The following is a 55,745-nucleotide window of genomic DNA, read 5'->3' on the forward strand; positions in this document are numbered from 1 at the left end:
TTGCCAAACCATTGCCAGGATATCTGGTACAGCGCTATCACGGTTGGAAGGCCACAACCTATGCCGAAAACCATGCGTGGTATCGACGATTGGCCACCGAGGGGCAGCGTCCGCGTGCGATGGTGGTTTCGTGCTGCGACAGCCGTGTGCACGTCACGTCGATTTTTGGCGCCGATCAGGGTGAATTCTTTATCCATCGAAACATTGCCAACCTAGTGCCACCCTACCTGCCGGATGGCGACCATCATGGCACAAGTGCAGCCATCGAATATGCAGTGACTGCGTTGAAGGTGTCGCATCTGATTGTTCTGGGCCATTCGCAATGTGGTGGAGTGCAGGGCTGCATCGACATGTGCCAGGGCAAGGCGCCGCAGTTGGATGCCAAGGAAAGCTTTGTCGGCCGGTGGATGGATATCCTCAAGCCCAAGTTTGATCTGGTAGCGGACGTCGAAGACCCAATAGAGCAGGCCCGTCAACTCGAGCGCCAGGCGGTTGTTGCCTCGCTTGAGAACCTGATGACATTCCCGTTTGTCTCCGAGGCCGTCGAGGCGGACGAGCTGAGCATACATGGTCTGTGGACCGATATCGGCGAAGGTGGACTGCAATGTTACAATCCAAAAGAGGCGAAATTCGAAATCGTGTGACCTGAGTCTCACGACGGAACAATGAAACGGTCGGACGCAGCGTTGCCCGACCGTTTCATTTTCTGATAATCTGACGGCATCATACCTTTAGCGAGTATCTTGCAATGAAATTGATCAAACGCATTTTATGGGCTTTTGTGATCGGCGTTATCGCTCTGGCGGCCGTTTCATATCTGTTGCCGGGACAGGCTGTCGTAACGCGTTCGGTTACCATCGACGCCCCGGCCAAGGACGTTTTTCCGCACGTTAATTCCATGCAAGCGACCGAAGCCTGGTCGCCTTGGCTGTTACGCGATCCTGAGACCAAACTTTCCTATTCAGGGCCCGAGGCAGGTGTTGGCAATACTCTGTCATGGATGTCCGACCACCCCCAAGTCGGTTCTGGCACACAAGAAATTGTCGAAAGTGTAGAAAACCAGTTGGTTCGCACCGAATTGGACTTTGGGTCGATGGGCACTGCGACTGCGACGTTCAATTTGCGGCCCGACGGTTCGGGCACCAATGTCACTTGGGGGTTCCAATCAGAGCTGGGAATGAACCCCCTCTCGCGGTGGATGGGGCTCATGATGGATGATTGGGTTGGTGGTGACTATGAAACCGGGTTGGCCAACCTCAAGGTGTTGGTCGAAAAATCCGGTTAACGCAATTCCATCCCTTCGGGCCAACTGATCGATGTGTTCAGCCGGATCTTTTGCTTGGCTCCAGCTTTCATGTCGATGTCCCACGCTAGGATACCACGGCGGTTGTCCACGTTCTCTTCGCTCGGCGCGGGGGTCGCCGACCAATCGATCACCAGATCCTCTTGTTCCGAATAGGGCACGCGGTCTGTCAGGCGCAGGGTCCACTCCTGATCGGTAAAGTTCTCGATCTCGATCTCGACCTGCTCGACGCGTTGGTTCGAGCGCGAGATCAGGCCGGTGTCCCCCTGGCTCCGGTTCAGGACGTCCCTTTTTAGGCGCAGGCCGTCGATTGGGCCAAAACCAAGTTCCAGTTCCTGACCCGGGACCGCGCCACCAAAGTGTTCTGTTCCGACAAGAACGTCATCCACGTAGAATGCGGCCAGTTCGGATGGCAGTATCTCTTCGTTGCTTGTGTTTTTGCCCGCCGCTAACCGATAGGCGGTTTCGTCAAAGCGCGGCGTCGCCGTCGCGGTGACTTCGGCGTCGAACGCCAAGTTATCCAATTCCAGGCGCAGAAAATCTGCGCTGGATGCAACCGAAACAGGACGGCTGTAGGTATAGGTAACACCGGGGCCATCCGAGGCAATGTTCCACCCGCTTTGCGTTTCTTCAACAATGACCGGAGCTTCGAGGGCAGGTTCTGCCAAATTGCCGTAGTTGCCAGAGCTCAGGTCGGCCGAGGACACCTTTTGACGCTGCTCGGGATCGCGAACGCGCAACTTGTTGGTTGTGAGCCATCGTGATTCCGTCTGCCCAATGGGCGCGACCGTGGACAGGTGTAGCGTCACACCTTGCCAGTTTTCGCCGGTGTACTGCTGCACCATGGCGTCCCGTTTGATGTTGATTTGCGGCGTGTCTCCGGTCACCAGATTGATGTCATAGATCGGGGTCCACTGGCTGGCTCCACCCGCCAGATATTTCAGGGTGACTTGGGCGGTCGATGCTTCGGTCGCGTTGGTATCGAGCGTCAGATACAGCCTATCCTGATCCTCGAGCGATACAGCGTGCAAGGCAGCTTGCGCATGCTCCAAATCCTCTTCGAGCGTTTCCAGTTGGCGTTCGATCTCGCGCGCTTCGACTTCCGCCGATTGGGCTGTTTGTCCGGCGGTTAAAGCCTCTTGTTCGATCATCCGAGCAATGTCACGCAGCGTGTCGGGGGCAACTTGTGCCAAGCCTTCGTTTTTGCCGAGATTGCGCAGAAATCCGATGGAGGTTTCGGATGCTGTTGCCGCCAACCTGGCACGTTCCGCCTGATCGCGAACCTTTTGGATCTGCAGCTCAACCGCCCGCACGGTGTCCTGCGCCGCTTTGACCTGTGGCGAGGTGTAATCGCGCGGCGGCGCAAATTCGTCTCGATAGGTCAAACCCAGACGCTCGACCCCTTCGACGTTGACCCGAAGTGATTCAAAAACGATGTCGCTGGGGATGCCCAGCAAAACAAGGCGGTGTTGGCCCGCAGGAACTTCTACTGTGGCTGTTCGCAAGATCGCGGCGCTGTCGGGGTGCATGGTGATTTCGGACACACGGGTATTGACCTGAATGTCGGCCGCAAAGGCGCTGAATGGGGTGACTAAGAAAAGAGCTAGAAGAAACCGCATGAAACCTCGCACGTGCAAATCAGGGTTGTCCAAACATTGCAGCGCGCGCACCAACAAACAAGGGCGCCCAAATGGACGCCCTTGGAATTGGTCAATTGTTGCTTACGCTTAGCCCTTTTTCAGGACCTCGCGGCCCAGCAGTTCAGCGATCTGGACAGCGTTCAGGGCTGCACCCTTGCGCAGGTTGTCCGACACACACCACAGATTGATGCCGTTTTCGATGGTGCTGTCCTGACGGATGCGGCTGATGAACGTAGCAAAGTCGCCCGCGCATTCGATGGGCGAGACGTAACCGCCGTCTTCGCGCTTGTCGATCACCATGATGCCGGGTGCTTCGCGCAGGATGTCGCGGGCTTCGTCTTCGTCCAGGAACTCTTCGAACTCGATGTTCACGGCCTCGGAGTGGCCCACAAAGACAGGAACGCGCACACAGGTCGCAGTAACCTTGATCGACGGATCGACGATCTTTTTGGTCTCAACCACCATCTTCCATTCTTCCTTGGTCGTGCCGTCTTCCATGAAGACGTCGATCTGCGGAATGACGTTGAAGGCGATCTGCTTCTGGAACTTGTTCGGCGGCACGTCCGTGGTTGGGTTGTAGATCGATTTGGTCTGATCCCACAGCTCATCCATGCCTTCTTTGCCGGACCCCGACACCGACTGATAGGTCGATACGACGACGCGCTTGATCTTGGCGCGGTCGTGCAGCGGCTTCAGCGCGACAACCATCTGCGCGGTCGAGCAGTTGGGGTTGGCGATGATGTTTTTCTTGGCGTAGTCGTGGATCGTCTCGGGGTTACACTCGGGTACGATCAGTGGAATGTCCGGGTCGTAACGATAGAGCGAGCTGTTGTCGATCACGGTACAACCGGCGGCCGCGGCCTTGGGTGCATACACCTTGGTCGCTTCCGAACCCACGGCAAACAGCGCCATGTCCCAGCCGGTGAAATCAAAGGTATCCAGATCCTGGGTCGTCAGTGTCTTATCGCCAAAGCTAACCTCGGTACCCAGCGAACGGCGGCTTGCCAACACGGCGAGCTCGTCCACGGGAAACTGGCGCTCGGCCAGGATGTTCAGCATTTCGCGGCCCACGTTGCCAGTGGCGCCGACGACGACGATGCGATAACCCATTTTCTTTCTCCAGATATCCCGGTCTTGTGACCGGCGGCGGTTCCATACAGCGAAAGCGGTCTGGGGGAAAGAGGTTTGGGGCTAAAAGCGGCGTGTCAGTCCACACTGTCGCGGCTGAAGAGGTAGATCACCAGACCCAAGGTCAAAGTGACGGCGAAGAACCCAAATATGATCACATAAGGTGCGCCGGGTGTGGTGGCTGCGATCCCCTCGTGCAAACGACCCGAGATGATCTGCATGACGCCAACACCGCCGATGCCGAAAAGGTTGAGCAGGGTCACGCCGCGCCCCACAAGATGCGCGGGAACAAAAGCGCGGCCATGGGCCATGATGACGGGGAAGGTGGCACCGGTGAATCCGATTACTGCAAGAAGCATGACAGAGGTCCAGACGCTACGGTCAATCCACAGGCACAGCACGGCCAGGGCCACAGCAGACAGCAGGTTGCCGCCGAAGATCACCCATTTGCGGGTGCCGAGGATGCGGTCGAGCGGGCCATAGACAAAGGTGCCCGCAATCATCGCGGCCCCCATGACCAGAGTGGCTTGTCCGATCTGACCTGTGCTCAGGTCAAATACGTCAGTCAGATACGGCCCGGCCCACAGGCCCCGGATCGCGCCTGAGGGGGCGTAGGCCACAAACATCAATGGTAGAATGGTCCAAAGTGCGGGCAACTTGAGTAAGTCGAAGAGAGAACCTTTCTCTTCTGTTTCAATGGGTTTTGGATCCTTGACTGTCAGCCAAATTCCCAATGAAACCAAGCCTGACAAAACCGCCACCCCCATTAACGTACTGCGCCAACCAATCAGCTCGACGGCCAGGGCGGTTGGGTAAGACGCCACCAGATTGCCGCTGGACCCTACACCAAGCATCAGCGCGGCCAGTGTGGCAAAACGCGCCGGGGGATAGTTTCGGGCAAAGATGTAGTAGGACGCCATGAGCACGGGTGAACACCCGATCCCGATCAAAACCATCGACAAGTTCAGGTGAATAGGGTCTGTGGCCAGTGCAAATAGAACTGCACCTCCGCCGCCCCCGATCAAGAGAAGCACCGCAGCGGTTCGGCGCGGCCCGATCTTGTCCAGTGCCAGACCAACGGGTAATTGCATCGCCGCGAAGGTCAAAAACCAAAGCCCCGAGGCAAAGGCCAGGTCATCCGGGGTCGCCCCGATTTCCTGATCCAAAACTCCGGTAAGAACAGCCAGAAAGGCGCGAAAGAACTGGCTTAGCACATAGGCCAAACACAATATGATCAACCCTGCCTGCATGCGACTGTCCTCCCGGCGACTCCTCGGGCAGATGGGTGACATGTTAACCAGTTGTGCACAAGCCCGTGTGTTTTGTTGCAATTGCGCGACAAGCTGCGAGCGCGCGTTAGTTTCGGCGGATGAATTTGCCCGAGCTGATATCCAAAGAGACGATGGGGACCGACAAAGAATTCTATGACACGCTGACAATCACGGCGAGTTTCGACGTGCTGACTGAGCCGTCTCAATACACTCCGGTGCCGGGTGATTGGTTTGTTGGCACGGCCGATATCGTCAATTCGACGGGCGAAATTGCAAATGGTCGCTACAAGACGGTCAACATGGTGGGCGCTGCCGTGATCTCGGCTATCGCAAATGCCATTGGCAGCAATGGCTTTCCTTACGTGTTCGGCGGCGATGGTGCTTCGTTTGCATTGCATGGCTCACACAGAGCCACGGCAGAACAGACCTTGGCGAACCTGAGACGGTGGGCATCTGAAAAGTGCAATGTCGAATTGCGCGCGGCCATTGTTCCGGTTTCTGAAATTCGCAAGGCCGGGATCGACGTTCGTATCGCTCGGTTTGCGGCCTCCAGTGGTGCGGATTATGCGATGTTCTCTGGTGGCGGGCTGGCTTGGGCCGAAAAGCAGATGAAGGCCGGGTACATGACGGTCGGGCTTTCAGAGCCGGGTGCTGAACCTGATCTGACTGGATTGTCGTGCCGGTGGACCAACGTGCAGGCTGAACAGGGAGAGATCCTGTCCTTAGTAGTGCTACCGTCGTCTGGCGCATCCGAGCGTGATTTTGCGGATATTACCCAAAGGGTTGTTCAAGCCATCGGCGGATTGGACAGGGCTGGGCATCCCGTCCCGGTCGAGGGGCCTCGGGTTGGGTGGTCGACACCCGGTCTGAACCTTGAGGCGCTGTCTCTGCGTGGTCGCATACCAGTCTGGATGTTCAAGAGCATTCTGTTTTTAAAGACACTGTTCAGTTGGACCCTGTTTAAGACGAATTTGAATGTGGGCTCCTTCGATCCGGCGCATTACAAACGTATGCTCAGTGCCAATGCCGATTACCGCAAATTCGATGACGGGCTGAAGATGACGCTGGATTGCGATCCAAGCACCCGCACCCGGATCGAGGCGATCTTGTCCGATGCCAAAGCGCGTGAGAAAGTCCGCTATGGGCTGTTTGCTCAGTCCGAAGCGATGGTCACCTGTTTTGTGCCCTCAGCCATGCAAGACGACCATGTCCATTTCATTGACGGCGCGGCGGGCGGTTATGCGCAGGCGTCGGCTCAGTTGAAGCCTGATATTAAGGCTTAGCTTTGTCTTTCCAATGCGCAGACAATGCGCGCGCTTGGTTCGCAAGGATTAGCACGTCGATCCCAACGGCCAGGAACTGGGCACCCATGTCGAGGTAGGATTGGGTCGATTCCTCGGTCACGCCGAGAATACCAGGTGCCTTGCCTGCGGCCTTGATCCGCGCAAGGGCGTCGGCGATCACGGCGCGGACCTCAGGGGCGGTGCTGTTGCCTTGGAATCCCATATCCGTGGATAGATCTGCAGGCCCGATAAAAACTCCGTCGATGCCGTCGACCGTCAAGATATCATCCAACGCCTCCATCCCGGCGCAGTTTTCGACCTGTACCAGCAGGCAAATCTCTTGGTCAGCGGTCTGGATGTAATCAGATACCGAGCCGAACATGGTGGCACGTGCTGCCATTGCGCCAACACCCCGAGCGCCATGTGGTGGATATTGGCAGGCCCGCACAAGCTCGCGCGCCTGTTCGGCGGTTTCTACGATCGGGACCAGAACGGTTTGCGCACCTGCGTCCAGCACTTGTTTGATGATCCAGGTTTCGCCAATCGGTACGCGGACAACTGGGTGCGAAGCACTCGCCGCAAGGGCGGTCAATTGATCGCGGATCGAGCGGATGTCGTTGGGGGCATGTTCCCCATCGACCACCAGCCAGTCGAAGCCAGCGGTTCCCATGATTTCGGCACAGGCAGGTTCAGCAAGACTCATCCAGCACCCGATCTGTGTCTCACCACGGGCCAGAGCATGTTTGAATGGGTTGATGGGCGCTGACATGGTCTGACCTTTCTATGGTGTGACGCTTCGGACATCTTAGAACAAGTGCACCGCGGACATGCATGACGTTAGACGCGTAGGAAACGCGTTGTCCAGAGAGCGGAACCTTGCTTGTTGGAAATCACTTGGAACACTGTATTAATTGCGTATAGCGGTGTTTGAATTGCTGCGGCACACTCCACAGTTGAATTTGGCCACCGGATCGGTGACAGTTGAGTATGCCCAGATCAGACCCGAAAATCTCACGTTCCCTGCCGATCATGCTGTTGCGTGGGCGGGAAAAGGTCATGGGACCCATCCGCGCCATGCTGGCTGACGCCGGGATAACCGAACAGCAATGGCGCGTGCTCAGGGTGCTGACCGAAGAGGGCGCGCAAGATCCCACGCAGATTGCGCAAAAGGCCTGTCTGTTGCTCCCAAGCCTGACGCGCATCCTGCAGAAGCTAGAGGAGAAGGGGCTGATTCATCGGCGCCCGGACCCCGATGACGGGCGTAAACAGATCGTCGTACCGACCGAGGCAGGCGCCGACATCATTCGCGATAACTTAAGCACGAGCATCGAATTGACCCGGCAGTTGCGTAATCAAATGGGGCCTGACAGGTTCGAACTGTTGTTGGATCTGCTCAACGAGCTTGATGATCTCAACGAAACGTGATCGTCAATTTGACCCGTGGCGAGTGATCCGAAAAACGTGGCCGGGGATGGCAATTCCAGCCCATGTAATTTTGTTAGCATAGGAATGAATGCCGGGTGATTCCCCGGCCCAAGCTCAAAGTTTTAGACCGCAGCTTTCGAACGCCTCGCGCGTCACGGCCTTTTCGGCGTCGGTCAGTTGCAACAACGGTGAGCGCACCGATCCGCCAACCTGACCTAGCAATTCCTGCCAGTATTTGCCGTGCGCCTGCGGTTTGCCGCCGGGTTTGGAGCGTTTGATGGCCTCGCGCACCGGTTCCAGGCTGTCCCGCACATTGCGGGCCTCGGCGAATTTGCCCTCGAATGCCAGACGTGTGTATTCGTTCATACGCTGATCGGCGTTGGTCTGAATCTGATAGGGTGGCGACGAACACAGGTAGAGCTTCCAACCCAGTTCTTCGATGTTGTCTAGCCACTCGGCTTCGGATGCTGTCGAGACATGAATCTTGTCGCCCACCATGTGGGTCAGCTTCACATACATCTCGCGCGGGACCGAATATTTGATCGCCACGATGTTGGGCAGATCAGCCACCCGCGCGCAAAGTTCTGGCGACATCAGGTACCCGCTGTCGGGGTGGCTCCACATCGCGATGCCGATGTCCACGCGGTCACACAGTTCCTTGTAGTAGTTGAACACCGTGTCGTCTTGATCGGTGACGAAATGCAGGATCGGGGCGTGGACCACGACATAGTCGGCACCGCAGTTCTGTGCGTGTTGCGCTAGCTCGACCACAGTGTCAAAATTCTGGTCTGAGGCGGACATGATCGTGCCTGCTTTGCCGTTACATTCGTCGACCGCGATCTCGAAGTTCCGTTTGCGTTCGTCCAGCGACATGGAAAAGAATTCGCCCTGTTTGCCGGCGATGAACAGGCCCTGAATGTCCAGGTCGTCCACCCAATGGCGGATGTTCGAGCGCAGACCAACCTCGTTGAACGACCCATCCACGTTGAACGGGTTGAGCGCCGCGGCCCAAATCCCGCGCATGTTTTCGCGGGCATAATCCTTGGCGTCGAGTTTTGAGTACTTCATGAGCTAGGTCCTTGTTTGGCCTCTTGCATGGCCTGCCAAAGGGCATGGGCCGTCAATGGCATGTTCAGATCAGTAACGCCCAGAGGGCTGAGTGCATCAATGGCGGCGTTGAGGATGGCAGGTGGAGCACCGATTGTCCCAGCCTCGCCCACGCCCTTGGCGCCCAAGGCGTTGAGTGGGCTGGGAGTTTCAAACGTGTGCATGTCTAGGTGTGGCACATCACAGGCGCGAGGCATGGCGTAATCCATGAACGATCCCGTCAGCAATTGGCCGTCTTCGTCGAATTCCACCTGCTCCATTAGTGCTTCGCCCAAACCTTGGGCAAATCCACCCTGAATCTGCCCTTTGACCAGATCGGGGTTGATGATGCGGCCAGTGTCATCGACGCAGGCGATTTTTTCCAGCGAGGGTGTGCCGGTATCGGCGCAGATCGATAGCATCACCAGATAAGCGCCATAGCCCCAAGCCTGACCCTCGTTTTCGTACCGAACCTCGGACGTCAGTGGCAGTCGCTCGCCGTGATCCCGCCGGGCGCGGATGTCTTCGCAGGCTTTAATAACGGCGCTGCCGCCGATGGCGGTCGAGCGGCTTGCTAGGGCTCCGATCCCTTCGGGGCAGGTGCCAGTGTCGCCGCAGCGGACCGTGATTTGTTTCAGGTCTACGTCAAGCACATCTGCCGCGATCTGGGCAAAGGCCGTCTCGCGCTCGTGTCCTTGCGAGGAGCTGCCGCTGTCTACTTGCACTGCGCCATCTGCATTCATCGTGACCCTAGCGCTTTCCCAACCTGATCCAGAAGGTTCGACGTAAAAGCAGACCCCAACGCCGACCAACTCGCCCAAGGCGCGGCGGCGGTCGCGTTCGGTTTTTAGGTCGTCATAAGCGGTTTGGTCTCGCAACATGGTCAATGCGCGAGGGTAGTCGCCAGAATCGAGTAGGTTCCCGGTGGCCGTAGCGTGGGGCAATTGATCTAGTGACAGCAGGTTCTGCATGCGCAGGTCAATCGGGTCTCGCCCAAGCGCTTTGGCGGCCTTGTCCACCAACCGTTCCATCAGACAGTTCGCCTCGGGCCGCCCGGCACCGCGATAGATGCCGGTGGGGCCGACCCGTTTCTGCGTGGCTTTGGTTTCAATATTCAGCGCATCGACCTTGTAGCCCGAGGGCAGCAAACGACCCGCGTTCCATGCGGTGATTAAGCCACTGTTTGGCAGCCAAGCACCGACAGGAGCGTCGATATGTGCTTCGAGCGCAAGAAATTTCCCATTTTGGTCCACAGTCAATCGGCCAGTGCTACGAACGCCGCGTCCATGAGTGGCGGACAGGAACTCTTCGGATCGGGTGGCGGTCCATTTCACGTTGCGCTTGTGGGAGAAGGCGGCCCAGACGGCAAAGACTTCTTCAGGATAGATCGACCCCTTCATCCCGAATGCCCCACCGACATGGGTGGCAATAACGCGGATGCGGTCAGGGGCGATGTTCAAGATACGGGCTAACTCTGACCGTGACCGGTGTGGTGTTTGGGTGGAATGCCAAGCGGTCACGGTATCCGTCTCAGCATGATAAGCCACAGAAATGGTGCGCGGTTCCATCGGATTGGGCGCCAGACGCGGGTGTTGAAGCGTGACCTCGACCACATGCGCAGCAGAAGCGAATTCAATGGATGTATCACCTTTGGTCCAACTGTCGGCGGCGACCTTGTGCAGAGGGGTGGGGTCATTTTCATCCAGATTGGTAAAGATCAGCTCGGCGGCATCCATTGCTTGGGCGGGGCTGTCCGCCAGTACGGCGGCGATGGGTTGCCCAACGCTCTCGACCCGTGACTTCGCCAGAATCGGGTAGTCCAGCGGATGCAGCAGGGGGATCACCTGATTGACGGCCAAAGCGCCCAGATGAGCAACATGCGCGCCAGTGTGCACGGCTAGAACCGCTTCGCTCTTGCCGGCGTCTTCAATATCCAATGAGGTGATCTGGCCAAATGCTACGGGGCTGCGGTGAAAGGCGACGTAGAGCGGCGAGCCCAGCTTGATGTCGTCGGCATATTGACCTTGCCCACGCAATAGCTCTGGGGCTGTGCGGGTGGGGGCTGATGTTCCGACATATTTCGGCGTGGACATGGCCATACGCACCATCAAGGCAAAGGTTTCGATGTCGCGACCTGACCACGATGCAGCCCGCAGGCAAAATACAAAGAAGAAAAACAGATATAACTGGAATGGATAGCAAAGCGCGTTGCGCGAAAGTATACAGGGGATCGGAACGCAACGAGGACATGACATGAAAATTGCATTAATCGGCAACGGCGCGATCTCGCAATTTGTTCAGGCGGGACTAAAGGCAAGTAATGTTGCTCTAAAGGCATTGATCCTGCGTCCATCGCGGTTAGGTGCGTTCGACTTTCCGGGTGATGTCGTTGTGGCTGCTTCGGTTGATGATCTAGCGGGTGATATTACCCACGTGGTCGATTGCGCAGGTCACGCAGGTCTGCGCGCGCATGGGTCAGCAGCTCTGGCCAGTGGTCGAGACGTGATCACAGTTTCGATTGGGGCTTTGGCGGATGACGTGTTGATGTCCGAACTAGAAAGCGCGGCTCGTGTGGGCAACAGCCGCTTGCATCTGGCCAGCGGTGCGGTTGGTGGGCTGGATGCGTTGCGCGCGGCACGTGCGGGCGACTTGGGCATCGTGCGTTACGTGGGCCGAAAACCACCCAACGGGTGGAAGGGTTCGCGCGCTGAAGAGGTTCTGGACCTCTCGAGACCGTTATCGCACCCGCAAATCCATTTCATGGGCAATGCGCGGGACGCCGCCTTGGCCTATCCCAAGAACGCCAACGTTGCAGCAGCGGTTGCGCTCGCTGGTGTGGGGTTTGACCGGACAGAGGTCGAGCTTGTGGCCGACCCAGGAACCGAGACCAACGTACATGAAATCCACGCACAGGGCGATTTCGGCAGTTTCACCTTTACGATTTCGGGCAAGACCTTGCCGGACAACCCCAGCAGTTCGGCCTTGGCGGCAATGAGTGTTGTCGCAAGCATTCTGGACGCCACCCAACCCATCTGCAGTTGAGGGAGGGAACATGCGCCATTCTCCTATCGTGGAACGTGTTCTGACCCGTCTCAAACTGCGGCAGCTGCGGCTGTTGGTGGCGGTGGGCAAGCACGGCAATATCCAGAACGCCGCGCGGGAATTGAACGTCTCGCAACCGGCAGCGACTAAGATGATCAAGGACCTTGAGCTTGATTTCGAGGTGCAGCTGTTTACTCGAACCAACCGAGGGGTGGTGCCGACGGTATATGGTGATGCGCTGATCCGACATGGCAAATTGATTTTTGCCCAAGTGTCTAACGCAGCGCAGGAGCTGGATGACCTGAACGAGGGCAACAGCGGCCGTGTTGTCGTGGGCACCCTGTTGGCGGCCTCGCCACAACTTCTACCTGCAGCCATCGAACGTGTGATCCATGCGCGACCCAACGTGGCAATCAAGGTAGTCGAAGGCACCAACGAGGTGCTGATGCCCGCACTGCATTCCGGTGAGATCGACCTGGTGGTCGGGCGCCTTCCAACCCATCGCTACCGTAATGCGCTGGAGCAACGCACGTTGTTTGACGAAAAGATTGTGCTGGTTGTGGGTGCAGGCCATCCGTTGGGCGGGCGAAGCGATCCGACGTTTGATGATCTCAAAGGGTTCGGCTGGATCTTGCCACCGATTGAGACGACCCTGAGGCGCCAGCTGGATCAGTTCTTTGTTCGTAACGGGCATTTTTCGCCGACAATGTCGGTCGAATCCGTCTCGTACCTGACAAACCGGGCCTTGTTGCAGAACAACGCACTGGTCGGATTGATGCCTGCCCATGTGGCGGCGCAGGATTTGGCAGCAGGCACGCTGGCCGAAGTTCCACTGACCTTGCCATTCGGAACCGGTCCAGTCGGCGTGTCTTATCGCGCCAAGACGCAGCTTTCCCCGGCAGGGGCGGCTTTTTTGGCCGCGCTGATCGAGGTCGCCGAGGGGCTTTAGCCGCGCAGTGCCTGATCCAGATCGTCCATCAGGTCGCCCGCGTCCTCAATCCCGATCGACAAGCGCAGCAGGTTCTCAGGGATGCCTGTATGCGGCTCAATGGTGTGGCGATGTTCTATCAGGCTTTCGACCCCACCCAGTGACGTGGCCCGATGGAACAGGTTCAGGCGTCCCGCAACGGCCAACGCCTCTGTCGCGTTGCCTTTGACCAGCACCGACATCAGAAAGCCGTAGCCGCCGGACATTTGGCGAGTGGCGATGTCATGTCCCGCAAAGCCGGAAAGGCCGGGATAAAACACATCCTCGACCTGGTCATGGGCGATCATAAACTCGGCGATCTTCTGGGCGTTTTCGCACATCCGTTCGACACGCAAGGGCAGAGTACGCATGCCGCGCACCAGCAGCCAAGCGTCAAACGGGCTCATGACAGCGCCTGCACCTTGCCGATCGGTCGCGATCTCTTGCCAGCTCTCGTCATCCCGCGCGGTGGACAGAACACCGCCCAGAACATCAGAATGCCCATTGATCGCTTTGGTGACGGAATGCATCACCAGATCTGCGCCGTGCACGATGGGTTTGCACAGGATCGGTGTTGCCGCTGTTGCATCCGCTAGCAATTTCGCTCCGGCACTGTGCGCGTGCTTTGCAGCCAGCGTGATATCCACCGTCAACAGCCATGGGTTCGAAGGCGTTTCGATCAGCACTAGCTGTGCGGGTGTTGCGCAGGCTTGGATTAACCCATCGGGCGAGCTGGCATCAAACTCGTCCAACGTGATCTGACGGCGCACGCAAAACTCGCGTACCCACTTCGTGGTGCCCCAGTAGATGCCGGACTGTATAATTGCCCGCCCACCGTTAGGAATGGTGCGAAAGGCAGCAGCAATGGCGGCCATGCCGGACGGAAACAGCAACGAGGCCTCGGCGCCTTCAAGCCGTGCGATCAGTTTTTCGGCCAAGCGTGTGCCTTCGTTCTGGTCCCGCAGATACACGTTGTCCGGGTTCAGGGGTTGGTAGTCACGGTCGCGTGCAAAGGTTGTTGCGGGCTGGATCGGCGGCACCACGCCCCCGCTTTGGTGATCAAGCGCGCCCATGGCTTGAGCGGCCAGTGTTGCGGGTTTCAGTTTGGGGTCATCCATTGCAGGTCCTCAGATTGGGGCGGCGCATGCGCCATTGGTGTCGCCTGCTGTTGCTATTGTCCAGCCCGTTTGCTTGAACCCCGACACAAGATCACATTTGTCGGATGCAATCGGTCGCGGTAAGCTCGGCCAAACCCGCGTACACGTCCAGTGCGATTATGGAAATGCATGTGTTCCACGGGCCAGCACGTCCTTGTGACACGGGATGACAAGGCTTTGAGGAACTGAATTGACAGACGGTACTAGTATGAAGAACGCCCATTTGGATCAAGACGGGGCGAAAATGAGTGAACTGAAACCCTCAAGGCTTGAGCTTTCTGCGACCGGGCGGTTGACCGCGACACAGATTTTTCTGCGTGGCCTGGGGCGGATCATCATGACCGCCTTTTTCAGTCGGATCGAAGTTGTAAACGCCGAGAGATTTCCAAAAACTGGCCCCGTTTTGGTGGTGTCCAATCACGGGAACAGCTTGGTCGATGGGGTTTTGATCAGTTGCTATTTGCCCCGGATGCCACGCCTTTTGGCGGCGAGTATCTTGTGGAAATACAAACCTCTGATCCCGCTTCTGAGCGCCGCGGGCGTCGTTCCGGTCTTTCGGCAGCAGGATGTCGGAGTTTCGGCCGCCAAGGAGCAACCCCTTTTCGATCGATCGTCTGAGGTTTTGGCCAAGGCGGACGCGTTGTCCGTTTTCCCCGAAGGGTTGAGCCACAACGAACCCCATCTGCTGCCGTTCAAAAGTGGTGCCGCACGTATAGCGTTAGAGGCTGAAGCACAGAGAGAGAAGCTTGGCGTTCAAGTTCTTCCTGTTGGGATTACATTTGATGAAAAGAACAAATTTCGTTCGCGTGTTCTGATCCAAGTCGGCGAGCCGGTGGACATTTCACGGCAAGCACGGGTTTATGCCGCAACACAGGATGTCGCGACACGGCGGGCCGTAGTACGGGATCTGACCGGCACGATCCACGGCAGTCTGGCGCAAGTGACCCTGAGTTTTAGTTCATGGGAGGATGCGCAGTTGATCCGTCTGGCCACAGACATCTGGGCCGAGGCGTCAGATGATGTCGATCCCGAAGGTGATATGCTGAGTCAGGTGGACCTGCAGCGGTCGTTTTCAGAAGGTTACGCTTGGCTCAAGCGAAGCTGCCCGGCCGAGGTGCAGCAGGTGCGCGACAACCTAAAGCATTATAAAGACATGCTGGAAAGTGCTGGCGCAGAGGTTGAGGCAAATGCCCCGCACCGCTCTCGTTGGGACGGTCCGATACTGCTGGCCTTGCTGCCTATGTGGTTGATCGGATCGACATTAAATTTTGTGCCCTTTCACGTCTCGCGTTGGGTGGCCCATGGCAAGGATGAGGACAAAATGGCCACGTGGTCACTGTTTTCCAGCCTGCTTTTGTTTCCCTTTTGCTGGCTCACTCAAGCCATGCTTTTGGGGTATGTTTCTTCCAGCGATCAGGGTTTTGGATGGGGTCCATTCTGGTCCGCCTCGATACTGTCCCCAGCAGCTGGTTATCTCGCGTTGGAATTTCTGGATCGTCGCCGGCAGTGGTTGGGTCGGCTCAAGGCGCGCTGGGCGCAAAGAAATGTGCCGAAGTCCGCTCTGAACCGAAAACAGCTGCGTGCTGACCTGAAGGAGCAGATGGAAGGACTGGTCGACAAATATGCGGCGGGCTCAGGTCAGAAGTCGGTCGAGCGTCGCGAATATTCCGTTGTCGCGGAAAAATATCCGCAATACTATAAATCCTCTATTTCGGAATAATGTCCGCTATGGTAGAAGGTGACTCGAAATCAGGAGGTCACTATGTCCCACGTGTTTTTGTCTCACGTCTCTAGCACCCTTGACGAGATCGAGGCTGAGGGCCTGTACAAACGCGAACGAATGATCACCTCCCCGCAGGGGGGCGAGATCACTGTAGGCGATCGCGAGGTGATCAACCTGTGCGCCAACAACTATCTTGGTTTGGCCGACCACCCGGCTTTGATCACAGCCGCACAAGGTGCGATGGGGGACAAGGGGTTTGGCATGGCCTCGGTCCGGTTCATCTGTGGCACGCAAGACATCCACCGCGCGTTGGAGCAGCGTTTGGCCAATTTTCTGAACAAGGATGACGCGATCTTGTTTGCGGCCTGTTTCGATGCCAACGGTGGGCTGTTTGAACCGCTGTTGGGTCCCGAAGATGCGATCATTTCGGACAGTTTGAACCACGCCTCGATCATCGACGGGGTGCGTCTGTGTAAGGCGAAACGCTATCGATATCTGAACAATGATATGAATGATCTCGAGGCTTGGTTGAAACAGGCGCGCGAAGACGGCGCGCGCCATATCATGATCGCGACCGATGGCGTGTTTTCGATGGATGGCTATCTGGCTAATCTGCCCGCCATTCGGGCATTGGCAGACAAATATGATGCCGTGGTCATGGTCGACGATTGTCACGCGACTGGCTTCATGGGGCCAAACGGGGCTGGCACGCCGGATCACTTTGGCATTGATGTGGATATTCTGACGGGAACCTTGGGCAAGGCACTTGGGGGGGCAATCGGCGGTTACATCGCAGCTCGCCAACCAGTGATCGACCTGCTGCGGCAGCGGGCGCGGCCCTATCTGTTCTCTAACTCGCTGCCGCCCGCCATCGTCGCCGCCGGGATCGAGGCGATCCGCCTGGTCGAAGAGGGGGGCGCCCTGCGCGCGCACCTGTTCGAAAACGCCGCTTACTGGCGCAAGGGACTGTCCGAGTTGGGGTTCGACCTGCTCGAAGGCGAACACCCGATCATCCCTGTGATGCTGGGCGAGGCGACTCTGGCGCAAGAGATGGCATCACGGCTTTTTGACGAAGGCGTCTATGTCTCAGGCTTTTTCTTTCCGGTGGTCCCCCGCGGCAAGGCGCGCATCCGAACGCAGATGAATGCCGCCCTGACACGCGAGGAACTGGACCGTGCACTGGCTGCCTTTGGCAAGGTCGGCAAAGAGCTGGGGGTGATCTGATGCGACCCAATACGATGAAGGCTTTGGAAAAGTCCCATCCGCGCGAAGGGCTGTGGCAGGTCCGCGCGCCGGTGCCTGAGATCGGGCCGGACGACGTTCTGGTGCGTATCAACAAGACCGGGGTTTGCGGCACGGACATTCACATCTGGAACTGGGATGACTGGGCCTCGCATACGGTGCCTGTGCCGATGATCACCGGGCATGAGTTCGCGGGCGAGATCGTCGAATTGGGGCGCAACGTGACCGGCCTGACCGTTGGCCAGCGCTGTTCGGGCGAGGGGCATCTGATCGGAACCGACAGCCGTCAGAGCCGCGCGGGCAAGTTCCACCTGGATCCGGGCACACGCGGGATCGGCGTGAACGAGCAGGGGGCTTTTGCCGAATACCTGCGGTTGCCTGCCTTCAACGTGGTGCCCTTGCCGGATGACATTCCCGACGAGATCGGCGCTATTCTCGACCCTTTGGGCAATGCGGTGCACACCGCACTTAGCTTTGATCTGCTGGGCGAGGACGTGTTGATCACGGGAGCCGGTCCCATCGGGATCATGGCTGCAGCGGTGGCGCGTCACGCGGGCGCACGCAATGTGGTGATCACTGACATCAACGCGGCCCGCCTGAAATTGGCTGAACATGTGGTGCCAACGGTGCGGGCAGTTGATGTGTCGCGCGAGGATTTGAACGATGTGATCGCTGAGCTTGGGCTGACGCAAGGGTTCGACGTCGGGCTTGAGATGTCGGGCTCTCAGGCGGCGCTGGATCAGATGGTCGAGGCGCTGGTGATGGGCGGCAAGATCGCTTTGCTGGGCATTCCGCCCGGAAAGTCTCCGGTCGACTGGTCAAGGATCGTGTTCAAAGCGATCACGATCAAGGGCGTCTATGGCCGCGAGATGTTCGAGACCTGGTACAAGATGATCGCGATGTTGCAAAACGGGTTGGATGTCAGTCGTGTGATCACGCATCGTTTTGGCGTGGATAAGTTTGAGGCTGGGTTTGCGGCGATGAAATCGGGTCAGAGCGGCAAGGTTGTTCTGGATTGGAACTGACGAAAAGGGGGCGCTGCCCCCGTCGCTGTGCGACTCCCCCGCCGTATTTGGAACAAAAAGAAAGAGCAGGACACATAGTTCGAGAGTGGATGAGATCGGTGACACGCCGTCGGTGTCTTTCAATCGATCTCTGGGGCTAGTCGCACCCGGCCTTGATCTGTCAGCAGCCAGCAGTTGCCGTTCTCGAACACGGCGGCGGACAACGGCCCCCCGAACGCTGCACCAGAATCAAGATTGACACGGTTGCCTTTGTGTTCGGCCTGTTTGGCAGGAGTGTGGCCATGAACCACCAGCCAAGGGTGCGGGTCGCGATAGTTCAGAAACGTCTGCCTGATCCACACCAGATCGTCTTCGACTTGTTCTGTCAAAGGCACCCCTGGCCGTACGCCAGCGTGCACGAACAGCAAACCGTCCTGCAGATAGGTCGTCGGCAGATCGTTGAGGAAGGTCACATGATCGGCTGGGATGGCGTTGCGCGCGGCGGTATGGATGTGATGAATGCGGGTGCGTTCGGGAACCTCTACGCCGTATGAGGCCAGCGTTTCGATCCCACCCAGCCGTTCGTGCAGCCAGTGATACCCGACCAGAAGCTGATTGTCGTTCACCGGGTAGTCCTGCATGAACATGGCAAACATCCGATCGTGATTGCCCTTGAGAGTGATCCAATCGCGACCCTGCGCCTTGCCGTCCACCAGCAGGTCAAGAACGCCGCGGCTGTTCGACCCGCGGTCGGTGTAATCTCCCAGGAATACAACGCGCGCGTCTTTGCCGCCGTCTGCCTCAATCCGGTCAAGCGTGGCTTCGAGCAGCTCCAGCTGCCCATGCACGTCACCGATTGCGTAAATGGGTGTGGTCATTTTCTGCTCTATCTTGGTTGGCCCGACCCTAACAAAGTGGCGGCGTCGCACAACCACCAACAAGAGAGTGGACAAAAAGACGCCGCCCCGGTGAAGGGGCGGCGTTCTGAGCGTCGTCACAGATGTTCGGGTCGTTAGACGACGTCAAATTCCAATGGTTTGATCTGGGTGAACAGGCCGGTTTCAGCCAGCTTGGCGCGGGCCTCGGCCGGGACGGGCTCATCCACATAGAGCAGGGCGATAGCTTCTTCACCTGCGCTGGAGCGACCCAGGGTAAAGTTGGCGATGTTGACGCCGTTTTCGCCCATGGTCTGACCCAGGGTGCCGATGATGCCGGGTACGTCCTCGTTCGTGGTGTAGAGCATGTGGCGACCGATTTCAGCATCGATGTTGATGCCTTTGATCTGAATAAAGCGAGGTTTGCCGTCACTGAACACGGTGCCACCGATCGAACGCTCGCGCTTATCGGTGACCACGGTGACCTTGATGTACCCCTCAAACGCGCCCGACTTGTCCTGATTGGTGGTCGAGATCTGGATACCACGTTCCTTGGCTACAACCGGGGCCGAGACCATGTTCACCTCGGGGTTGAATTTTTTCATGATGCCTGCAACCACGGCACAGTTCAGCGCAGCCAGGTTCATTTCAGCGGCAACACCGTCATAGAGGATGTTGATCGCCTTCACGGGCTCGTCCGTCATCTGACCCACGAAAGAGCCCAAGTGACCGGCAAGTTTGATCCAGGGGCCCATGACTTTCGCCTCTTCGGCGGTGACCGACGGCATGTTCAGCGCGTTTTCAACAGCGCCGGTCAGCAGATAGTTCGACATCTGTTCGGCCACTTGCAGGGCGACGTTTTCCTGCGCCTCGGTGGTTGCCGCGCCCAGGTGCGGGGTGCAGACCACGTTGGGCAGGTTGAACAACGCGTTGTCCTTGGCGGGTTCAACGGCAAAGACGTCGAAAGCCGCCCCAGCGACGTGGCCTGATTTCAGCATCTCGGCCAGAGCTTCTTCATCGACCAGACCGCCGCGGGCACAGTTGATGATCCGGACGCCCTTTTTGGTCTTGGTCAGGTTCTCGCGGCTCAGGATGTTGGCGGTGGCATCGGTGAACGGCACGTGCAGGGTGATGAAATCGGCGCGTGCCAGAAGGTCTTCGAGTTCGACCTTTTCGACACCCATCTTGTCGGCTTTCTCTTCACTCAGGAAGGGATCATAGGCAACAACCTTCATTTTCAAGCCGCGGGCGCGGTCGCAGACAATGCCGCCGATGTTGCCAGCGCCAATGACGCCAAGGGTCTTGTTGGTCAGCTCGGTGCCCATGAACTTGGACTTTTCCCATTTGCCGGCATGTGTGCTTTCGCTGGCTTCGGGGATCTGACGGGCGACAGAAAACATCATTGCAATGGCGTGCTCGGCGGTCGTGATCATGTTGCCAAAAGGCGTGTTCATGACGATCACACCCTTTTTCGACGCCGCATCCTTGTCGATGTTGTCGGTGCCGATACCGGCGCGGGCGATGACCTTGAGGTTACTGGCGTTGGCCAGGATCTTTTCAGTGACCTTGGTGGCCGAGCGGATGGCGAGGCCGTCATATTGACCGATCACCTCGGCCAGCTTGTCTTTGTCCTTGCCCAAGTCGGGTTGGAAATCCACGTCGATGCCGCGATCGCGAAAGATCTGAACGGCGGTTTCGCTGAGCTTGTCGGAAACGAGTACTTTGGGAGCCATGGGTTGTGGTCCTTTGATAGATCTGCGGGAGGGGCGCAGAATTTTTGTAAAATTCTGCTTCATTTTCTTTCCAAGAAAATGGTCCCCGTTGCGTTAGGCGGCTTGGGTTTGTGCTGCGATTTCGGCGTTGAACGCCCAGGCCAGCCAAGGCAGCATTGCCTGGATGTCCGAGGTTTCGACCGTGCCACCGCACCAGATCCGCAGACCGGCGGGCGCGTCGCGATAGGCGCCGATGTCGAGCGCGATGTTCTCTGCCTCCAGCCGTTTGGCAACAGCCTTGGCAAAGGCGGCACCATCCTTGATGCGCGCATCAGTGAACTTCAGGCAAACGCTGGTGTTCGAGCGTGTCGCGTCATCCTCGGCCAGGTTGGCGATCCAGTCGTTGGCGTCGCAAAAATCGAACACCGCCTGCGCGTTGGTATCCGCACGGGCGATCAGCCCCTGCAGGCCACCGACCGAGCGGGCCCAATCCAGAGCGAACAGATAATCTTCGACGGCTAGCATCGACGGTGTGTTGATGGTGGCGCCGGTAAAGATGCCGTCGATCAGCTTGCCGCCTTTGGTCAGGCGGAAGATTTTCGGCAGCGGCCACGCGGGTGCGTAGCTTTCCAGACGCTCAACAGCACGGGGGCTGAGGATCAGCATGCCATGCGCGGCCTCGCCACCTAGCACCTTTTGCCAGGAAAAAGTCGTCACATCCAGATTGTCCCAAGGCAGGTCCATCGCAAAGGTCGCCGAGGTGGCGTCGCAGATGGTCAGCCCGTCGCGGTCACCATCAATCCAATCCCCGTTGGGAACACGCACGCCAGCGGTGGTGCCGTTCCACGTGAACACAACATCGTTGTTAAAATCGACCGATGCCAGATCAACGATCTGACCGTAGTCGGCGGTTTTGACCTCTGCTTCTATCTTCAACTGTTTCACGACATCGGTGACCCAGCCCGAGCCAAAGCTTTCCCAAGCCAGCATCTCGACCTTGCGCTGACCCAGCAGCGACCAAAGCGCCATTTCCATAGCGCCGGTGTCCGAGGCAGGCACGATGCCGATCTTGTAATCTGCGGGGATTCCCAAAACTTCGCGCGTGCCTTCGATCGCGGCCTTTAGCTTGTCCTTGCCTACGGCGGCACGGTGCGAGCGGCCAAGAGCGGCATCGGCGAGTTTTGCGACATCAAATGTGGGGGGTTTGGCGCAGGGGCCAGAGGAAAAACGCGGATTGGCCGGGCGCGCTGCCGGTTGCTGAGTAGCCATTTCTGGTATCCTTACAGATATATGCCCCTCGTTGGGGAAGGGTGTCCCGCCGTCAGAGCTAGGCTGCTGCGGCGCGGCGTGCAAGCCAAAAAAATGTCAAATTTCGCCGCTTTGATGTAGAGATGCGACGCCGGTGACCACTATCGGAAACTCTTGTTCCGGATGCGTGTTGTACGGATAATGAGGTTGATTTCCCGTTAGCGGTATTGGGGAATGGTGATAAATCGAATTGTTACAGTATGTTACCTTATTGATCTGGCATCTGTACGAGGGCCGGTAGATGGTTGTAGCGACTGAAACCTGATCTCTGGCGCATTTTCTGCACCTGCGGTATGCGAAGGGCAAAGGAGATGCCCCATGTTTGTTGCCACGCTGCTCACGAATCCTTCTCAACCTAACCTTGACCCGGCCCTGGTCGAATCCCTGCGCAACGCATGGGGCGGTGGTGACGCGCAGTGGCTCAGTCCTGATGAAGTGGCAGAATTTACTCTGTCTACGCTGCCCGACAATCAGTGGGACGTCTGGGCTGACCTTCAAAAAACCGGCATGGATCTGGTGGTGCAACCGGTCGAGGGGCGGCGCAAGAAGATGCTGCTGGCTGATATGGACAGCACAATGATCCAGCAGGAGTGCATTGATGAACTGGCCGAAGTGGCCGGAGTGGGCGCGCGCGTCAAAGAGATCACGGCGCGGGCGATGAACGGCGAGCTGGATTTCGAAGGTGCTTTGACTGAGCGTGTTGGTTTGCTCAAAGGTCTGGACGAGGGCGTCATACAGCAAGTGCTGGAAGAGAGGATCACCTTGATGCCAGGGGGCAAGGCCCTGCTCGCCACGATGAAGGCAAATGGCGGCTACGCCGCGTTGGTTTCGGGTGGGTTCACGGCGTTCACATCATCCGTGGCGGCAACGCTGGGGTTTGACGAAAACCGGGCAAACACGTTGCTGGTGGCTGACGGCAAGCTGACCGGAGAGGCGGGGCGGCCGATCCTGGGCAAACAGGCCAAGGTCGAAGCGCTGGAACAGATCACCGCGGGTTTGGGGATTGCCGAGGGTGACGTGATTGCCGTGGGCGATGGAGCCAATGATCTGGGTATGCTCGAACGGGCGGGAACTGGTGTCGCGCTGCACGCCAAGCCCTCTGTCGCCGCTGAATGCAACGTGCGGATCAACCACGGGGACCTGACCGCGCTGCTCTATGTGCAGGGTTACGCGCGCGACGCATTCTCCCTGAGTTAACTGTCGCTGCAGATCAGGGCTTTACTTATTTAACGATGGTGTTAAATATTGTGTATGCCTGACCTCGTTACAGCATTCTCTGCTCTCTCTGATTCCACGCGGCTGGGAATCGTCGAACAACTCATGTCGCAGGGGGAATTGCCCGCAGGCGACCTGATCGAAGGGCGCGGCATGTCCGGTGCTGCGATCTCGCGCCATCTGAAGGTATTGCGTCAGGCAGGGCTAATCAAACAGCGCGCCCAAGGGCCGCAGCGCCTGTATTCTATCCAACCCGATGGCCTTCGTGCCATTGCTGATTGGACCATTTCGAAACGTGAATTTTGGGAAACCAGCCTGGACCGGTTGGAAACCGCCATTTTGGAGGATGAGGAGCTATGACTGACCTGCGTCTTGAGCGTGAGTTTCCTGTCAGCCCCGTTAAGCTGTATGCTTGGGTAACGAACACCGAAAAGCTGCTGAAATGGTGGGGTCCAGAGGGGATGCATGTGCCGGTGCATGACTTGGACTTCGCGCGCCTTGGTCCCTGGTATTCTATTATGCAGAACGCAGAGGGTCAGCAGTACAAGGTCTCGGGCCAGGTGACCCATGTGGACGCGCCAAAGTCGGTCGGCTTTACTTGGGGCTGGCATGACGATGAAGACACACGAGGGGCCGAAAGCCATGTGACGTTCACGATTGTCGAAACCGCATCTGGCGCACGACTGCTGATCGACCACCGAGAGCTTGGCGATGACGAGATCAGCACCAACCACGAGAGCGGCTGGACTTCGTCGCTGCGCAAGCTGTCCGCTCAACTTAGTTAACGATTGCAACAGGAGGAAATTGAAATGCCACAGTTCGTATTTGCCTATCACGGGGGTGCAAAGCCCGAGACTCAGGAAGAGGGTGAAAGGGTCATGGCCGCCTGGGGTGCCTGGTTCGAGAGTATGGGTGAGGCGCTGGCAATTCCCGGCGCGCCGGTTGGCATGTCCAAGACCGTCAGCGCCGGCGGCGTATCTGACGATGGCGGGGCGAACCCGATTTCGGGTTACACCGTGGTCAAGGCTGACAGTATGGATGCCGCCACTGAAATGGCCAAGGGATGCCCGATGGTCGTTGATGGCACTGGTTCGGTTGAAGTGGCCGAAGTGATGGAGATGTAGCTGAGCTGGCCGGGTGTTAAATGAACCCGGCCGCTGGCTTGATCATGCCACAATCCACATTGCGCCGATTCAGGATCGGCGCGTTCATGAATTTTCTGGTCGCCGGGTGATCAGCGTCCAGCGCCCCAAGTTCGACCAGAATGGCGGCAATCGCACATTCGCTAGCGCGGGTTGTGCCATCCGCGATCTTAAGCGCCACGCCCATGCGTTTTTCCGGGATAATGGCGATGAACACTGCCTCGGCGCCGGTCTTGATCGCAACCTTTCCATCCATTGCCCGCATCAGCTCGGTACAGGCGCGGCCTTCGCCTGCCACCAGTTCGGGGTGTTTGATCATGGCGGCAGTCAGCTGCTCGGCAGCGGCGCTTTGTCGGTCCGCCCGATCGGCGGCAGACGCAAACCAAGCCATCGACCGGGCCAGGCCGGTTAGCGAGCTGGCAAAGTTGGGAGCAGAGCAACCGTCGATGCCGTAGCCAGGGCTCGTTTCACCGGTGGTTTCCTCGAACGCTGCCAAACAAGCTTGTTGCACAGGATGGTCAATGTCTATGTATTCAGTGCCTGCATTCATGTGCTGGGTTAGCGTCAGAAACCCTGCGTGTTTGCCTGAGCAGTTGTTGTGCACCTGACAAGGGGACTTGTCGTCCAATATGAGACCGTTTCGTGCATCAAGGTCAGCGGGTTCTTGGGGGCCGCACCGGAAATCACCATCCTCCATGCCAAGGTGATCCAACCAGGCCGACACGCGATCCGTGTGGATCGCCGCACCATTGTGCGAGGCGCAGGCAAGCGCCAGATGTTCGCTGTTCAGCCCGTATTTCGCTGCGGCGCCTGAACTGAGCAGGGGTAGCGCCTGAATCATCTTGGAGGACGAGCGGGGATAGATGCGGGCATTCGGATCACCCCAGCTGCGCACGATCTGTCCGGTGTCGTCACAGACCACCGCGTGGCCCAGATGAACACTTTCCAGAAACGGACCCCGCCAAATTTCGGTCATCGGAACCGGTTGTATCATCGTATCCTCCCATTTTCTTGGCGAAATCCCGCCAATCGCTCTTTCAACCATGGCGAAATCTGCGCTAGTGTGTCTATGTCGGCAATCGATGGGTTGTGCAAGACAGACAGGTCACCAAGCCTGCAAGCACGCCATGGAATTGAGGTTAAGGACAGTCTAGGAGGCTGGACAAATGGGATCGAAACTTGCCCGCATCATCGCGGGCCTGTGTGTGGCGGGAATAACCGCCTCTGGAACCAGCGCATATGCTCAGGCGCAAAGCTCTAACCGAGTGGCGGCCAAAACCGATTGGAGCGTCTTCGTCGAAGATGACCCAACCGAATGCTGGAGCGTCTCGGCTCCCAAGGAAACCGTAAACACACGCGGGGGTCGTGTCGTGGCCGTGCGCCGCAGCGATATCCTGTTGTTTGTGTTCTTCCGGCCCAAGGCGGACGTCAAAGGACAGGTGACATTTACCGGCGGATATCCTTTCGCACCGGGCTCAACCGTGAATTTGAGCGTTGGCGGTTCTGAGTTTGCATTGTTCACCGAGGGCGAATGGGCCTGGCCTGCAACAGCTGCGGATGACACCAAGATCATCACTGCAATGAAACGCGGGGCCCAAGCGGTTCTGACCGCGCGATCAGCTCGAGGGACGCAGACAAAAGACACGTTCTCGCTCTTGGGCTTTACGGCTGCGATCGAAGACGCCGAAAAGCGCTGCACCAAGTAGATCGACTTTCAACTTATCCCGGGACTGTTCCGGGGATTCTTTGAGGGCTGGAAGTTAATGTGACAACACTCTGTGGACGCGACGTTCCAGCCCTTCACGTGGGAGACGGAATCGTTGGTAGCGGACTAGATTCGTTCGTCAATTCACTCTGTATTCCATCGACTTGTTTGTTTTCAGGTCGACCGGTTTTCATTTGACGGCTCAAGCATTCTTGCGGCAGCATCCTCATACATGAATGAATGAGGATCAAAATGTCTTTTGCTGAAGCCGTTAAGGCCTGTTTTTCAAAATACGTAGCATTCTCAGGCAGAGCTGCCCGTCCCGAATATTGGTGGTTTCTGCTATTCGTTGTGGTGGGGTCAGTGCTTCTATCAGTGATCGATCGGGTTCTTTTTGGTGTGAACCCAGAAACTCTGGAGCAATCCCGCATGTTGACCGGAATTTTCCAACTGGCGACTGTCTTGCCCTTGTTCGCCGCTGGGTGGCGACGCATGCATGATGTCGGATATCCCGGTTGGTATCTGTTGCTACCAATGCTTGTTTCGATATCGACGATGGTGTTCTTGCTTTCAGGCGTCATGGCGTTCTCCGTCATGGAGGGGCACGTCCAAGACCCAGAGGCCCTGCGAGGACCCGCGGCCGCTTTGGGGCTCACGGGGTTGATGATTGCCGGAACCATACAGTTCGCATTGAGCATTCTTATGATTTGGTGGCTCACTCGGGCGTCGCAACCAGAAGCAAACCAATACGGAGATCCGGCATGACCAAACCAAGGGTGCCCGACATGATACGGAACGCAATTCTTGGAACAGCCTGCTTTCTCCCAATGGCTCTGCAGGCCGACCCATCCTTGGAATGCAGTGATGCAGGATCACAGGTCGAAATTGGGGCGTGTGTTCAGGAAGCAGGTAAGCGTGTCGAAGCTGCCTTAGTGATTGCTCAAGGCATTTCGATAACTTCTGCGCAAGAATTGGACGATGTCACCGGTCGAAAAGCGTTTGTTCCTGCATTAGAGGCCTCGCAATCAGCGTGGAGCGCTTATCGCGAGGCGCATTGCAATGCTGTTGGCGCTTCGTATGGGGGGGGATCGGGCACAGGAATTGCGATTGAGGCCTGTTTGATCGAGCTGGGACGGGAACGGATCAAGGAATTGATGAGCATGGCGAAGTAAAGCAGCCTGACTGACTTGCGAAACCTTTTGATCTTCTCGGGAATTCCTATATAGAGGCGCATCCCGCGACAAAATCCGAGTCAAACCATGTCTGCCAAAGCGCCGATCACCCAAGACGTCATGACGATCCCCCGCAAATTGCCTGAGGGACCGATCAACCTTGTTGGTCTGACGCGTCCGCAAATGCGCGAGACGCTGATTGCCCATGGTACGCCGGAAAAACAGGCCAAGATGCGCGTCGGACAAATCTGGCAGTGGATCTATCAGTGGGGCGTGCGCGATTTTGCCGAGATGACAAATCTGGCCAAGGCGTACCGCGCCGATCTGGCCGAAAAATTCGTGATCGAAATCCCCGAAGTCGTCTCGCGTCAGGTGTCCGAGGATGGCACCCGCAAATATCTGGTGCGGATCGCCGGCGGGCATGAGGTCGAGGTGGTGTATATCCCCGAAGAGGGGCGTGGCACGCTTTGTGTTTCCTCGCAGGTAGGCTGCACGCTGACCTGTTCGTTCTGCCATACAGGCACGCAGAAACTGGTGCGTAATCTGACGTCGGCAGAGATTGTTGGTCAGATCATGATGGCGCGCGATGACCTTGAAGAATGGCCTGTTCCCGGCGCGCCCAAGGACGAAACCCGCCTGCTGTCGAACATCGTGCTGATGGGCATGGGCGAGCCTTTGTACAATTTCGACAACGTCCGCGACGCGATGAAAATCGCGATGGATCCCGAAGGGATTTCTTTGTCCCGCCGCCGGATCACCTTGTCGACCTCGGGTGTGGTGCCTGAAATTGCTCGCACCGCCCAAGAAATCGGTTGTTTGCTGGCGATCTCGTTCCACGCGACCACCGACGAAACCCGCGACGTTCTGGTGCCGATCAACAAGCGTTGGAAGATCAAGGAACTGCTGCAGGCATTGGCAGATTACCCCCGTGTCAGCAATTCCGAGCGGATAACGTTTGAATACGTAATGTTGGAAGGTGTCAACGACACCAAAGAAGATGCCCACCGTTTGATCGCGCTGATCAAGGAATACAACATTCCGGCCAAGATCAACCTGATCCCGTTCAACGAATGGCCTGGTGCCCCCTACAAGCGCAGTTCCGGCAATCGGATCCATGCATTCGCGGACATCATCTATAAAGCGGGATACGCCTCGCCGATCCGCACACCGCGGGGCGAGGATATCATGGCCGCCTGTGGTCAGCTCAAGTCCGCGACTGAGCGCGCTCGCAAGTCCCGAAAACAGATCGAGGCCGAAGCTGGGCTTTGAAATTCTTGATGAATTCCGCCTGATCCGGGGTTAGTCTGCATTCAAGTTCTGATGAAATTGAATGTAAGGAATTGATCCCATGTCTCGCCGTATCCTGTCGGCTGTCGCTTTGTTGATCGGCAACGCCGTCGGTCTTCTGCTGGCGGTGGCCCTGTTGCCCGGTTTCAAAATCGCGCCACTGTCCATCATTGTTGTCGTGTTGGTTTTCACCGTTGTTCAGGTGATTGCCGATCCGTTGATCACCAAGATCAGCGAAAAGAATGTTCCGGCGCTCAAGGGCGGGGTGGCGCTGGCTGTGACCTTTGTTGGTCTGCTGGTCACCGATCTGATCGCATCCGGCCTGACTGTTGGCGGGGTTTCGAACTTGCTGGCGGCAACTCTGCTGGTCTGGTTGGGTGCCGTAGTTGCCGGCGTTTTGATCCCGATGTTCTTGTTCAAAGAGCTGCAGGACAGCAAAGCCAAGAAGTAACTGGCCAAAAGGCAGCCCCACCGGCTGCCTTAATCTTTCCCCATTCCCGGTAAAATTCGGCCTCGATCAACAGTCAGTTTCCATTCTGTAAACAAACATAACGATTGAGGATGGAATAATGGCACAGGCAGATATTGGTGGCACGCTGATCGAAAACGGCATTTTGGATTTGCTCCGCGAGCAACGCACCAAAGCACTGAGCGCGCGGGAATGGAAATTTCGGATTGCGGGTTTTGGCTATGCGATCAAAGACGTGTGCGGCTCGCAAGTCGTCACCAAGCTTCCCCAAGGCACCGAGTTGGGTGTGCTTCCGGCACAGTTCGGCTGAGTCTTCTCAGCCGACTTACACTGAAACCGATGCAGGCCCTTCCAGCGCGCCAGTGTTGGTACCGCCCCGTTCGGGACGCGTATCGGCCCGCATGTGCATTACGGTTTCGCGGACGCGGTTCCATGTCCCCTCATCCGGGTAGATCAAAACAATCATTCCCTCTGACGGACCGGTTCGAACCAAATGGCCCGAGCTCGCGCCCATAGCCTTGAGCTGGCTGAGCTTAGACTCGGCGCTTTCGATCAAGGCGGCTTCGTCGAGCGTTTCGTCATAACGCCAGGTCGAGACGGTTACATAAGCCATTGGTCCCTCCCCAAATGTGGCTGAGGAGGGCAGTCTAGCACAGATTTACTGATTCCCGGATTACCGGCCAGGAATGTCAGTTCGCGGCGGAGCAACACCCCAGTTTTCGATCAACTCCATCGCATCTTTTGCGGTGTCGACGAAGCGGAACAGGTCCAGATCCTGATTCGAGATCGTGCCGGCATCGGCGAGCGCCTCCCAATTGATCACCTTCTCCCAGAATTCGCGACCAAACAGCAGGAACGGCACCCGATCCATGCGCCCGGTCTGGATCAGGGTTAGCGCCTCAAAAAGCTCGTCCATCGTACCAAAGCCACCGGGAAACACGGTGATGGCGCGGGCGCGCATCAGGAAATGCATCTTGCGGATGGCGAAGTAGTGGAAGTTAAAGCTCAGGTCAGGGGTGACATAGGCATTGGGCGCCTGTTCGTGCGGCAACACGATGTTCAGACCGATGGAACACCCACCCGCATCCTCGGCTCCGCGGTTGCCTGCCTCCATCACGCCGGGACCGCCACCAGTGACGATCACATTCTCGCGGCATCCCGATTGCTTGGATTTTTCTGTCATCAGCCGGGCAAACTCGCGGGCCTCGTCATAATATTCCGACAGATCCGCCAACGTTTGTGTCCGCGCGGTGTGTTTTTGCGCAGGTTCGGGAATGCGCGCTCCGCCGAACATCACGATGGTCGACGTGATCTCGCGCTCTGCCATCATAAGTTCCGGCTTCAATAGCTCCAACTGCAGACGAACGGGGCGCAGCTCGTCCCGGCACAGGAAATCTTCGTCCGCAAAAGCCAGCTTGTAGGCGGGTGAGCGGGTCTGTGGCGTATCCGGAACCTCGCGTGCCGTGGATCGGTCGGTGCCCGCATCGCGGAAGGGGCTCAGGCGGTCTTCTTTCATGGCACGGGGTTCCCTGCTTGCGTGTTTTTTCAACAGCTATAGGGTTCGCACCTGCAACACCAGTGACAGGAACGCGAGCATGCAGTGGAAATCGGAAATCAATGCGGCAGCAGAGCGGATCGCGGATCACGTTCAAAAGACACCGGTGATGACGGTGAATGGGTTTGGGTTGGGCTACCCAGTCGAGCTGAAGCTGGAGCACATGCAGCACACAGGCAGTTTCAAGCCGCGCGGGGCGTTCAACACTTTGCTCAGCAGTGATATTCCCGCTGCGGGCGTTGTTGCGGCGTCTGGTGGCAACCATGGTGCAGCAGCGGCATATGCCGCGCGGACGTTAGGCTATCCGGCGAAGATTTTCGTGCCGGAAATGGCTGGGCCGTCCAAGATCGCCTTGATCGAAGGGATCGGTGCGGACCTGACGGTGGTGCCGGGTGAATACGCAAATGCTTTGGCGATGGCTCAGTCGCATGAAGCCGACACAGGTGCGATGCAAATTCATGCCTATGATGCGCCTGCAACTGTGGCCGGACAGGGATCATGTTTCGCGGAATGGGACGCGCAGGGGCTTGAGGCTGACACGGTCCTGATCGCTGTTGGAGGTGGCGGCTTGATCGCGGGAGCCTTGGCGTGGTTCCAGGGCGCGCGCAAGGTCGTGGCGGTTGAGCCCGAGACTTCTTGCGCGTTGAACGCAGCGCTGGCAGCGGGCGCGCCCGTGGACGTCAACGTTTCGGGTGTGGCGGCCAATGCGCTTGGCGCGCGGCGGATCGGTGACATCTGTTTCGAACTGGCGCAAGGCATGCAATCGGTGTTGGTTAGCGATGACGCGATCACCGGGGCGCAGCGCGCGCTTTGGCGCGAACATCGACAGTTGGTTGAACCCGCTGGGGCCACGGCCTTGGCTGCGCTGATGTCGGAGGCCTATGTGCCGGAGCCAGGCGAACGGGTCGCTGTACTTGTTTGCGGCGGCAATATCGCGCCCGATCCCCTCGCCACCTGAAGAAAACGCCGCAAAGCGGGCGCGTCGCGTCGGATTGCGCCTTGGCCCGTTGCCCCTTATAGGCCATGACACCACCACGAGAATCTCAGGGAGCCACCCATGTCGAACGCACAACTCGAAGCCGCCATCGAAGCCGCCTGGGAGGCGCGCGACACGATCACCCCCGCCACCACTGGTGAACAGCGCGAAGCCATCGAAGACACGCTGAACGCGCTCGACAGCGGTTCGCTGCGAGTCGCCGAAAAGCAGGACAGCGGCGATTGGCATGTGAACCAGTGGGCCAAAAAGGCGGTTCTGCTGGGCTTTCGCATCAAGGACATGGAACAGCATGACGGCGGCCCGCAGGGCAGCGGCTGGTGGGACAAGGTCGACAGCAAATTCAAAGGCTGGGGCGACGATCAGTGGAAAGCCGCAGGTTTCCGCGCCGTTCCAAATTGTGTCGTCCGCAAATCCGCTTACATCGCGCCAGGCGTTGTCCTGATGCCGTCGTTTGTGAACCTGGGAGCCCACGTGGACGAGGGCACCATGGTTGACACCTGGGCCACCGTCGGTTCGTGTGCGCAAATCGGCAAGAATGTGCACCTGTCAGGTGGCGTTGGCATCGGCGGCGTGCTCGAGCCGATGCAGGCAGGCCCGACCATCATCGAAGACAATTGCTTCATCGGTGCCCGTTCCGAGGTGGTCGAAGGCTGCATCGTGCGCGAAGGTTCGGTTCTGGGCATGGGCGTGTTCATCGGCCAGTCGACCAAGATCGTCGATCGCGAAACCGGCGAAGTTATGTACGGCGAAGTGCCGCCTTACTCGGTCGTCGTCGCAGGCTCGATGCCGTCCAAGAACAACGTCAATCTCTACTGTGCGGTGATCGTGAAACGCGTTGATGAGCGGACCCGTTCGAAAACCGGGATCAATGAGCTGCTGCGCGACTAACCTCGCCTCAGTTTAAGATTTCTTAAGCGGCCGCGACGGAAACCCGTTGCGGCCGCGTGGTATCAGGCATCCGACAAAGGTGGAGGAGACCTGATGAAACGTTTACTGGTTCTGGCTGCGCTGATGACAGCGGCCGTTGTATTTAAAAGTTCCCCTGGTCAGGCGGCCAATTCGGTCAAGATCAGCACCAAGGGCGATCAGCTCTGTATCAGTTCCAACGGAACGCCTAATCACACGATTGGCACCTTTCCAAACCGGGGTAACCCGCATCGGTTCCGCGCGCAAAAACTGACGTATTGTGTCGATGCCACCCCGCGCGATACTGGACGGGTTACGCATCGGACCAATGCATCCGGGATTTCTTTGACCGGCATTCCGTTTCGACCCGGCACGGCGGATTTCTACGACGCTTCAAGCCCGCGCGGGTTTTCACGTGACGCCTCCAGTGGTTGGCGGCTTGAGGGGATGGGAGCAGCGGACATGCTGGGCATGGACCGGCAAAACGCCCATGTCGATCATCGCGGGCTTTATCACTATCACGCCCCGGCACCTGCTTTGACGGCGTCGCTCAAGGGTACACTGATCGGTTATGCGGCGGATGGTTTTCCGATCCACTACGTTGGAAACAGCGTCAAGGCGTCCTGGCAGCTGAAACCCGGCAAGCGACCGACTGCGCCCAACGGTCGTTATGATGGAACATACGAGCAGGACTGGCAGCATGTGTCGGGCAGCGGCAATCTGGATGAATGCAATGGGGCTATCGTTGACGGCAGCTATGTCTACTTTGCCACCGACAGCTTTCCGTTCTTCCCAAGATGTTTTCGCGGCACTGTCAGCCGGGATTTTCTGGGGCGCCCCTAGCCGCGGATAAGCGCGCGGGTTTCATACCCGCGCAGCGACATTCGGGCGGACGGCCCATAGCCGTAGTCGCGTTTTGTTAAATCCGGCATCAGGTCCAGGATCTCGTCTCGCGTGTTGGCATCAAAGGCGTGCATCGTCATGTCGCCGGGATGGTAGCTTTCGCTTTCCAACCCATTGCCCCGAACGACCTCGTGCCGGTCAAATAGAAGATGAACGTAAGTTATCGGCTGGCCATCAGCGCAGCGCCGGATTGAGCGGTCGTTGATCAGATGCTTGGCCTGGACCAAAACCTCGGACGAACCGAACATCATCTCGGATAGGGCGGTGGTCAACAGGATACGGTGATTGGGTGATACCGCCACTGCGTCGTGGTTACCAAGCGCGCTGCGTGCAAACAGGATAGGGGCATCGTTGCCCTTTGCAATCCGCTCGGTTTGACCGATCCAGCGCAACGGTTGCGGCCCGTGATCGCGGGTGTGAACCAGATCGCCTGGTTTCAGATTCTCGACCGGAACGCACCCGTCGACGGTGTCGATCAACGTCCCGGCCACAAAACACGGCGTTGTCCGTATCGTCACGATGGCCGTATCTGTGTTCCCGGCGCCATCCTCGACTTGATAGGAAAAGGAATTCGACCCCTCGTCTTCGTCGGCCTCGACAGTCAGCGTGCCGTCCCCGTTGACCGTGATCTCTTCGCCGCTGTTGAGAGTGATCGTGTCGCCTGCCGAAACAGCCTGCCCATTGATCATTGTGATCTTCATCTCGCCGGCGGCCTGCGAGTTGTCGTTGGCCAAAACGTCGACGGTTGCTTCGCCATCAGCGTTGATGTCGACCTCGTCGTTTGTGGCAATCAGCGTAGACTGGATGGAATCGCCCGCGATAAGCAGGTTGGAATCGTATGCCCCGTCGCCTCCGTCGGCGACGGCGATCTTGATCGTATTGACCTCTCCTGCATTCACGGGGGCTTTGACAGTCAGCGTGACGGTGAACCCGTCCATTTCCGTGTTGTAGTCATCCGAACTTGCTGCATTGTCGATGTAAAGATTGGAATTCGATGTGTCGTTGATGTTGTTGATGGTGACCTCGCCATCACCGACCATTAGTTCGGCAGGTTCGCCATTGACGTAAATTCCCACAGCATCATTAAAGCCCGACCCCACGTATTCAAGGTATTCCTCGGACGCGAATGTGAACTGCATGGTCAGCGTGTTGCCGTCGGGTATGAACTCTGCCTCAAAGACGGCTGCATCATAGGTCTGAGCACCGGCCATTTCGGTTAGATCATCATCTCCGGCGCGACCGTGATTGGTTGTCGTTCCAGAGCTGTCGTTCACGTCACCATTGCTGTTGGTGACCTCATTGGCGCGGCCTGTGGACAGGATGACCCCAGTGTCGGATGGCGTCAGAGCGTCGCTGACGCTATCGCCGTTGCTGTAGATTCCCGAAGCTGAGTTTGCTCCGCTATAATCGGCGCTTACGATTTTGACACCGTTTCCGAACATGGCCTCTGCCATTTCCATGTCAGTGGCCTGGGTATCAACGGGCAATTGTGAGGCTTGGGGCATTCCGGGTTTCCATACGTCTGTCTTTGACGCAGGAGTACCCGTGCAAGTCTTCTGATTCCGTTTTCAACCAACACCAATTTGTTTCGGATTTTACTGATCGAACGCCCATTGACCCAGCGGGGGACAGCAAGGTATGCGCGCGTATGGAAAAGAAAAAGAAACCCTCCCGCCAGCAAGTCTATACCCTGTTGGTCCAGATCGGTCGCAAAGAGGGCGATGGTCTGCCTGACGGCGCGACCGGCGCTGCGCTGATGTGTTTTGCCAGTGGTGTGGACGAAGCCGAAGCCGTGCGCGAAACGGTTGCCATTCTAAAGCAGGCCGACACGGCACCGCTGGATGTGACCGGATACGGTACGCTGGCCGAACGCGAGGCTGAGGGTCACGACATCAGCGACGAAGAACGTGCGTTGATGGATCGTGCGCTTGATGAAAATTCGGTGATCGTTGCACAGATGACTCCGTTCTTTGATGACGGCACGCTAGAAGCCTAATCAGTTTCGAACCCCGAACCACTTTCTGTATAGATCGTCATAGGTGCCGTTTTCACGGATCGCCAATAGCGCCTGATTGACATCTTCCACCAGGGGCGATCCAGTGGGAAAGGCGATGCCATAGTTTTCCCGCAAGAATATGGCGCCGGTCATGGATGCGTGATCCCGGCCCTCGTGCGTGGCGTAGTAGGACAGGATTGGCGCGTCAAAGACAACTGCGTCCAGATCGGCTGTTTCAAAGGCTGTGAGCATCGTATCCAGTCCTTCGAAGGCGGTATAGTTGAGCTCCCGACGTCCAAGGAATCCTGCGGCGGTTGACCCATTAATCGTGCCGACCCGCTGTCCGTACAGGTCATTCACCGAATTGATTGATCCGCTGATCGCTTCGATCGTCATGACAGAGGTGATCCTGGCAGTAAAAACGGACACGATAAACAAAGACGAGATTACAAGGATGACACCAAAGACCCGCCCGAACGCAGTGCGGGGCACGCGTTCTTCAAAACCGCCGTTCACGACCAGATTCAGCGCCCACCAGAAAGATGGAAACCAAGCCTGATTGGCCGGGCGGTCGAAATATGGCTGTGCGCGGCGCTCAAAGTACCACATCAACATGCCGCCACACATAAGCATCAAGAATGCAAGGCCAATGGCCAAGAACAGATCAAATGATAGAAGCGCAGACAAAAGCGAGGGTGAACGGGTCTGACCTGCGGGCACCATCAATTGCAACCCGGATTCAAAGATCGGCTGGCTGAAGTCCATTCGCGTTTCACGCGCGGCCGTGATCGAGATATTTGCGATGGCCATATCGGCAGTGCCATCTTCGACTGACGACAGCATGTCCGCGAAATGATCGAACCTTTGGATATGGATGTCCCAACTCAGCGCCTCGGCCAGGGCCGCCATCAATTCGATAGAGAAACCTTCCTCTGCGCCGTTCTCGGCATACGAGAACGGCGGACGTGAAACAGTAGACACCGTAAGGGTCTGTGCAATGCTCGCTTGGGCCCAAAGTGTGAGTGTCAGGCTCAAGCCGAGGAGGAGGCCGCGCATGTTAACCATCTTTATTTTGCGCGTACCTAGACAGATTCGACACAGCCGACAAGCCCGCCTTTAGGTCAGGCAACACGGCGTTCGGCCAGGACCCGGGCGTCAAAAGCACGCAAGACCGGGAATTTCGAGCGGCCATGGTCCGGCAAACCATGTCGATCCAACTGCCCAAGCAAGCTTGCCGCCAGATGTTGGGGCTTACGCCGCAGGCGCCCGATGTAAAGGCTCTGGGCAACCGTGCCTGCGGCAAGGATCGGTTCGTGCTGGGGCAAGAGCAGCTGCTGATACGTTACGGTCAGGCCGCATTCCGCGGGCAATACTGATGTTCCTCCAGCCAGATGGCATACAGGCGTTAGCACGGCCTCGTGTCCAAACAGATACTCGACCTCGCTGCCTGACAACAAAAGACGCTGATCTGGCGCCGTTTGAATGTCTTGTTGCAAGCCAAAGTAGGGTGCGCGCAAGTGCAACGGTTTCGCGGTGCCGCGTGCCACCATTGTGCAGGTGATCTTGTGCAGGATGGGAACGATCTCAAGATCGGCGGTCAGCACAACATCTCCCCTTTGCAGCTTGCTGATCGGGCGATAGCCGTCCGGCGTGGCAATTGGCGTGGACGGCAGTAAAGTCGGCATCGGGCCGACGGCCTCGATCTCGTTGCTGAGTGCCATATAGATCACGTCGGGAGAAACAAAGCGGTGCTCACCGGGTTTGAACAGAGCGCGTACGTCTCCAGCCCTGAGCGGGCAAGGACGGGGCACATCCGTGACAAAAAGTGTGTCCTGATCGTTTTGTTCGACCGCCAAACGCCCCCAGCGGGCGGGTGCGTCCCAAGAATAAGTCAGCCGCAACACATCCAGACGCCCCATTTCCGATGGGTTCAAGGCTTTGTGCAGGACCGAGTCCCCTTGATACAGGATCAGGATCAGGCCACCACCGGGAATGGCTTGCAGGGACAAGTGAAACGGCCAATCACCGCCACGTTCGTAAAACACCAGCGATCTGGGGCGGCTCGTGATGGGCAGCCGCGTTTCAATCACCAAAGAGCCTCGAGCGAGCAGATCATCCTCGTGCGAGCCGATCAGGGGGCGGTCTTTGGGATGTCGATCCAGGCCATGTGGTTCGAAATGCTGGTCGTCGGCGTCAGACAGTGCAATCCAAGTCATGATCAGGCCACCCTTTGCGTGGACATAAGAACCTGCGCCTCATACTTGCGCAGAGTACGCCGCGCAGCGGGGCTGTAACCTTCGCCAGTCTCGGGGTCGAGTTCGGGAAAAATCGCGCAGATTTCATCGACGATGGGTTGCTCGAACAGTTCCGTCGTCTGCGGTCCTGGCAGGAAGCTTTCTGTCGGTAACCCTTCGGAATAGATGACCTGATGTTCGTCGAACATCAGATGCACGTAGGTGACGGCGCGCCCCTCGACGCGGGTGACCGAGTGGTCGTTGATCAGGTCTTTGGCCGCCACCAAAACTTCACCCTCGCCGAACAGAAGTTCGGCCAGGCTGTCACGGACCAGAACACGGTGCTGCGGGGACACCAGCAGATCGCGATGCGCGCCAAAGGTGTCCGCCCGAATGCGGATCGGGGCCAGGTCGCCATGTGCGCGAACTGTGCGTCGTCCGATCCATCTCAGCGGTTGCGGGCCGTCATCCTTGGTGTCGACAAGTTGCCCCAGGGTCAGACGCTCGACGGGTTTTTCACCTTCCGGAGTTTGGATCAAAGTGCCCGACACGAAGCAGGGAACCGAGCTGACATTGACGATCCCTGTGTCTTCGTTGGTGCCGTTCGAAACCCCGTAGGTGAAGTTAAAGTCTTCGGTATCCCCATCACCAAAGACAGTGATTGTGCCGTCATCGTTCAGTTGAATAGTCTGACCGGTGTTCAGTACGACAGTGTCCCAGACATTGACCGCAACACCGTTGAGATGCGTGATCGTCAGTGTGCCGCCCGTGGTGTTCTGATCGTTGGACAGAACGTCTATGGTTTGCGACCCGTCAGGGTGGACGGTTGCACTGTCTTCATTTGCGACAATTGCGGTCTGGACACTGTCTGCGGCAATCAGCAAGGACGAGTCATAGCTGCTGTCGGATACGTCAGCGACCCCGATGCGAATGGTGTTCACCTGACCGGGTATGACGTCAATCGTCAGTGTCATAGTGACCGTCAGGCCATCCATTTCGGTGTTGTAGTCGTCGTTTGAGTTGTCCAGAAACAGGTTTTCGTTGTTGGTCGCGTTGACATTGCCAGGATCGGCATCACCGTCGCCAAATTGTGTCTCTACCTCGACCCCGTTGATCCAGACGCCAACAAAGTCCTGATAGACCGAGTTCACGAACTCGGGATATTCTTCGGACGCGAAAACAAACTGAAACGTCATCTGTGTGACGGTCGGGTCATCCACGGTAAAGCTGATGTCCAAATACGAGGCATCATAGGTGTTCGTACCGGCGGCCGCGTTGAAATCTGCGTTGTTGTTTTCGCCAGATGTGTTGGTGGACGTGCTGCCCGAGCGGTTCGGGTCACCGCCGTTGCGCGTATAATGGCTGGCTCGTCCAGTTGACAGGATCACACCCGTGTCCGAAGGGGTCGCCCCTGGTGCCAACGAGTCCCCGTTCGAATAGATCGCCGATGATTGCCCCCATCCTGAATAGGAGGCATCGGTAACGGTCACACCGTCGCCAAATATCGTCTCGGCCATCTGTATGGCAGACGCATTTGTTTGATAATTCAGTTCCGCACCGGTCGCCATGTTCTGCCCCAACCCTCAGTCTTTTAGAGGCAGAATATCCAGCCGCAGGGGTTGTCCCCTGTCCAAGCAAAACGGTTGGCCGCGGCTGTTCTGATGACGGCGCGCGGTCGTGTTTCGGTCAGTCTTTTGCGACTGTACTGCTGATTGCCCTGCCTCGGGTCATGTTATTGCTCAAAGGGTTAGCACGTGATTTGCCCATCTGTTAAGCACATTCGGGCCAAAAGGGGTTGGCAACGCGACCTTTTCGTCACAAGTGTGACGCGACAAAGGCCATGACCCAAGTGAGAGACGAGATGACCCAGACCGACGCCGCCCAACTGACCGCTGATCTGATCCGCTGCCCTTCAGTCACCCCGGACGAGGGTGGAGCGCTGGTTCTTTTGGCGGAAAGACTTGGCGCTGCGGGGTTCGAATGCTCCCGCGTGGACCGGGGCAAAGTGTCAAACCTCTTTGCCCGTTGGGGCGGCAAAGGCCACGCGCGAACTTTTGGGTTCAATGGGCATACGGATGTTGTCCCCTTGGGGGACGAGGGCGCTTGGACTATGGCGCCATTTGGGGCCGACGAAAAGGATGGATTTATGTACGGGCGCGGAGCGACTGACATGAAATCCGGCGTTGCTGCCTTTGCCGCCGCTGCCATCGACTTTGTCACGCAAACCCCGCCTGATGGTGCTGTGATCCTGACCGTCACCGGCGACGAAGAGGGCGATGCCATCGACGGCACCACCGCCCTGCTGGATTATATGGATGCCGAAGGCGAAAGGATGTCTGTTTGTCTGGTAGGCGAGCCCACATGTCCTGACACGATGGGTGAAATGATCAAGATTGGGCGGCGCGGCTCGATGACCGCGTGGTTCACGGTGACCGGCGTTCAGGGGCATTCCGCCTATCCCCACCGCGCCAAGAACCCGTTGCCTGCGCTGGCGCGTCTTATGGACCGGTTGGCCAGCCATCAGCTGGATCAGGGCACTGACCACTTCGATGCCTCGACTCTGGCCGTCGTGACGATGGACACGAGCAACCCGGCGACCAATGTGATCCCGGCGCAATGTACTGGGGCGGTGAACATCCGGTTCAACGACACGCACACTGGCGCTGGACTGACCGCCTGGCTGCAAAGCGAACTCGATCAAGTGGCCGATGCCTTTGACGTTGAGATCGCGATGAAGGTCAAGATTTCAGGCGAAAGCTTTCTGACCCCCCCCGGCGACTTATCCAATCTGGTGGCAGCGTCGGTCGAGGCGGAAACCGGCGTGAAACCATTGCTGTCGACCACGGGCGGCACGTCGGATGCACGGTTCGTGAAAAACCATTGCCCGGTGGTGGAATTTGGCTTGGTTGGCCGGACTATGCATCAGGTCGACGAGCGGGTCGAAGTGGCACAGATCCACCAGCTTAAAGACATCTATTCACGCATTCTGCGGGACTATTTTGCATGACGATCAAGGTCGAGATGACGGACGACCGCGACTCTTGCTTTGCCTTGCGGCACACGGTCTTTGTTGAGGAACAGGGCGTTCCCATCGAGGAAGAGATCGACATCATGGATGAGGTCGCGACCCACATGCTGGCCACGTTTAATGGCGTTGCAGTTGGCACGGCTCGGGTTTTGTTCGACGGTGAAACTGCCAAGATCGGTCGTGTCTGCGTGGTACCCGAAGGGCGCGGCACTGGCATGGGCGCAGCGCTGATCAAACAGGGGATCGAGATCGCCAAGGGTCAACCGAATGTGACGCGGGTCAAACTGGCGGCGCAAGTGAACGCCTTGGGGTTTTACGAAAAATTGGGGTTTGAGGCTTACGGAGCAGTTTTTGATGACGCAGGGATTGATCACCGCGACATGGTGTTGACCCTGGCATGAGGCGCACGCTGGTCATCATGGTAAAGGAGCCGCGTCCAGGCCGTGTCAAGACACGGCTGGGGCGCGACATTGGCATGGTCGGTGCGGCGTGGTGGTTTCGCCACCAGACCCGCCGCCTGATCCGCCGCCTACGTGACCCTCGCTGGCGGATTGTGCTGGCTGTGGCCCCGGATCGCGAAGGCTTGGAAAGCCGTATCTGGCCCCTTGACCTGCTACGCGCACCACAGGGGCGCGGTGATTTGGGTGACAGGATGGCGCGGATGCTGCGCGGGATGCCCCCCGGCCCGGTTTGCGTAATCGGAGCAGACATTCCGGGTATCACCCGGGCCCTTGTCGCGCGCGCTTTTGAGGCGCTTGGATCGCATGAGATGGTGTTTGGCCCGGCGCCTGACGGCGGTTACTGGTTGGTTGGGGCCAAGCGCGCCTCGGCCCTGCCCATTAACATGTTCGTGGGTGTTCGCTGGTCCACCAAGCATGCTTTGGCTGATACGATTGCAACGTTGCCGGGCCGTCGCATTGCTTTGGTCGATGAACTGCGTGATGTGGACACCAAGGCGGATTTGTTCCGCCTTTGACGTTTTGGTCATGACCTTGTCAAAGGGCCGTGATAGGCCAGAGGTATGACGCGTATTCCAACAAAGGAAGAGATCCTCGATTGGATTTCGGCCAACCCGACCCTCACTTCGAAACGAGACATTGCCAAAGCCTTTGGCATCAAGGGCTCGGACCGGATCGACCTGAAACGGTTGCTCAAGGAACTTGAGGCCGAAGGCCATCTGGAAAAGCGCAAACGCAGCTATTCCGACCCCGATCGCCTGCCACCGGTCAGCGTGTTGCAGGTCAAGGCACCGGATAGCAATGGCGATCTTTTTGCCAAACCGATGGAATGGCACGGCGAAGGAGTGGAGCCGGTCGTGTTGGTCATTCCCCGCGCCTCGGACCCGGCCTTGGGTGAAGGAGATCGAATCCTGGCCCGGCTGACCGTCGTGCACGAGGAAGACCACAACTACGAGGCGCGCCTGATCCGGCGCATCGGTGCCAACCCGAAACGGATCTTGGGTGTGTTCCGCAAGCGCAGCGAAGGCGGGCGGATCGTGCCTATCGACAAGTCCTCTGGCACCGAATGGTCCGTGGCCGAAGCCGCTGTGTTGGGTGCAAAGGATGGCGAGCTGGTCGAGGCCGAGCAGGCCGGCCCCAAGGGCCGGATGGGCCTTCCCAAAGCGCGGATCGTGGAGCGGCTGGGCGATCCTTCGGCCCCCAAAGCGGTGTCACTGATCGCGATCCATCAGCACGGCATTCCGGATGACTTCCCTGACCCTGTGATCGCCGAAGCAGATGTCGCCAAACCCATGGGGCTGAGCGGGCGCGACGATCTGCGCGACTTGCCGCTGTTAACCATCGACCCCTCGGACGCGCGCGACCATGACGATGCCTGTTATGCCCATGCCGATGATGATCCCAAGAACCCCGGTGGCCATATCGTTTGGGTCGCCATTGCCGATGTGGCGGCCTATGTGCGCCCCGGTTCCGCGCTGGATCGCGAGGCCCGCAAACGCGGCAATTCCAGCTATTTCCCCGACCGCGTGGTGCCGATGTTGCCGGATCGCCTGTCGGGCGATCTGTGCTCGCTGCACGAGGGCGTACCGCGCGCCTGTCTGGCAGTACGGATGCAGTTGGACGCGGACGGAAACAAGCTGTCGCATCGCTTTGTACGCGGCTTGATGCGATCGGTCGCCTCGCTGCATTACGCCGAGGTGCAGGATGCCATCGACGGCACCCCCAATGATCGAACCGGTCCCCTGCTGGACCCGATCCTGAAACCGCTTTATGCTGCCTATGGTGCGTTGAAAAAGGCACGCGAGGAACGACAGCCGCTGGACCTGGATCTGCCGGAACGCAAGATCGTGCTGGATGATGATGGGAAGGTTCAATCGGTCAACTTTCGAGACCGGCTGGACGCGCACCGCCTGATCGAAGAGTTCATGGTGCTGGCCAATGTAGCGGCCGCCGAAACTCTGACCGCCAAGAAATCCCCGCTTTTGTTCCGCGTGCATGAAGAACCTGCGCCCGAGAAACTGGAGTCGCTGCGCGAAACCGCACAGGCAGCCGGTTACAACATGGCCAAGGGGCAGGTGCTGCAAACCCGTCACCTGAATACATTGCTGCGGGCGGCGGCTGGGACTGACGATGCAGAGTTGATCAACATTTCGACCCTGCGGTCTATGGCGCAGGCGTATTATTCGCCCGAAAACTTTGGTCACTTTGGCCTGGCCTTGCGCAACTATGCGCACTTCACCTCGCCCATCCGTCGCTACGCTGACCTGATCGTGCATCGTGCGCTGATTAAGGCACACGGTTGGGGTGATGACGGGTTGCAAGCGGATGAAATCGACCGACTCGAAGACACGGCCACCCATATTTCAGACACCGAACGTCGATCGATGGTGGCAGAACGGGACACGACGGATCGCTATCTGGCCGCGTATCTGAGCGAGCGGGTTGGCAACGAATTCTCTGGCCGGATTAGTGGAATGGCGCGGTTCGGCGCCTTTGTGAAGCTCGACGAGACCGGCGCAGACGGGCTGGTGCCAGTGCGTTCTCTGGGGCGCGAGTTCTTTCACTTTGACAGTGAAGCGGGAACGCTGATGGGGTCGGACACAGGGATGGTCTTGTCTATTGGTCAGCGGGTCACGGTGCGGTTGGCGCAGGCAACGCCGGTAACCGGAGGTCTAGAGCTGGAGATGTTGTCGGTGGAAGACAAAGCCATGCCAAAACCTGTTAGCCCTGCAGGCCGCACGCAACGTCGCAAGGCCATAAAGGGCAAACGCAAGCGGGACAAAATCAAGCGCAAGGTCGAGCGCAATCGGCGCTAAGTTACGTCTTTTGATGGTACGTCAACGCGCGGGCGATCAGCCAGCCGTGACGCCCGTCGTCGATTTGGCCTGTATCCTCAAAAAGAACAGCACGCGTGCCGTCGATCCTGTCGGTTTTGGGAAATGCGGTTTCATAGTCCGGGATCAAGCGGCTCTGACAATGCACAAACAGGGCGAAGCCTCCGGCTTTTGGCACGCCCAATCGGATCGTGGACCCTTTGGGTGTCAGGTAGGCGGGTTGTCCCCATTTGAGCGTTTCTTCAACCTGTGGCACGCTCGGTAATTCGCAGGCCACATCGAAGATCAGCCCGCGCAGCCGCAGCAGGCCTGCACGAGGCTTGGACGGGATCGCCGCAAAGGCTGCGGCGACCTGATCGTTGGCAAAGGGTGTCATGTCAATTCAAACGCCTGATCCATTCGCGATACATAGTCGGTCAGCAGCCTGTCATTGGCAATCCGCTGTTGCAGCGGCGTCTCCACTGGTGTCGCGGCAATCGCCGCCAACATCGGGGCGACGGAGTAATCAGCAGAGGTTGGCGTATTGCCCAGCAGAAAGGGCGAATGCCACAGGAACGCGGCAATCGCGGTCAGGTCGTTCTCGACCCGCTCAAGGCGTTCAGCTAGCGAGAACCGGGACACGCCCTGCATGTCCAGTCCACGCAGAACCGACTTGCGCACGGATTTTGTGATGGGGCCCCGGATTAGACGAGGAACACTGGAAAAGAACGTTTCTCGCAGAACTGGCCAGACCTCATCATTGCCCCAGCGGTCCATGACCAGTTGGAAATACAAGTGGTCCTCGGCCATGCGGATCAGGGCGCGTGACTGGCCTTTTTGCAGATCGCTGAGGCCCTGATCAAAGTCGGCGCCGCGCGCCTCAAGCCAGCCGCGAATGGCATCGCTGTCGGGCATCAATCGTTCGGGCGTGCGCAGCACGGGCAATTTACGGTGGGGCATCTTGCGCGGGTCGAGCAGATCGGACCGCTGCCACTGCTGACCAGAAGCTTCGAGGAGGTAGGCGGCTTTGACGCAGAACGGGCTTCCGCTGAACAAGCCAAAGGCCGAGGGGTATATGAAAAGGGTCAACATGACGAAACTCCGAGATTTGAATTGAGTCGGACCCTAGGGGGAGGTGATGACAGTTTCTGTCATCAGTGTTAGGCAGTATGGAGCCATGTCACGCACCGCCCGCCTGTTCCAGTTGATGCAAGCCCTGCGTTCAGGGCCGCAGCCACGCACCTCGATCCAGCTGGCGCAGGATCTGGGGGTGTCGCCGCGCACGGTGCATCGCGACATCGACACATTGCGCAGCTTGGGTGCGGTAATCGACGGCGAGGCCGGGTTTGGCTTTACCTTGATCGAGGACGCAACCCTGCCGCCGCTGGGGTTTCTGGATGACGAGCTTGAGGCGCTGGTTCTTGGCTTGCGTGAAGTTGAACTGATAGGCGACCCGGCCCTGTCCGAAGCCGCCAGTGCTGCCCTGCGAAAACTGCAAGGACGATTGCCACAGCGACAATCCCACCGCCTGAGCCATGCTGTGTTGACGGCGACGCGGTTCGACCGGCCCCCCAAACCGGGGATTGAGGTTGCGCGCCTGAGAAAGGCGACTTGGGATGAGCAAGCCGTTGAGTTTGGGTACTCGGACGTTCACGGGGCGCAGACGCACCGCCGGGTGAACCCTTTGTCCATTGTCTACATGGACCGGGCCAGCGTATTGGTGGCGTGGTGTCACCTGCGGCAGGATTTTCGTACCTTCCGTCTGGATCGGATGCGCGAGTTAGTTGTGACTGACCAGAGTTTCCGTCCCAATCGGGTGCCCCTGCTGCGCCGAGCCATCGAAAATCTGCGGGCCGAACGCGCGCGAGCGGAGGATTGCACACAATCCGAGTGATCCCTTTTTCAGATGATGCTTTCGCGCTACGCTTGTGCCAGAGCAGACAATCGGGACAACCAAGATGCGTGTATGGCTGAGTGCGGCGGCAGTGTCCGCCGCAATGATGCCCGGGGCAAGCACCGGGTCCGAGAACGAAAATGCAGTCAAACTAGCCTCTGCCCAGGTGTTGACCTCGCTAAGGCCGCAACTGCGACCTGCGCGTGTAGATGCGGTTAAGCCCACATCCGTAGCGTCGGAAGGTGGTTTTCAAGAGTGGATCGTCGGCTTTGGTCCACGGGCCGAAGCTGCGGGCATCAAGCGGTCGATCTGGCAGAAGGCCCTGAGCGGCATGAGCTATGACGCCGAGGTCATTAAGCGCGACCGCAATCAGTCCGAGTTCACCAAGACGGTTTGGGTCTACCTTGACAGCGCGGCCTCGGACCTGCGGGTCAAGAACGGCAAAGCGGCTTTAAAAAAGCGCAACGCTCTGCTGGACCGGATCGAGGCCAAATATGGTGTTGAGAAAGAAGTCGTCGTGGCGATCTGGGGACTGGAAAGCGCCTATGGCACCTTTCGGGGGTCAAAGAGCGTGATCCGCTCGCTGGCGACCTTGGCCTATGACGCGCGGCGCAGCGACTTCTTCGAAGAGCAACTGATTGCGGCCTTGCAGATTTTGCAAGCAGGCGACGTGGCCAGCCGAAATATGAATGGCAGTTGGGCCGGGGCCATGGGGCACACGCAGTTCATGCCGACCTCATTCCTTAAGTATGCGGTGGATTACTCAGGTGATGGTAAGCGCAACATCTGGTCCGACGATCCGACCGATGCTTTGGCGTCGACTGCGGCCTATCTGGCGGGGCATGGGTGGACCTCAGGGCAGCCATGGGGTGTCGAGGTCACATTGCCCAAGGGGTTCGACTATACTCAGGCAAATCGAGAGATCATCAAGAGCCCGAAAGAGTGGGCCGAGCTTGGGGTGAAAGGCATGGATGGTAAGGCGGTGCGCAACCATGGCGCGGCGTCAATCCTGTTGCCCGGCGGGGCAGAGGGCGTGTCCTTCATGATTTTCGACAACTTCGAAGTCTTGGAAAGCTATAACACGGCTGACGCTTATGTGATCGGTGTGGGCCATCTAAGCGACCGAATACGGGGGGCGGGGAAGCTTCAAGGCGGTTGGCCGCGCGGGGATCGTGCGTTGACTTTTGATGAGCGGATCGAGCTGCAAGAGCGCCTGACGGCCAAGGGGTTCGACACGCAAAAGATCGACGCAAAGATTGGTCCGCTGACGATCAATGCAGTCCGGGCTTACCAGCTGGCCAATGGGTTGGTGCCGGATGGGTATGCCTCGCCCGGCTTGTTGCAAGGCTTGAGATGAAAAAAGAGGGGCAATGCCCCTCTTGATCCTTTGCATCAATTCACCCCGCCGTACTTCGAATAAAGAGAAGGGCGGGGTGTTTTTTGTTTAGCCCGGTGACATGCCACGCAGCCGCTCCGAGCGGCGGCGCAGCAGCTCGACCGTGGTCAGCAGCGCGATCGAGATCACCACGAGGATCGTGGCCACGGCCAGGATAGTCGGCGAGATCTGTTCACGCAGACCGGTGAACATCTGCCAGGGCAGCGTCTTCTGGCTGGCCGAGCCGACAAAGAGCACCACGACGACTTCGTCAAAAGACGTGATGAATGCGAAGAGACCGCCAGAGATCACGCCCGGCAGGATCAGCGGCATTTGCACGCGGAAGAAGGTGGTTACCGGGTTGGCACCCATGTTTGCAGCCGCGCGGGTCAGCGAGCGGTCAAAACCCACCAGTGTTGCTGTCACAGTGATGATCACAAAGGGAATGCCCAGAACCGCATGGGCCAGAACAACTTTGACGTATCCCACGAAGTTTTTGGAAAGCCCCAGCGTCCCTTCCATCCAGTTGCCGATGCTCGAGTAGAAAAAGAACATGCCAGTGGCCGAGATGATCAGCGGCACGATCATCGGCGAGATCATGATGGCCATGATAGCGCGGCGACCGGGCACGTGGCTTTGGCTCAGGCCGATGGCGGCCAGAGTGCCCAAGCTTACCGAGATGACGGTCGCAATCGGCGCAATGATCAGCGAGTTCTTGAACGAGCGCTGCCATTCATTGTTGGTGAAAAAGTCCTGGTAGTGCTTGAGCGAATAACCAGCAGGATCAAACCGGAGCATCTCTGGTGTGTACGTAAAGAAGTCCTGTGAGTTAAAGCTGAGCGGTATGACCACGAGGATTGGCGTGATCAGGAACACGAAGATCGCGCCACAGATCACCCGGAACCCATAGTGCCACAGAACCTGACTGGGGGTCAGGTAGGGCAGCAGGCGCTGGCGATAGCGGCCTTCGTACATCCAGTAAGTGAACCAGTGAAAGAACCAGCCCGCGAGGGCGCCCAGGATTGCTGCGGGGATGCCACCAACGAAAAAGCCCAAGGCAAGAAAGATCAGGATTGAGATCCACTTGCTCATTTGCTCGTTCTTGAGCGCAAAGATGTAAAGCGCAGCCAAGGCAGTTACAATTGCAGCGCCAATGACGATGCCCAGGAAGCCAGAGTCGTTCGCCGTTCCAACAAACAGCCCAAGCAAGCCGCCTGCCGCCGCTACGGTCGGCAGAACAAGAGACATCGGTTTGCGCGAGATAGGTGTGAGTGCAGCCATGTCCGTTACCCCAGCTTCACGTTGTCGATGCCTACGATCTTGTCATAGGCCCAATAGAGGATCAGAACGACTACCAGTAGGATCGTGCCCAGTGCGGCCGCGAGGCCCCAGTTCAACGAGCTCGAGATGTGGTAGGCAATCCGGTTCGAGATGAAGACACCCTTGGTGCCGCCGACGATTTCGGGCGTGATATAGTAGCCAATCGCAAGGATGAAAACGAGGATTGATCCAGCGCCAATGCCAGGGATCGATAGCGGGAAGTAGACCCGCCAGAACGCTGTCCAATTGGTCGCGCCCATGGATTTGGCCGCGCGCAGATAGGTCGGCTGGATTGTCTGCATCACCGAGTACATCGGCAGGATCATAAATGGCAGCAAGATGTGGGTCATTGCGATGATGGTCCCGGTCTGATTGTTGATCATGACCAATCGGGAGTCGTCGGCCACCATACCAAGCCAGACCAGAAACTCGTTGATGACACCTTGTTGCTGCAGCATGACTTTCCAGGCCGAAGTCCGCACCAGCAGCGAAGTCCAGAACGGCAGAAGCACCAGGATCATAAGTATATTGGCTGTGCGCATCGGCAGGTTGGCCAGAATCCAGGCCACGGGATAGCCGAGCAGGATACAAGAGCCAGTGATGATCAAGGACATGATCAGGGTACGAACAAAGAGTTTGACCAAGATCCGTTTGTCTTCGGGCTGTGATTGTGCCCCTTCCGGCGTTCGGCGCATGTCCACAGCGTTGAGGAAATAGCCATTTGTGACCCTTGGCGAATGTGTCTTGATCACCCGCCAGGTTTCAACGTCGCCCCACTTCTTGTCGACGTCGATCAGCTTGTCCTTGAACGGTGCATCCGCAGCGGGGTCCATCCGTTTAATCTTGCGGCCAGACTTACGAAATAGCGAGGACATGCCGGTTTGTTCATAATTCAGACGGGTGCCTAGGCGTGTATGTCTCTTGGCATCAATGGCTACGACCATGTCGCCCACAAACGCGGCATAGACCGGCTCGTCAGGCAATTCACCACTGTCGGCATCCCAGCTCTGCAGTTCGGCAACCGTCAATGGCAGCGTTTCCACGACGATGTCGTTCTCAACTGAACGCATCAGCATCGACACAATGGGAATGATGAAAGAAACCAGCACAAAGATAAGCAGCGGTGCAATCAGCATCAGCGCTCTCATCTTTTGCAGTCTCAGCGCGCGGGCCAGGCTCTTTTTCAGCGGCGTGCCGTCTGCGGCGAGCATAGGCCCATCGGAGGTGGTGTCCGTCATGGTCTTCCCCGTTGGTCTTGTTTTTATTGGTAAATGTCCAAACGAATGGAGGTGGAAAGGGCCGAAGTGCGGCCCTTTCCGAATTCAGACGGGGCGATTACTTCGCCAGCCACGCCTGGAACTTGCCATCGATGTCGTCGCGGTAGTCAGCCCAGAACTCGTAGTTGTAGAGGAACGTGTTCTGCGCGTTGTTCGGATCGGTCGGCATGTGGGGTGCCATGTCGATACCCAACTCAGCGTGCTTGCCAACCAGCGGTGCAGATGAGGCACGTGCCGGACCGTATGAGATCCATTTGGCCTGATCCGCCAGCCGCTGTGTGTCGGTCGCGAACATGATGTAGTCCAGCGCTTGCTTTTTGCGCTCGTCGCTCAGGCCGGCCGGGATAATCCAACCGTCCAGGTCAAACACCTGCGCGTCCCAAAGCATGGCAACCGGCTGCTTCTGCTCTTCGATGACAGAGAACAGGCGACCGTTGTAGGTCGAACCCATGACAATCTCGCCGTCAGCCAGCAGCTGCGGAGTGTCGGCACCTGCAGACCACCAGATCACGTCGTCTTTGATGGTATCCAGTTTGGCCAGAGCTTTGTCTTGACCTTCCGGGGTGGCCAGAACGTCATAGACGTCATCTTTGGCAACACCGTCACAGATCAGAGCCCACTCCATGTTGTTGATCGGACGCTTTTCCAGCGAGCGCTTGCCGGGATACGCATCGGTGTCGAAAACCGCGCAAACGCTGGTAGGGGCAGTGTCACCAACCAGGTCGGTGCGATAGCCGAATGTCGTCGAATAAACGATCTGAGGGATGAAGCAGTCAGAGACCAGCAGGTCGCCAAAGTCGTCAGCCGCCGAGGTGCCATCGGGTGCAGGTGCCAGCATGGTGTCGGGGTCGATTTCCATCGCCAGACCTTCGTCGCACAGACGGATCGCGTCCGCCGCAACAACGTCAACTACGTCCCAGGTGACGTTGCCCGCTTCGTTCATGGCGCGCAGCTTGGCAACCGCTTCGGCCGAGCTGTCGTCGTTGATGATCGTAACACCGGACTTTGCCGAATAGGGGTCGTGGTACGCGTTTTTCTGCGATTTGGTATAAGCACCACCCCAGGATACGATTGTCATTTCCTGCGCAATTGCAGCAGGCGCAACCAGTGCCGTCGTCACTGCAAGTGCTGTGAGTTTGGTGAATTTCATATTTCTCTCCATTGTTGAACGTATATCAGGCGGCCCCGATCTGATGTCGGGGTCCGTAAAGGTTTGCGATCAGGCGTCCAGCGCCCGGCAGTCTTCGGGCAGCCAACCGATCTCGATCTGAGTACCGGGTTCGTGGCGAACCTGATCGGGGGCATTCCGGGTCTTGATAACGAATTCATCGTTTCCAGCAACGCGCAGACGTGTGCGGAAAATATCGCCCATATAGATGAATTCCAGCACTTCGGCCTTGATTGTATGGGTGCCTTCTCTCAGGCGCTCCTTGTTGAATTCGACTCGCTCAGGGCGGATCGAAACGCGGGTGCGGTCACCGACGCCGACATTGATCGGCTTTGCGTCAATCAGTTCGCCATCGTCTAGTTTGACCAACGCCACTTCGCCGTTGATTTCTTGCACGACACCCTCGAGCGTGTTGTTCTCGCCGATGAACTGCGCGACGAAACTATTGTCAGGTTCTTCATACAACTGGTCAGGTGGCGCCAGCTGCTGAATTCTGCCGTCATCGAAAACAGCGACGCGGTCCGACATTGTCATCGCTTCGGTTTGATCGTGGGTCACATAGACTGTGGTAATTCCCAGACGATGCGCCAGATCGGTAATTTCGAACTGCATCTTTTCGCGCAGCTGCTTGTCGAGCGCGCCAAGCGGTTCGTCCATTAGAACCAGTTCCGGTTCAAACACCAACGCGCGTGCCAGAGCGATTCGCTGCTGCTGACCACCCGAAAGCTGTGCCGGTCGGCGGCCGCCAAAGGCGCCCATTTCCACCATGTCCAGCGCACGCTTCACTTTTTCCTCACGCTCGGATTTGCCCATCTTGCGCACTTCCAAGGGAAAGCTCAGGTTTTCGGCAATCGTCATGTGCGGAAACAAGGCGTAGTTTTGGAACACCATACCGATGCCGCGCTTGTGCGGCGGGATGTTGTTGATCGACGTCCCGCCTAGGCGGATGTCGCCATGCGTTGCGGTCTCAAACCCGGCCAACATCATCAGGCAGGTTGTCTTGCCTGAACCTGACGGGCCGAGCATCGTGAGAAACTCGCCCCTTGGCATTGTGAGATTTAGATCTTTGACGACCAGAGTTTCGCCGTCATAGCTTTTTTGAACGCGCTCGAATTCAACGAACGCATCGTTGCTGGATGATGCAGTCAACGCCAGCTCCCCGAAGTTTGTTTTCCTGCGGTCTATGCCGCTTTGGGAGAAGCTTAAGCGCCGAGTTGGTTACAAAGCAACCGAATTACGACGCCCGAGAGACGCTTGCGACCATTTTGAGATCGGAATCGTCACCTCAGTTGTCAAAAAAGAGGCGACCAAAGGGAATGGTCGCCCCGAGAATCAGGCAATTTTGATCATCAGACCGAACGTAAGGTCAGGACGCGGCCTTCATCATGTCTTTTTCGAGCAGTTCGGCGTGTGCCTCATCTAGGGATTTGCGAATCCTTGCCATCATCTCATCAATGTCCGCCAGTGTCAGAATCAACGGCGGTGAAATGATCATGCGGTCGCCGACGTGACGCATCACCAGGTTGTTAGCAAAACAGCGGTCGCGACAAATATATCCGACGGTGCCGGGCTCGGTGGCAAACTTGGCGCGGGCTGCTTTGTCCGGGGTCAGCGCAATCGATGCCATCATGCCGCAAATCATCGCCTCGCCCACAAGCGGGTGGTCCATCAGCGCTTCCCATTTTTCTTTCAGATAAGGGGCCGCCACGTCTCGGACGTGGTCGACAATGCCTTCTTCTTCGAGGATGCGCAGATTTTCCAGCGCGACGGCTGCTGCAACCGGGTGACCAGAGTAGGTGTAGCCGTGGTTGAACTCGCCTTGTGCAATCACCTCGGCCACCTCGTCACAGACAATCGAGCCACCGATCGGCGCATAACCCGAACTCAGGCCTTTGGCGATGGTCATAATGTGCGGCTTGATCCCAACGGTTTGTGATCCGAACCAATCGCCGGTCCGGCCAAAGCCGCAGATCACCTCGTCCGCGATCAACAGGATATCGTATTTGTCGCAGATGCGCTGAATTTCGGGCCAGTAGGTTTCTGGTGGGACAATTACACCGCCGGCACCCTGAATTGGTTCACCGATAAAGGCCGCGACGCGGTCTTCGCCGAGTTCCAGAATGGCCTTCTCCAGCTCTTGCGCGCGGGCCAAGCCAAAGTCTTCGGGTGAGGTATCGCCGCCTTCGGCCCACCAGTTGGGTTGATCGATATGGTGAATATCGGGGATTGGCATGCCGCCCTGGGCGTGCATGTGCACCATGCCACCCAAGCTGCCTGAACCTACGGACGAGCCGTGGTAGGCGTTCTTGCGGCTGATGATGATATTCTTGTCAGGCTGGCCTTTGTTGCCCCAATAGGTGCGGACCATGCGGATGTTGGTGTCATTGGCTTCGGATCCGCCGGCGGCAAAGAACACGTGGTTCAGATCACCGGGTGCCAGTTCTGCCAGTTTGTTTGCAAGCGCGATGGCTGGGACGTGCGTGGTCTGGAAGAAGGTATTGTAATATGGCAGTTCGCGCATTTGGCGTGCGGCGACATCGGCCAGTTCGTCGCGACCATAGCCGATGTTGACGCACCACAAACCGGCCATGGCATCCAGGATCTCTTTGCCTTCGCTGTCGGTCAAATAGACACCTTTGGCTCGCGTGATGACGCGCGCGCCTTTTTCCGCCAACTCACCATTGGCGGTAAACGGGTGCATGTGGTGGGCGGCATCCAGAGCTTGAAGCTCGGCCGTTGGTAGGTGGTTGGTGATGGTCGACATGATGTGGACTCCTCGCAAAAGGGCTTTGAACGCAGAATATGATCAAATTATCCTAAGTCAATCTACAAGCTGTGTCACGGGGCGTTCGCCAACATTCCAACCATCAGCTCCATACCCTGTTCGACGTCTTGTTCCATGGCGCGACCTGCAGCCTTGGCGTCACTATCGCGCAAGGCGTTCAACATGTCCTTGTGTCGATCGGGTAGGTTTTGCGTGCCAAATCGGCCACATACGACGCGCAGAGAGGGCCCAAACCGCAGCCACATACGGTCCGCTAAGTCCCGCATGATAGGGGCATCGGCGGCCTGGTACAGGGCCTCGTGGAAAGCGTGGTTGTGGCGCAGATATCCGGCAACGTCACCCACCGAGATGGCCCGGTCTAGCGCGTTATCAATGGCTTCCAGCGCATCCACCTGAGCTGGTGTGATCCGAATTGCGGCCCTTCTTGCCAGCTCGGATTCAGTTGATTTTCTTACGTAAATCAACTGTTCGGCATCGTTAGCCGTCAGAACCGGGACACTTACGCGGCGATTTCCTTGAAAAATCAACGCTCCGTCCGAGATCAACCGTCGAATCGCTTCACGTACGGGAGTCATTCCAACACCCAGCGAATCAGTCAGGCCCTGAATGGTCACGGCTTGCCCAGGAGCCATCTCGCCGAACAGAATTTGCGCCTTGAGCGTCTGATATACCTGCTCGTGGGCGGGACGTTTTTCGGTTTCCGACTTTTCGGTTGGTGCTTTATTTTTGATCATATTCAAGGGGCTTGACCCATTTTTTTCTACGAAGTGCCGCGTTTACGTTTGATGGAATCATAAACGCTGTTGCCGCAGAAGGCAAAACTTGATCAAATCTAGGCAGGCGGGAGCATACCCGCTGTCACGCAGGGAGACACTCACATGAAATTCAAGACATTGACGCTGACGGCGGTGCTGGCGCTTGCGACCTCGGCTGCCTTCGCCGAAGAGGTGCGCGTCTACAACTGGTCCGACTACATTGACGAAGAACTGCTGAGCAAGTTCGAAGAAGAAACCGGAATCAAGCTGATCTACGACGTGTTCGACAGCAACGAGGTTCTGGAAACCAAAATGTTGGCCGGTGGGTCAGGGTATGACGTTGTGGTTCCGTCCGGCACCTTTTTGCAGCGTCAAATTCAGGCGGGGGCATTCCAGAAGCTGGACGTGTCCAAGCTGCCCAACGCAGCCAACCTGTGGGACGTGATCCAGGATCGGACGTCCGGCTATGACCCGGACAACGCCTATTCGATCAATTACATGTGGGGCACGACTGGCCTGGGTGTGAACGTGGGCAAGGTCAAAGAAGTGCTGGGAGAAGATGCACCAATCGGCGACATGGATTTGGTGCTTAAACCCGAGAATATGGAGAAACTGGCCTCGTGCGGGGTGCATTTCCTGGACGCGCCGTCTGAAATGATCCCGATGGTGTTGCAATACCTGGGCGAAGATCCCGATAGCCACGACAAGGATGTGATCGCCAAGGCCGAGCCCATTTTGTCCGCCGTCCGTCCCCATATCCAAAAATTCCACAGCTCAGAATACATCAACGCGCTGGCCAATGGGGACATCTGCGTCGCTGTGGGGTGGTCAGGTGACATCCTGCAGGCCCGCGACCGCGCGGCCGAGGCCGACAATGGGGTCGAGATCGCTTACAATGCCTTCTCACAAGGCTCACTAATGTGGTTCGATCAGATGGCTATCCCCGTGGATGCTCCTAATCCGGATGCGGCGCACAAGTTCCTGAACTTCATCTTGGACGCGGAGAACATGGCCGCAGCGTCGAACTATGTCTACTACGCCAACGGCAACAAAGCGTCTCAGCCGCTTTTGGAATCCGACGTGATCGACGACCCCGCAATCTATCCGGATGAGGCGACGATGCAG

Annotated in this window: 55 protein-coding genes (2 of these 55 only partly in view); 30 read left to right on the plus strand and 25 right to left on the minus strand. The window is 57.8% G+C overall.

Annotated features, from left to right (window positions below; all coding sequences use genetic code 11):
* Positions 1-644: the 3' portion of a carbonic anhydrase gene (locus G6R15_RS14595; RefSeq protein WP_164660696.1), read on the plus strand. Its footprint begins 7 nt before the window's first position; only the last 644 of its 651 coding nucleotides appear in the window; its start codon lies off the left edge, out of view; the stop codon is at positions 642-644.
* Between the two features lie 104 nt (positions 645-748).
* Positions 749-1,285 (plus strand): SRPBCC family protein, encoded by a 537-nt coding sequence (locus tag G6R15_RS14600; RefSeq protein ID WP_164660697.1) that lies wholly within the window; start codon positions 749-751, stop codon positions 1,283-1,285.
* Here the strand turns inward: G6R15_RS14600 and G6R15_RS14605 are convergent.
* From G6R15_RS14605 to G6R15_RS14615, 3 genes are all read right to left on the minus strand, one after another.
* Entirely contained in the window at positions 1,282-2,922 is a 1,641-nt protein-coding gene (locus G6R15_RS14605) for a DUF4139 domain-containing protein (RefSeq protein ID WP_164660698.1), read from the minus strand. The two genes, G6R15_RS14600 and G6R15_RS14605, sit on opposite strands and share 4 nt — an antisense overlap.
* A gap of 108 nt (positions 2,923-3,030) precedes the next feature.
* Positions 3,031-4,053 carry an aspartate-semialdehyde dehydrogenase gene (locus G6R15_RS14610; protein WP_164660699.1) on the minus strand — a complete coding sequence of 341 codons (1,023 nt, stop codon included), beginning with the start codon at positions 4,051-4,053 and terminating at the stop codon, positions 3,031-3,033.
* A gap of 95 nt (positions 4,054-4,148) precedes the next feature.
* On the minus strand, positions 4,149-5,321 hold the full coding sequence (locus G6R15_RS14615) for an MFS transporter (RefSeq protein WP_164660700.1): 1,173 nt from the start codon (positions 5,319-5,321) through the stop codon (positions 4,149-4,151).
* Between the two features lie 152 nt (positions 5,322-5,473).
* Here G6R15_RS14615 and G6R15_RS14620 point away from each other — a divergent pair, with 152 nt between their 5' ends.
* Positions 5,474-6,625, plus strand: a complete 1,152-nt coding sequence (locus G6R15_RS14620) for a DUF3095 domain-containing protein (RefSeq protein WP_164660701.1) — start codon at positions 5,474-5,476, stop codon at positions 6,623-6,625.
* Here G6R15_RS14620 and G6R15_RS14625 read toward each other — a convergent pair.
* Entirely contained in the window at positions 6,615-7,394 is a 780-nt protein-coding gene (locus tag G6R15_RS14625; protein WP_164660702.1) for an aldolase/citrate lyase family protein, read from the minus strand. The genes G6R15_RS14620 and G6R15_RS14625 overlap by 11 nt on opposite strands.
* Before the next feature lie 218 nt (positions 7,395-7,612).
* On the opposite strand from G6R15_RS14625, the gene hpaR reads away from it, so the two are divergent.
* Positions 7,613-8,050, plus strand: a complete 438-nt coding sequence (gene hpaR / locus G6R15_RS14630) for a homoprotocatechuate degradation operon regulator HpaR (RefSeq protein WP_164660703.1) — start codon at positions 7,613-7,615, stop codon at positions 8,048-8,050.
* 114 nt (positions 8,051-8,164) lie between these two features.
* On the opposite strand, the gene G6R15_RS14635 is transcribed toward hpaR, so the two are convergent.
* Together G6R15_RS14635 and G6R15_RS14640 are read right to left on the minus strand one after the other, a co-directional pair.
* Positions 8,165-9,118, minus strand: coding sequence for a dihydrodipicolinate synthase family protein (locus tag G6R15_RS14635; protein WP_164660704.1), 954 nt, complete (start codon positions 9,116-9,118; stop codon positions 8,165-8,167).
* Positions 9,115-11,229, minus strand: a complete 2,115-nt coding sequence (locus G6R15_RS14640; protein WP_164660705.1) for a xanthine dehydrogenase family protein molybdopterin-binding subunit — start codon at positions 11,227-11,229, stop codon at positions 9,115-9,117. Before G6R15_RS14640 ends, G6R15_RS14635 begins: the two co-directional genes overlap by 4 nt.
* Before the next feature lie 160 nt (positions 11,230-11,389).
* Between G6R15_RS14640 and G6R15_RS14645 the strand changes: the two genes are divergently transcribed.
* Positions 11,390-12,178 (plus strand): aspartate dehydrogenase, encoded by a 789-nt coding sequence (locus G6R15_RS14645; protein WP_164660706.1) that lies wholly within the window; start codon positions 11,390-11,392, stop codon positions 12,176-12,178.
* A 10-nt stretch (positions 12,179-12,188) separates the two neighbouring features.
* Positions 12,189-13,127, plus strand: a complete 939-nt coding sequence (locus G6R15_RS14650) for a LysR substrate-binding domain-containing protein (protein WP_164660707.1) — start codon at positions 12,189-12,191, stop codon at positions 13,125-13,127.
* On the opposite strand, the gene G6R15_RS14655 is transcribed toward G6R15_RS14650, so the two are convergent.
* Positions 13,124-14,263 (minus strand): PLP-dependent aspartate aminotransferase family protein, encoded by a 1,140-nt coding sequence (locus G6R15_RS14655; protein WP_164660708.1) that lies wholly within the window; start codon positions 14,261-14,263, stop codon positions 13,124-13,126. The genes G6R15_RS14650 and G6R15_RS14655 overlap by 4 nt on opposite strands.
* Before the next feature lie 283 nt (positions 14,264-14,546).
* Between G6R15_RS14655 and G6R15_RS14660 the strand changes: the two genes are divergently transcribed.
* From G6R15_RS14660 to tdh, 3 genes are read left to right on the plus strand one after another with little or no spacing between them, the layout of a single operon-like run.
* Positions 14,547-16,022: a lysophospholipid acyltransferase family protein gene (locus G6R15_RS14660; RefSeq protein WP_164660709.1), complete on the plus strand. Its 1,476-nt coding sequence runs from the start codon at positions 14,547-14,549 to the stop codon at positions 16,020-16,022.
* 42 nt (positions 16,023-16,064) lie between these two features.
* The gene (locus G6R15_RS14665; RefSeq protein WP_164660710.1) at positions 16,065-17,249 is read left to right on the plus strand and encodes a glycine C-acetyltransferase; all 1,185 of its coding nucleotides are present in this window, start codon (positions 16,065-16,067) and stop codon (positions 17,247-17,249) included.
* A 14-nt stretch (positions 17,250-17,263) separates the two neighbouring features.
* Entirely contained in the window at positions 17,264-18,292 is a 1,029-nt protein-coding gene (tdh, locus tag G6R15_RS14670; RefSeq protein WP_164660912.1) for an L-threonine 3-dehydrogenase, read from the plus strand.
* Between the two features lie 119 nt (positions 18,293-18,411).
* On the opposite strand, the gene G6R15_RS14675 is transcribed toward tdh, so the two are convergent.
* The 3 genes from G6R15_RS14675 to G6R15_RS14685 all read right to left on the minus strand — a co-directional run bounded on the left by G6R15_RS14675 (position 18,412) and on the right by G6R15_RS14685 (position 22,127).
* Complete coding sequence (locus tag G6R15_RS14675; protein WP_164660711.1) at positions 18,412-19,149, minus strand: metallophosphoesterase family protein; 738 nt, start codon at positions 19,147-19,149, stop codon at positions 18,412-18,414.
* 134 nt (positions 19,150-19,283) lie between these two features.
* On the minus strand, positions 19,284-20,879 hold the full coding sequence (serA, locus tag G6R15_RS14680; protein ID WP_164660712.1) for a phosphoglycerate dehydrogenase: 1,596 nt from the start codon (positions 20,877-20,879) through the stop codon (positions 19,284-19,286).
* A 93-nt stretch (positions 20,880-20,972) separates the two neighbouring features.
* The gene (locus G6R15_RS14685) at positions 20,973-22,127 is read right to left on the minus strand and encodes a phosphoserine transaminase (RefSeq protein ID WP_164660713.1); all 1,155 of its coding nucleotides are present in this window, start codon (positions 22,125-22,127) and stop codon (positions 20,973-20,975) included.
* A gap of 357 nt (positions 22,128-22,484) precedes the next feature.
* Between G6R15_RS14685 and serB the strand changes: the two genes are divergently transcribed.
* Genes serB through G6R15_RS14705 form a run of 4 tightly spaced genes read left to right on the plus strand, consistent with a single transcriptional unit; the run spans position 22,485 to position 24,505 of the window.
* The gene (gene serB, locus G6R15_RS14690) at positions 22,485-23,363 is read left to right on the plus strand and encodes a phosphoserine phosphatase SerB (protein ID WP_164660714.1); all 879 of its coding nucleotides are present in this window, start codon (positions 22,485-22,487) and stop codon (positions 23,361-23,363) included.
* A gap of 54 nt (positions 23,364-23,417) precedes the next feature.
* Positions 23,418-23,741: a helix-turn-helix transcriptional regulator gene (locus G6R15_RS14695; RefSeq protein WP_164660715.1), complete on the plus strand. Its 324-nt coding sequence runs from the start codon at positions 23,418-23,420 to the stop codon at positions 23,739-23,741.
* Positions 23,738-24,166, plus strand: a complete 429-nt coding sequence (locus G6R15_RS14700) for an SRPBCC domain-containing protein (RefSeq protein WP_164660716.1) — start codon at positions 23,738-23,740, stop codon at positions 24,164-24,166. The genes G6R15_RS14695 and G6R15_RS14700 overlap by 4 nt, the downstream gene beginning before the upstream one ends.
* 24 nt (positions 24,167-24,190) lie before the next feature.
* A complete protein-coding gene (locus G6R15_RS14705) occupies positions 24,191-24,505 on the plus strand; it encodes a YciI family protein (protein ID WP_164660717.1) in 315 nt (104 codons plus the stop codon).
* Between the two features lie 16 nt (positions 24,506-24,521).
* Here the strand turns inward: G6R15_RS14705 and G6R15_RS14710 are convergent, their stop codons facing one another.
* Entirely contained in the window at positions 24,522-25,517 is a 996-nt protein-coding gene (locus tag G6R15_RS14710) for an asparaginase (RefSeq protein ID WP_164660718.1), read from the minus strand.
* 172 nt (positions 25,518-25,689) lie between these two features.
* Between G6R15_RS14710 and G6R15_RS14715 the strand changes: the two genes are divergently transcribed.
* From G6R15_RS14715 to G6R15_RS14740, 6 genes are all read left to right on the plus strand, one after another.
* The gene (locus G6R15_RS14715) at positions 25,690-26,229 is read left to right on the plus strand and encodes an invasion associated locus B family protein (protein WP_164660719.1); all 540 of its coding nucleotides are present in this window, start codon (positions 25,690-25,692) and stop codon (positions 26,227-26,229) included.
* A gap of 251 nt (positions 26,230-26,480) precedes the next feature.
* The gene (locus G6R15_RS14720; protein ID WP_164660720.1) at positions 26,481-26,993 is read left to right on the plus strand and encodes a DUF805 domain-containing protein; all 513 of its coding nucleotides are present in this window, start codon (positions 26,481-26,483) and stop codon (positions 26,991-26,993) included.
* Positions 26,990-27,400 (plus strand): lysozyme inhibitor LprI family protein, encoded by a 411-nt coding sequence (locus G6R15_RS14725; RefSeq protein ID WP_240336775.1) that lies wholly within the window; start codon positions 26,990-26,992, stop codon positions 27,398-27,400. Before G6R15_RS14720 ends, G6R15_RS14725 begins: the two co-directional genes overlap by 4 nt.
* Positions 27,401-27,487: 87 nt before the next feature.
* A complete protein-coding gene (gene rlmN, locus G6R15_RS14730) occupies positions 27,488-28,669 on the plus strand; it encodes a 23S rRNA (adenine(2503)-C(2))-methyltransferase RlmN (RefSeq protein WP_164660721.1) in 1,182 nt (393 codons plus the stop codon).
* A gap of 79 nt (positions 28,670-28,748) precedes the next feature.
* On the plus strand, positions 28,749-29,138 hold the full coding sequence (locus G6R15_RS14735; RefSeq protein WP_164660722.1) for a hypothetical protein: 390 nt from the start codon (positions 28,749-28,751) through the stop codon (positions 29,136-29,138).
* Between the two features lie 118 nt (positions 29,139-29,256).
* Positions 29,257-29,466, plus strand: coding sequence for a hypothetical protein (locus G6R15_RS14740; RefSeq protein ID WP_164660723.1), 210 nt, complete (start codon positions 29,257-29,259; stop codon positions 29,464-29,466).
* 15 nt (positions 29,467-29,481) lie between these two features.
* Here the strand turns inward: G6R15_RS14740 and G6R15_RS14745 are convergent, their stop codons facing one another.
* Both G6R15_RS14745 and G6R15_RS14750 read right to left on the minus strand, forming a co-directional pair.
* Positions 29,482-29,769, minus strand: coding sequence for a hypothetical protein (locus tag G6R15_RS14745; protein ID WP_164660724.1), 288 nt, complete (start codon positions 29,767-29,769; stop codon positions 29,482-29,484).
* Between the two features lie 60 nt (positions 29,770-29,829).
* Positions 29,830-30,672, minus strand: a complete 843-nt coding sequence (locus G6R15_RS14750; protein WP_164660725.1) for a TIGR00730 family Rossman fold protein — start codon at positions 30,670-30,672, stop codon at positions 29,830-29,832.
* A 79-nt stretch (positions 30,673-30,751) separates the two neighbouring features.
* Between G6R15_RS14750 and G6R15_RS14755 the strand changes: the two genes are divergently transcribed.
* From G6R15_RS14755 to G6R15_RS14765, 3 genes are all read left to right on the plus strand, one after another.
* The gene (locus G6R15_RS14755) at positions 30,752-31,669 is read left to right on the plus strand and encodes a threonine/serine dehydratase (RefSeq protein ID WP_164660726.1); all 918 of its coding nucleotides are present in this window, start codon (positions 30,752-30,754) and stop codon (positions 31,667-31,669) included.
* 99 nt (positions 31,670-31,768) lie between these two features.
* Positions 31,769-32,596, plus strand: a complete 828-nt coding sequence (dapD, locus tag G6R15_RS14760) for a 2,3,4,5-tetrahydropyridine-2,6-dicarboxylate N-succinyltransferase (protein ID WP_164660727.1) — start codon at positions 31,769-31,771, stop codon at positions 32,594-32,596.
* A 93-nt stretch (positions 32,597-32,689) separates the two neighbouring features.
* Complete coding sequence (locus G6R15_RS14765; RefSeq protein ID WP_164660728.1) at positions 32,690-33,457, plus strand: YHYH protein; 768 nt, start codon at positions 32,690-32,692, stop codon at positions 33,455-33,457.
* Here the strand turns inward: G6R15_RS14765 and G6R15_RS14770 are convergent.
* Positions 33,454-35,022 (minus strand): choice-of-anchor L domain-containing protein, encoded by a 1,569-nt coding sequence (locus G6R15_RS14770; protein WP_164660729.1) that lies wholly within the window; start codon positions 35,020-35,022, stop codon positions 33,454-33,456. The two genes, G6R15_RS14765 and G6R15_RS14770, sit on opposite strands and share 4 nt — an antisense overlap.
* Positions 35,023-35,165: 143 nt before the next feature.
* Between G6R15_RS14770 and G6R15_RS14775 the strand changes: the two genes are divergently transcribed.
* A complete protein-coding gene (locus tag G6R15_RS14775) occupies positions 35,166-35,513 on the plus strand; it encodes a hypothetical protein (protein ID WP_164660730.1) in 348 nt (115 codons plus the stop codon).
* Here G6R15_RS14775 and G6R15_RS14780 read toward each other — a convergent pair whose 3' ends face one another.
* The 3 genes from G6R15_RS14780 to G6R15_RS14790 form a co-directional block, all read right to left on the minus strand.
* Positions 35,514-36,569, minus strand: coding sequence for a transporter substrate-binding domain-containing protein (locus tag G6R15_RS14780; RefSeq protein WP_164660731.1), 1,056 nt, complete (start codon positions 36,567-36,569; stop codon positions 35,514-35,516).
* Positions 36,570-36,634: 65 nt separating this feature from the next.
* Positions 36,635-37,729 (minus strand): Hint domain-containing protein, encoded by a 1,095-nt coding sequence (locus tag G6R15_RS14785; protein ID WP_240336776.1) that lies wholly within the window; start codon positions 37,727-37,729, stop codon positions 36,635-36,637.
* A gap of 2 nt (positions 37,730-37,731) precedes the next feature.
* A complete protein-coding gene (locus tag G6R15_RS14790) occupies positions 37,732-39,315 on the minus strand; it encodes a Hint domain-containing protein (RefSeq protein ID WP_164660732.1) in 1,584 nt (527 codons plus the stop codon).
* A gap of 293 nt (positions 39,316-39,608) precedes the next feature.
* Between G6R15_RS14790 and dapE the strand changes: the two genes are divergently transcribed.
* From dapE to rnr, 4 genes are read left to right on the plus strand one after another with little or no spacing between them, the layout of a single operon-like run.
* Positions 39,609-40,754 carry a succinyl-diaminopimelate desuccinylase gene (gene dapE, locus G6R15_RS14795; RefSeq protein ID WP_164660915.1) on the plus strand — a complete coding sequence of 382 codons (1,146 nt, stop codon included), beginning with the start codon at positions 39,609-39,611 and terminating at the stop codon, positions 40,752-40,754.
* Positions 40,751-41,176, plus strand: coding sequence for a GNAT family N-acetyltransferase (locus G6R15_RS14800; RefSeq protein ID WP_164660733.1), 426 nt, complete (start codon positions 40,751-40,753; stop codon positions 41,174-41,176). The genes dapE and G6R15_RS14800 overlap by 4 nt, the downstream gene beginning before the upstream one ends.
* Positions 41,173-41,751: a TIGR04282 family arsenosugar biosynthesis glycosyltransferase gene (locus G6R15_RS14805; protein WP_164660734.1), complete on the plus strand. Its 579-nt coding sequence runs from the start codon at positions 41,173-41,175 to the stop codon at positions 41,749-41,751. The genes G6R15_RS14800 and G6R15_RS14805 overlap by 4 nt, the downstream gene beginning before the upstream one ends.
* Positions 41,752-41,796: 45 nt before the next feature.
* Positions 41,797-44,049, plus strand: a complete 2,253-nt coding sequence (rnr, locus tag G6R15_RS14810) for a ribonuclease R (RefSeq protein WP_164660735.1) — start codon at positions 41,797-41,799, stop codon at positions 44,047-44,049.
* Between the two features lies 1 nt (position 44,050).
* Here rnr and G6R15_RS14815 read toward each other — a convergent pair whose 3' ends face one another.
* Together G6R15_RS14815 and G6R15_RS14820 are read right to left on the minus strand one after the other, a co-directional pair.
* Complete coding sequence (locus G6R15_RS14815; RefSeq protein WP_164660736.1) at positions 44,051-44,443, minus strand: DUF1801 domain-containing protein; 393 nt, start codon at positions 44,441-44,443, stop codon at positions 44,051-44,053.
* The gene (locus G6R15_RS14820) at positions 44,440-45,138 is read right to left on the minus strand and encodes a glutathione S-transferase family protein (protein ID WP_164660737.1); all 699 of its coding nucleotides are present in this window, start codon (positions 45,136-45,138) and stop codon (positions 44,440-44,442) included. The genes G6R15_RS14815 and G6R15_RS14820 overlap by 4 nt, the downstream gene beginning before the upstream one ends.
* Before the next feature lie 85 nt (positions 45,139-45,223).
* On the opposite strand from G6R15_RS14820, the gene G6R15_RS14825 reads away from it, so the two are divergent.
* Together G6R15_RS14825 and G6R15_RS14830 are read left to right on the plus strand one after the other, a co-directional pair.
* On the plus strand, positions 45,224-45,940 hold the full coding sequence (locus G6R15_RS14825) for a YafY family protein (protein ID WP_164660916.1): 717 nt from the start codon (positions 45,224-45,226) through the stop codon (positions 45,938-45,940).
* Positions 45,941-46,004: 64 nt separating this feature from the next.
* On the plus strand, positions 46,005-47,297 hold the full coding sequence (locus G6R15_RS14830; protein WP_164660738.1) for a lytic murein transglycosylase: 1,293 nt from the start codon (positions 46,005-46,007) through the stop codon (positions 47,295-47,297).
* A gap of 87 nt (positions 47,298-47,384) precedes the next feature.
* Here G6R15_RS14830 and G6R15_RS14835 read toward each other — a convergent pair whose 3' ends face one another.
* The 6 genes from G6R15_RS14835 to G6R15_RS14860 form a co-directional block, all read right to left on the minus strand.
* The gene (locus tag G6R15_RS14835; protein WP_164660739.1) at positions 47,385-48,596 is read right to left on the minus strand and encodes an ABC transporter permease; all 1,212 of its coding nucleotides are present in this window, start codon (positions 48,594-48,596) and stop codon (positions 47,385-47,387) included.
* A 5-nt stretch (positions 48,597-48,601) separates the two neighbouring features.
* The gene (locus G6R15_RS14840) at positions 48,602-49,873 is read right to left on the minus strand and encodes an ABC transporter permease (RefSeq protein ID WP_164660740.1); all 1,272 of its coding nucleotides are present in this window, start codon (positions 49,871-49,873) and stop codon (positions 48,602-48,604) included.
* A gap of 97 nt (positions 49,874-49,970) precedes the next feature.
* Complete coding sequence (locus G6R15_RS14845; RefSeq protein ID WP_164660741.1) at positions 49,971-51,062, minus strand: extracellular solute-binding protein; 1,092 nt, start codon at positions 51,060-51,062, stop codon at positions 49,971-49,973.
* Positions 51,063-51,131: 69 nt separating this feature from the next.
* On the minus strand, positions 51,132-52,229 hold the full coding sequence (locus G6R15_RS14850) for an ABC transporter ATP-binding protein (RefSeq protein WP_164660742.1): 1,098 nt from the start codon (positions 52,227-52,229) through the stop codon (positions 51,132-51,134).
* Positions 52,230-52,446: 217 nt separating this feature from the next.
* Positions 52,447-53,844: an aspartate aminotransferase family protein gene (locus tag G6R15_RS14855; RefSeq protein ID WP_164660743.1), complete on the minus strand. Its 1,398-nt coding sequence runs from the start codon at positions 53,842-53,844 to the stop codon at positions 52,447-52,449.
* Between the two features lie 74 nt (positions 53,845-53,918).
* Positions 53,919-54,599: a GntR family transcriptional regulator gene (locus G6R15_RS14860; RefSeq protein ID WP_164660744.1), complete on the minus strand. Its 681-nt coding sequence runs from the start codon at positions 54,597-54,599 to the stop codon at positions 53,919-53,921.
* Between the two features lie 144 nt (positions 54,600-54,743).
* Between G6R15_RS14860 and G6R15_RS14865 the strand changes: the two genes are divergently transcribed.
* Positions 54,744-55,745, plus strand: partial view of a polyamine ABC transporter substrate-binding protein gene (locus G6R15_RS14865; RefSeq protein ID WP_164660745.1) — the 5' portion only. Its footprint extends 84 nt past the window's final position; the window shows 1,002 of its 1,086 coding nt (coding positions 1-1,002); its start codon is at positions 54,744-54,746; the stop codon falls past the right edge of the window.

The organism is Tropicibacter sp. Alg240-R139 (genome assembly GCF_900537075.1).
Taxonomy (GTDB): domain Bacteria; phylum Pseudomonadota; class Alphaproteobacteria; order Rhodobacterales; family Rhodobacteraceae; genus Falsiruegeria.

Excerpts from the sequence above, each read along its gene's own strand:
- G6R15_RS14600 (WP_164660697.1), top strand. The coding sequence starts at position 749 with ATGAAATTGATCAAACGCATTTTATGGGCTTTTGTGATCGGCGTTATC.
- G6R15_RS14605 (WP_164660698.1), bottom strand. The coding sequence starts at position 2,922 with ATGCGGTTTCTTCTAGCTCTTTTCTTAGTCACCCCATTCAGCGCCTTT.
- G6R15_RS14610 (WP_164660699.1), bottom strand. The coding sequence starts at position 4,053 with ATGGGTTATCGCATCGTCGTCGTCGGCGCCACTGGCAACGTGGGCCGC.
- G6R15_RS14615 (WP_164660700.1), bottom strand. The coding sequence starts at position 5,321 with ATGCAGGCAGGGTTGATCATATTGTGTTTGGCCTATGTGCTAAGCCAG.
- G6R15_RS14620 (WP_164660701.1), top strand. The coding sequence starts at position 5,474 with ATGGGGACCGACAAAGAATTCTATGACACGCTGACAATCACGGCGAGT.
- G6R15_RS14625 (WP_164660702.1), bottom strand. The coding sequence starts at position 7,394 with ATGTCAGCGCCCATCAACCCATTCAAACATGCTCTGGCCCGTGGTGAG.
- hpaR (WP_164660703.1), top strand. The coding sequence starts at position 7,613 with ATGCCCAGATCAGACCCGAAAATCTCACGTTCCCTGCCGATCATGCTG.
- G6R15_RS14635 (WP_164660704.1), bottom strand. The coding sequence starts at position 9,118 with ATGAAGTACTCAAAACTCGACGCCAAGGATTATGCCCGCGAAAACATG.
- G6R15_RS14640 (WP_164660705.1), bottom strand. The coding sequence starts at position 11,229 with ATGTCCACGCCGAAATATGTCGGAACATCAGCCCCCACCCGCACAGCC.
- G6R15_RS14645 (WP_164660706.1), top strand. The coding sequence starts at position 11,390 with ATGAAAATTGCATTAATCGGCAACGGCGCGATCTCGCAATTTGTTCAG.
- G6R15_RS14650 (WP_164660707.1), top strand. The coding sequence starts at position 12,189 with ATGCGCCATTCTCCTATCGTGGAACGTGTTCTGACCCGTCTCAAACTG.
- G6R15_RS14655 (WP_164660708.1), bottom strand. The coding sequence starts at position 14,263 with ATGGATGACCCCAAACTGAAACCCGCAACACTGGCCGCTCAAGCCATG.
- G6R15_RS14660 (WP_164660709.1), top strand. The coding sequence starts at position 14,547 with ATGAGTGAACTGAAACCCTCAAGGCTTGAGCTTTCTGCGACCGGGCGG.
- G6R15_RS14665 (WP_164660710.1), top strand. The coding sequence starts at position 16,065 with ATGTCCCACGTGTTTTTGTCTCACGTCTCTAGCACCCTTGACGAGATC.
- tdh (WP_164660912.1), top strand. The coding sequence starts at position 17,264 with ATGAAGGCTTTGGAAAAGTCCCATCCGCGCGAAGGGCTGTGGCAGGTC.
- G6R15_RS14675 (WP_164660711.1), bottom strand. The coding sequence starts at position 19,149 with ATGACCACACCCATTTACGCAATCGGTGACGTGCATGGGCAGCTGGAG.
- serA (WP_164660712.1), bottom strand. The coding sequence starts at position 20,879 with ATGGCTCCCAAAGTACTCGTTTCCGACAAGCTCAGCGAAACCGCCGTT.
- G6R15_RS14685 (WP_164660713.1), bottom strand. The coding sequence starts at position 22,127 with ATGGCTACTCAGCAACCGGCAGCGCGCCCGGCCAATCCGCGTTTTTCC.
- serB (WP_164660714.1), top strand. The coding sequence starts at position 22,485 with ATGTTTGTTGCCACGCTGCTCACGAATCCTTCTCAACCTAACCTTGAC.
- G6R15_RS14695 (WP_164660715.1), top strand. The coding sequence starts at position 23,418 with ATGCCTGACCTCGTTACAGCATTCTCTGCTCTCTCTGATTCCACGCGG.
- G6R15_RS14700 (WP_164660716.1), top strand. The coding sequence starts at position 23,738 with ATGACTGACCTGCGTCTTGAGCGTGAGTTTCCTGTCAGCCCCGTTAAG.
- G6R15_RS14705 (WP_164660717.1), top strand. The coding sequence starts at position 24,191 with ATGCCACAGTTCGTATTTGCCTATCACGGGGGTGCAAAGCCCGAGACT.
- G6R15_RS14710 (WP_164660718.1), bottom strand. The coding sequence starts at position 25,517 with ATGATACAACCGGTTCCGATGACCGAAATTTGGCGGGGTCCGTTTCTG.
- G6R15_RS14715 (WP_164660719.1), top strand. The coding sequence starts at position 25,690 with ATGGGATCGAAACTTGCCCGCATCATCGCGGGCCTGTGTGTGGCGGGA.
- G6R15_RS14720 (WP_164660720.1), top strand. The coding sequence starts at position 26,481 with ATGTCTTTTGCTGAAGCCGTTAAGGCCTGTTTTTCAAAATACGTAGCA.
- G6R15_RS14725 (WP_240336775.1), top strand. The coding sequence starts at position 26,990 with ATGACCAAACCAAGGGTGCCCGACATGATACGGAACGCAATTCTTGGA.
- rlmN (WP_164660721.1), top strand. The coding sequence starts at position 27,488 with ATGTCTGCCAAAGCGCCGATCACCCAAGACGTCATGACGATCCCCCGC.
- G6R15_RS14735 (WP_164660722.1), top strand. The coding sequence starts at position 28,749 with ATGTCTCGCCGTATCCTGTCGGCTGTCGCTTTGTTGATCGGCAACGCC.
- G6R15_RS14740 (WP_164660723.1), top strand. The coding sequence starts at position 29,257 with ATGGCACAGGCAGATATTGGTGGCACGCTGATCGAAAACGGCATTTTG.
- G6R15_RS14745 (WP_164660724.1), bottom strand. The coding sequence starts at position 29,769 with ATGGCTTATGTAACCGTCTCGACCTGGCGTTATGACGAAACGCTCGAC.
- G6R15_RS14750 (WP_164660725.1), bottom strand. The coding sequence starts at position 30,672 with ATGAAAGAAGACCGCCTGAGCCCCTTCCGCGATGCGGGCACCGACCGA.
- G6R15_RS14755 (WP_164660726.1), top strand. The coding sequence starts at position 30,752 with ATGCAGTGGAAATCGGAAATCAATGCGGCAGCAGAGCGGATCGCGGAT.
- dapD (WP_164660727.1), top strand. The coding sequence starts at position 31,769 with ATGTCGAACGCACAACTCGAAGCCGCCATCGAAGCCGCCTGGGAGGCG.
- G6R15_RS14765 (WP_164660728.1), top strand. The coding sequence starts at position 32,690 with ATGAAACGTTTACTGGTTCTGGCTGCGCTGATGACAGCGGCCGTTGTA.
- G6R15_RS14770 (WP_164660729.1), bottom strand. The coding sequence starts at position 35,022 with ATGCCCCAAGCCTCACAATTGCCCGTTGATACCCAGGCCACTGACATG.
- G6R15_RS14775 (WP_164660730.1), top strand. The coding sequence starts at position 35,166 with ATGGAAAAGAAAAAGAAACCCTCCCGCCAGCAAGTCTATACCCTGTTG.
- G6R15_RS14780 (WP_164660731.1), bottom strand. The coding sequence starts at position 36,569 with ATGCGCGGCCTCCTCCTCGGCTTGAGCCTGACACTCACACTTTGGGCC.
- G6R15_RS14785 (WP_240336776.1), bottom strand. The coding sequence starts at position 37,729 with ATGACTTGGATTGCACTGTCTGACGCCGACGACCAGCATTTCGAACCA.
- G6R15_RS14790 (WP_164660732.1), bottom strand. The coding sequence starts at position 39,315 with ATGGCGACCGGTGCGGAACTGAATTATCAAACAAATGCGTCTGCCATA.
- dapE (WP_164660915.1), top strand. The coding sequence starts at position 39,609 with ATGACCCAGACCGACGCCGCCCAACTGACCGCTGATCTGATCCGCTGC.
- G6R15_RS14800 (WP_164660733.1), top strand. The coding sequence starts at position 40,751 with ATGACGATCAAGGTCGAGATGACGGACGACCGCGACTCTTGCTTTGCC.
- G6R15_RS14805 (WP_164660734.1), top strand. The coding sequence starts at position 41,173 with ATGAGGCGCACGCTGGTCATCATGGTAAAGGAGCCGCGTCCAGGCCGT.
- rnr (WP_164660735.1), top strand. The coding sequence starts at position 41,797 with ATGACGCGTATTCCAACAAAGGAAGAGATCCTCGATTGGATTTCGGCC.
- G6R15_RS14815 (WP_164660736.1), bottom strand. The coding sequence starts at position 44,443 with ATGACACCCTTTGCCAACGATCAGGTCGCCGCAGCCTTTGCGGCGATC.
- G6R15_RS14820 (WP_164660737.1), bottom strand. The coding sequence starts at position 45,138 with ATGTTGACCCTTTTCATATACCCCTCGGCCTTTGGCTTGTTCAGCGGA.
- G6R15_RS14825 (WP_164660916.1), top strand. The coding sequence starts at position 45,224 with ATGTCACGCACCGCCCGCCTGTTCCAGTTGATGCAAGCCCTGCGTTCA.
- G6R15_RS14830 (WP_164660738.1), top strand. The coding sequence starts at position 46,005 with ATGCGTGTATGGCTGAGTGCGGCGGCAGTGTCCGCCGCAATGATGCCC.
- G6R15_RS14835 (WP_164660739.1), bottom strand. The coding sequence starts at position 48,596 with ATGGCTGCACTCACACCTATCTCGCGCAAACCGATGTCTCTTGTTCTG.
- G6R15_RS14840 (WP_164660740.1), bottom strand. The coding sequence starts at position 49,873 with ATGACGGACACCACCTCCGATGGGCCTATGCTCGCCGCAGACGGCACG.
- G6R15_RS14845 (WP_164660741.1), bottom strand. The coding sequence starts at position 51,062 with ATGAAATTCACCAAACTCACAGCACTTGCAGTGACGACGGCACTGGTT.
- G6R15_RS14855 (WP_164660743.1), bottom strand. The coding sequence starts at position 53,844 with ATGTCGACCATCACCAACCACCTACCAACGGCCGAGCTTCAAGCTCTG.
- G6R15_RS14860 (WP_164660744.1), bottom strand. The coding sequence starts at position 54,599 with ATGATCAAAAATAAAGCACCAACCGAAAAGTCGGAAACCGAAAAACGT.